This window comes from Methylorubrum sp. POS3 (genome assembly GCF_043352485.1).
GTDB classification, from domain to species: domain Bacteria; phylum Pseudomonadota; class Alphaproteobacteria; order Rhizobiales; family Beijerinckiaceae; genus Methylobacterium; species Methylobacterium suomiense.
The window spans coordinates 1,285,825-1,339,673 of the sequence record NZ_JAPRBT010000001.1 but is presented as its reverse complement, the minus strand read 5'-3'; the positions used below and the strand labels follow the sequence as shown (position 1 = coordinate 1,339,673).

At 69.0% G+C, this 53,849-nt stretch carries 58 protein-coding genes and 1 riboswitch (1 of these 59 running past the window's edge); of the genes, 33 read left to right on the top strand and 25 right to left on the bottom strand.

The genetic code is table 11. From position 1 onward, the window contains the following. The 4 genes from OWC43_RS06285 to OWC43_RS06270 all read left to right on the top strand — a co-directional run. Positions 1 to 245, top strand: the 3' portion of a protein-coding gene (locus OWC43_RS06285) for a hypothetical protein (protein ID WP_137831188.1). It extends 130 nt beyond the left edge of the window; 245 of the gene's 375 nt are visible here — the last part of the coding sequence; the start codon falls outside the window, past its left edge; its stop codon occupies positions 243 to 245. A 278-nt stretch (positions 246 to 523) separates the two neighbouring features. After that, the gene (locus tag OWC43_RS06280) at positions 524 to 1,768 is read left to right on the top strand and encodes a GGDEF domain-containing protein (protein ID WP_393956082.1); all 1,245 of its coding nucleotides are present in this window, start codon (positions 524 to 526) and stop codon (positions 1,766 to 1,768) included. Between the two features lie 128 nt (positions 1,769 to 1,896). Next, positions 1,897 to 2,895 carry a phosphatase PAP2 family protein gene (locus tag OWC43_RS06275; RefSeq protein WP_393956080.1) on the top strand — a complete coding sequence of 333 codons (999 nt, stop codon included), beginning with the start codon at positions 1,897 to 1,899 and terminating at the stop codon, positions 2,893 to 2,895. 175 nt (positions 2,896 to 3,070) lie between these two features. Continuing rightward, positions 3,071 to 4,096, top strand: coding sequence for a hypothetical protein (locus tag OWC43_RS06270; RefSeq protein ID WP_393956078.1), 1,026 nt, complete (start codon positions 3,071 to 3,073; stop codon positions 4,094 to 4,096). Here OWC43_RS06270 and OWC43_RS06265 read toward each other — a convergent pair. Then, positions 4,023 to 4,910: a YihY/virulence factor BrkB family protein gene (locus OWC43_RS06265; protein ID WP_393956077.1), complete on the bottom strand. Its 888-nt coding sequence runs from the start codon at positions 4,908 to 4,910 to the stop codon at positions 4,023 to 4,025. The two genes, OWC43_RS06270 and OWC43_RS06265, sit on opposite strands and share 74 nt — an antisense overlap. Positions 4,911 to 5,282: 372 nt before the next feature. On the opposite strand from OWC43_RS06265, the gene OWC43_RS06260 reads away from it, so the two are divergent. Both OWC43_RS06260 and OWC43_RS06255 read left to right on the top strand, forming a co-directional pair. Next, positions 5,283 to 6,158 carry a DMT family transporter gene (locus OWC43_RS06260; RefSeq protein WP_393956076.1) on the top strand — a complete coding sequence of 292 codons (876 nt, stop codon included), beginning with the start codon at positions 5,283 to 5,285 and terminating at the stop codon, positions 6,156 to 6,158. 123 nt (positions 6,159 to 6,281) lie between these two features. Beyond that, positions 6,282 to 7,973 carry an acyl-CoA dehydrogenase family protein gene (locus tag OWC43_RS06255; protein WP_393956075.1) on the top strand — a complete coding sequence of 564 codons (1,692 nt, stop codon included), beginning with the start codon at positions 6,282 to 6,284 and terminating at the stop codon, positions 7,971 to 7,973. Positions 7,974 to 8,049: 76 nt separating this feature from the next. Here the strand turns inward: OWC43_RS06255 and OWC43_RS06250 are convergent, their stop codons facing one another. Next, positions 8,050 to 8,682: a hypothetical protein gene (locus tag OWC43_RS06250; protein WP_393956074.1), complete on the bottom strand. Its 633-nt coding sequence runs from the start codon at positions 8,680 to 8,682 to the stop codon at positions 8,050 to 8,052. Positions 8,683 to 8,937: 255 nt separating this feature from the next. Continuing rightward, a complete protein-coding gene (locus OWC43_RS06245) occupies positions 8,938 to 10,056 on the bottom strand; it encodes an NADH:flavin oxidoreductase/NADH oxidase (protein WP_393956073.1) in 1,119 nt (372 codons plus the stop codon). A gap of 137 nt (positions 10,057 to 10,193) precedes the next feature. Between OWC43_RS06245 and OWC43_RS06240 the strand changes: the two genes are divergently transcribed. The 5 genes from OWC43_RS06240 to OWC43_RS06220 all read left to right on the top strand — a co-directional run bounded on the left by OWC43_RS06240 (position 10,194) and on the right by OWC43_RS06220 (position 13,794). Next, positions 10,194 to 11,186, top strand: a complete 993-nt coding sequence (locus OWC43_RS06240; protein WP_393956072.1) for a glutathione S-transferase family protein — start codon at positions 10,194 to 10,196, stop codon at positions 11,184 to 11,186. 84 nt (positions 11,187 to 11,270) lie between these two features. Then, the gene (locus tag OWC43_RS06235) at positions 11,271 to 11,780 is read left to right on the top strand and encodes a hypothetical protein (protein WP_393956071.1); all 510 of its coding nucleotides are present in this window, start codon (positions 11,271 to 11,273) and stop codon (positions 11,778 to 11,780) included. Positions 11,781 to 11,891: 111 nt separating this feature from the next. Further along, positions 11,892 to 12,803, top strand: a complete 912-nt coding sequence (locus tag OWC43_RS06230) for a co-chaperone YbbN (protein ID WP_137831562.1) — start codon at positions 11,892 to 11,894, stop codon at positions 12,801 to 12,803. A gap of 37 nt (positions 12,804 to 12,840) precedes the next feature. Then, complete coding sequence (locus OWC43_RS06225; protein WP_393956070.1) at positions 12,841 to 13,512, top strand: LON peptidase substrate-binding domain-containing protein; 672 nt, start codon at positions 12,841 to 12,843, stop codon at positions 13,510 to 13,512. Between the two features lie 75 nt (positions 13,513 to 13,587). Beyond that, on the top strand, positions 13,588 to 13,794 hold the full coding sequence (locus OWC43_RS06220; RefSeq protein ID WP_091943211.1) for a Trm112 family protein: 207 nt from the start codon (positions 13,588 to 13,590) through the stop codon (positions 13,792 to 13,794). 140 nt (positions 13,795 to 13,934) lie between these two features. Here the strand turns inward: OWC43_RS06220 and OWC43_RS06215 are convergent, their stop codons facing one another. The 6 genes from OWC43_RS06215 to OWC43_RS06190 form a co-directional block, all read right to left on the bottom strand. Beyond that, positions 13,935 to 14,924, bottom strand: coding sequence for a TIM44-like domain-containing protein (locus OWC43_RS06215; protein WP_137831560.1), 990 nt, complete (start codon positions 14,922 to 14,924; stop codon positions 13,935 to 13,937). 109 nt (positions 14,925 to 15,033) lie between these two features. Beyond that, entirely contained in the window at positions 15,034 to 16,122 is a 1,089-nt protein-coding gene (locus tag OWC43_RS06210) for a nitrogen regulation protein NR(II) (protein WP_393956069.1), read from the bottom strand. Between the two features lie 112 nt (positions 16,123 to 16,234). Then, entirely contained in the window at positions 16,235 to 16,924 is a 690-nt protein-coding gene (locus tag OWC43_RS06205) for a transglutaminase-like cysteine peptidase (RefSeq protein WP_137831558.1), read from the bottom strand. Between the two features lie 379 nt (positions 16,925 to 17,303). Beyond that, a complete protein-coding gene (locus OWC43_RS06200; protein WP_393956068.1) occupies positions 17,304 to 17,966 on the bottom strand; it encodes a transglutaminase-like cysteine peptidase in 663 nt (220 codons plus the stop codon). Positions 17,967 to 18,414: 448 nt separating this feature from the next. Next, positions 18,415 to 19,026: a PilZ domain-containing protein gene (locus OWC43_RS06195; RefSeq protein ID WP_137831566.1), complete on the bottom strand. Its 612-nt coding sequence runs from the start codon at positions 19,024 to 19,026 to the stop codon at positions 18,415 to 18,417. Positions 19,027 to 19,142: 116 nt separating this feature from the next. Then, entirely contained in the window at positions 19,143 to 19,763 is a 621-nt protein-coding gene (locus tag OWC43_RS06190; RefSeq protein ID WP_137831556.1) for a PAS domain-containing protein, read from the bottom strand. 389 nt (positions 19,764 to 20,152) lie between these two features. On the opposite strand from OWC43_RS06190, the gene OWC43_RS06185 reads away from it, so the two are divergent. The 3 genes from OWC43_RS06185 to OWC43_RS06175 all read left to right on the top strand — a co-directional run bounded on the left by OWC43_RS06185 (position 20,153) and on the right by OWC43_RS06175 (position 22,645). Then, positions 20,153 to 20,968, top strand: a complete 816-nt coding sequence (locus OWC43_RS06185; RefSeq protein WP_393956067.1) for a rhomboid family intramembrane serine protease — start codon at positions 20,153 to 20,155, stop codon at positions 20,966 to 20,968. Between the two features lie 155 nt (positions 20,969 to 21,123). Then, the gene (locus tag OWC43_RS06180) at positions 21,124 to 21,978 is read left to right on the top strand and encodes a transporter (protein ID WP_393956066.1); all 855 of its coding nucleotides are present in this window, start codon (positions 21,124 to 21,126) and stop codon (positions 21,976 to 21,978) included. A 235-nt stretch (positions 21,979 to 22,213) separates the two neighbouring features. After that, entirely contained in the window at positions 22,214 to 22,645 is a 432-nt protein-coding gene (locus OWC43_RS06175; protein WP_137831553.1) for a CBS domain-containing protein, read from the top strand. 105 nt (positions 22,646 to 22,750) lie between these two features. Here OWC43_RS06175 and OWC43_RS06170 read toward each other — a convergent pair whose 3' ends face one another. Genes OWC43_RS06170 through folE form a run of 3 tightly spaced genes read right to left on the bottom strand, consistent with a single transcriptional unit; the run spans position 22,751 to position 25,055 of the window. Continuing rightward, positions 22,751 to 23,788, bottom strand: coding sequence for a patatin-like phospholipase family protein (locus tag OWC43_RS06170; RefSeq protein WP_393956065.1), 1,038 nt, complete (start codon positions 23,786 to 23,788; stop codon positions 22,751 to 22,753). A gap of 20 nt (positions 23,789 to 23,808) precedes the next feature. Then, on the bottom strand, positions 23,809 to 24,231 hold the full coding sequence (gene hisI / locus OWC43_RS06165; RefSeq protein ID WP_393956064.1) for a phosphoribosyl-AMP cyclohydrolase: 423 nt from the start codon (positions 24,229 to 24,231) through the stop codon (positions 23,809 to 23,811). Between the two features lie 14 nt (positions 24,232 to 24,245). Then, entirely contained in the window at positions 24,246 to 25,055 is an 810-nt protein-coding gene (folE, locus tag OWC43_RS06160; protein ID WP_137831550.1) for a GTP cyclohydrolase I FolE, read from the bottom strand. A 224-nt stretch (positions 25,056 to 25,279) separates the two neighbouring features. Between folE and OWC43_RS06155 the strand changes: the two genes are divergently transcribed. Together OWC43_RS06155 and yidD are read left to right on the top strand one after the other, a co-directional pair. After that, complete coding sequence (locus OWC43_RS06155; protein WP_137831549.1) at positions 25,280 to 25,738, top strand: iron-sulfur cluster assembly scaffold protein; 459 nt, start codon at positions 25,280 to 25,282, stop codon at positions 25,736 to 25,738. Then, positions 25,735 to 26,079 (top strand): membrane protein insertion efficiency factor YidD, encoded by a 345-nt coding sequence (yidD, locus tag OWC43_RS06150; RefSeq protein ID WP_393956063.1) that lies wholly within the window; start codon positions 25,735 to 25,737, stop codon positions 26,077 to 26,079. The genes OWC43_RS06155 and yidD overlap by 4 nt, the downstream gene beginning before the upstream one ends. Before the next feature lie 136 nt (positions 26,080 to 26,215). On the opposite strand, the gene thrS is transcribed toward yidD, so the two are convergent. From thrS to mepA, 3 genes are all read right to left on the bottom strand, one after another. Next, a complete protein-coding gene (gene thrS / locus OWC43_RS06145) occupies positions 26,216 to 28,243 on the bottom strand; it encodes a threonine--tRNA ligase (RefSeq protein WP_393956062.1) in 2,028 nt (675 codons plus the stop codon). Positions 28,244 to 28,355: 112 nt separating this feature from the next. Further along, a complete protein-coding gene (locus OWC43_RS06140; protein WP_393956061.1) occupies positions 28,356 to 29,147 on the bottom strand; it encodes a hypothetical protein in 792 nt (263 codons plus the stop codon). A gap of 68 nt (positions 29,148 to 29,215) precedes the next feature. Continuing rightward, positions 29,216 to 30,160, bottom strand: a complete 945-nt coding sequence (gene mepA / locus OWC43_RS06135) for a penicillin-insensitive murein endopeptidase (RefSeq protein ID WP_393956060.1) — start codon at positions 30,158 to 30,160, stop codon at positions 29,216 to 29,218. A 111-nt stretch (positions 30,161 to 30,271) separates the two neighbouring features. On the opposite strand from mepA, the gene OWC43_RS06130 reads away from it, so the two are divergent. Then, positions 30,272 to 30,667: a PRC-barrel domain-containing protein gene (locus tag OWC43_RS06130; protein WP_137831335.1), complete on the top strand. Its 396-nt coding sequence runs from the start codon at positions 30,272 to 30,274 to the stop codon at positions 30,665 to 30,667. A gap of 4 nt (positions 30,668 to 30,671) precedes the next feature. On the opposite strand, the gene OWC43_RS06125 is transcribed toward OWC43_RS06130, so the two are convergent. Further along, complete coding sequence (locus tag OWC43_RS06125; protein WP_238308791.1) at positions 30,672 to 31,019, bottom strand: PetM family of cytochrome b6f complex subunit 7; 348 nt, start codon at positions 31,017 to 31,019, stop codon at positions 30,672 to 30,674. A 221-nt stretch (positions 31,020 to 31,240) separates the two neighbouring features. Here OWC43_RS06125 and OWC43_RS06120 point away from each other — a divergent pair, with 221 nt between their 5' ends. The 9 genes from OWC43_RS06120 to OWC43_RS06080 all read left to right on the top strand — a co-directional run bounded on the left by OWC43_RS06120 (position 31,241) and on the right by OWC43_RS06080 (position 38,470). Then, a complete protein-coding gene (locus OWC43_RS06120; RefSeq protein ID WP_393956059.1) occupies positions 31,241 to 31,918 on the top strand; it encodes an HAD family hydrolase in 678 nt (225 codons plus the stop codon). Between the two features lie 412 nt (positions 31,919 to 32,330). After that, positions 32,331 to 32,567 (top strand): hypothetical protein, encoded by a 237-nt coding sequence (locus OWC43_RS06115; RefSeq protein ID WP_137831332.1) that lies wholly within the window; start codon positions 32,331 to 32,333, stop codon positions 32,565 to 32,567. A 240-nt stretch (positions 32,568 to 32,807) separates the two neighbouring features. Then, positions 32,808 to 32,930: riboswitch (TPP riboswitch) on the top strand. 74 nt (positions 32,931 to 33,004) lie between these two features. Continuing rightward, positions 33,005 to 34,219: a glycine oxidase ThiO gene (gene thiO, locus OWC43_RS06110; protein WP_393956058.1), complete on the top strand. Its 1,215-nt coding sequence runs from the start codon at positions 33,005 to 33,007 to the stop codon at positions 34,217 to 34,219. Next, positions 34,216 to 34,428, top strand: a complete 213-nt coding sequence (gene thiS, locus OWC43_RS06105) for a sulfur carrier protein ThiS (protein WP_137831330.1) — start codon at positions 34,216 to 34,218, stop codon at positions 34,426 to 34,428. Before thiO ends, thiS begins: the two co-directional genes overlap by 4 nt. Before the next feature lie 4 nt (positions 34,429 to 34,432). Continuing rightward, on the top strand, positions 34,433 to 35,245 hold the full coding sequence (locus OWC43_RS06100; RefSeq protein ID WP_137831329.1) for a thiazole synthase: 813 nt from the start codon (positions 34,433 to 34,435) through the stop codon (positions 35,243 to 35,245). A gap of 4 nt (positions 35,246 to 35,249) precedes the next feature. Next, positions 35,250 to 35,882 (top strand): thiamine phosphate synthase, encoded by a 633-nt coding sequence (locus OWC43_RS06095; RefSeq protein ID WP_393956057.1) that lies wholly within the window; start codon positions 35,250 to 35,252, stop codon positions 35,880 to 35,882. Positions 35,883 to 36,019: 137 nt separating this feature from the next. After that, the gene (locus OWC43_RS06090; protein WP_137831328.1) at positions 36,020 to 36,817 is read left to right on the top strand and encodes an inositol monophosphatase family protein; all 798 of its coding nucleotides are present in this window, start codon (positions 36,020 to 36,022) and stop codon (positions 36,815 to 36,817) included. 226 nt (positions 36,818 to 37,043) lie between these two features. Then, entirely contained in the window at positions 37,044 to 37,589 is a 546-nt protein-coding gene (locus OWC43_RS06085; RefSeq protein ID WP_137831327.1) for an adenine phosphoribosyltransferase, read from the top strand. Between the two features lie 296 nt (positions 37,590 to 37,885). Further along, positions 37,886 to 38,470, top strand: a complete 585-nt coding sequence (locus tag OWC43_RS06080) for a PepSY domain-containing protein (RefSeq protein WP_137831326.1) — start codon at positions 37,886 to 37,888, stop codon at positions 38,468 to 38,470. 209 nt (positions 38,471 to 38,679) lie between these two features. Here OWC43_RS06080 and purQ read toward each other — a convergent pair whose 3' ends face one another. The 5 genes from purQ to OWC43_RS06055 form a co-directional block, all read right to left on the bottom strand. Beyond that, positions 38,680 to 39,360 (bottom strand): phosphoribosylformylglycinamidine synthase subunit PurQ, encoded by a 681-nt coding sequence (gene purQ, locus OWC43_RS06075; RefSeq protein WP_137831325.1) that lies wholly within the window; start codon positions 39,358 to 39,360, stop codon positions 38,680 to 38,682. Beyond that, positions 39,360 to 39,599 carry a phosphoribosylformylglycinamidine synthase subunit PurS gene (gene purS, locus OWC43_RS06070; RefSeq protein WP_137831324.1) on the bottom strand — a complete coding sequence of 80 codons (240 nt, stop codon included), beginning with the start codon at positions 39,597 to 39,599 and terminating at the stop codon, positions 39,360 to 39,362. Before purS ends, purQ begins: the two co-directional genes overlap by 1 nt. A 140-nt stretch (positions 39,600 to 39,739) precedes the next feature. Further along, positions 39,740 to 39,958 (bottom strand): hypothetical protein, encoded by a 219-nt coding sequence (locus OWC43_RS06065; protein ID WP_137831323.1) that lies wholly within the window; start codon positions 39,956 to 39,958, stop codon positions 39,740 to 39,742. A 256-nt stretch (positions 39,959 to 40,214) separates the two neighbouring features. Beyond that, positions 40,215 to 40,817, bottom strand: coding sequence for an ActR/PrrA/RegA family redox response regulator transcription factor (locus OWC43_RS06060; RefSeq protein ID WP_137831322.1), 603 nt, complete (start codon positions 40,815 to 40,817; stop codon positions 40,215 to 40,217). A 36-nt stretch (positions 40,818 to 40,853) separates the two neighbouring features. Continuing rightward, complete coding sequence (locus tag OWC43_RS06055; protein WP_393958505.1) at positions 40,854 to 42,272, bottom strand: ActS/PrrB/RegB family redox-sensitive histidine kinase; 1,419 nt, start codon at positions 42,270 to 42,272, stop codon at positions 40,854 to 40,856. Between the two features lie 134 nt (positions 42,273 to 42,406). Here OWC43_RS06055 and OWC43_RS06050 point away from each other — a divergent pair, with 134 nt between their 5' ends. Continuing rightward, on the top strand, positions 42,407 to 43,654 hold the full coding sequence (locus tag OWC43_RS06050) for a polyhydroxyalkanoate depolymerase (protein ID WP_393956056.1): 1,248 nt from the start codon (positions 42,407 to 42,409) through the stop codon (positions 43,652 to 43,654). An 85-nt stretch (positions 43,655 to 43,739) separates the two neighbouring features. Next, positions 43,740 to 44,465, top strand: a complete 726-nt coding sequence (locus OWC43_RS06045) for a M48 family metallopeptidase (RefSeq protein ID WP_393956055.1) — start codon at positions 43,740 to 43,742, stop codon at positions 44,463 to 44,465. Positions 44,466 to 44,481: 16 nt separating this feature from the next. Here OWC43_RS06045 and OWC43_RS06040 read toward each other — a convergent pair whose 3' ends face one another. Then, positions 44,482 to 44,910, bottom strand: coding sequence for a hypothetical protein (locus tag OWC43_RS06040; RefSeq protein ID WP_393956053.1), 429 nt, complete (start codon positions 44,908 to 44,910; stop codon positions 44,482 to 44,484). 222 nt (positions 44,911 to 45,132) lie between these two features. Here OWC43_RS06040 and OWC43_RS06035 point away from each other — a divergent pair, with 222 nt between their 5' ends. From OWC43_RS06035 to OWC43_RS06020, 4 genes are all read left to right on the top strand, one after another. Continuing rightward, positions 45,133 to 45,639: an invasion associated locus B family protein gene (locus OWC43_RS06035; RefSeq protein WP_393958504.1), complete on the top strand. Its 507-nt coding sequence runs from the start codon at positions 45,133 to 45,135 to the stop codon at positions 45,637 to 45,639. Between the two features lie 28 nt (positions 45,640 to 45,667). Further along, positions 45,668 to 46,321, top strand: coding sequence for a hypothetical protein (locus tag OWC43_RS06030; RefSeq protein ID WP_393956051.1), 654 nt, complete (start codon positions 45,668 to 45,670; stop codon positions 46,319 to 46,321). A gap of 109 nt (positions 46,322 to 46,430) precedes the next feature. Next, entirely contained in the window at positions 46,431 to 48,401 is a 1,971-nt protein-coding gene (locus OWC43_RS06025) for a glycosyltransferase (RefSeq protein WP_393956050.1), read from the top strand. Next, positions 48,398 to 50,056: a glycosyltransferase gene (locus tag OWC43_RS06020; protein ID WP_393956049.1), complete on the top strand. Its 1,659-nt coding sequence runs from the start codon at positions 48,398 to 48,400 to the stop codon at positions 50,054 to 50,056. The genes OWC43_RS06025 and OWC43_RS06020 overlap by 4 nt, the downstream gene beginning before the upstream one ends. A gap of 4 nt (positions 50,057 to 50,060) precedes the next feature. Here the strand turns inward: OWC43_RS06020 and purC are convergent, their stop codons facing one another. Both purC and nth read right to left on the bottom strand, forming a co-directional pair. Further along, complete coding sequence (gene purC / locus OWC43_RS06015; RefSeq protein WP_012452496.1) at positions 50,061 to 50,855, bottom strand: phosphoribosylaminoimidazolesuccinocarboxamide synthase; 795 nt, start codon at positions 50,853 to 50,855, stop codon at positions 50,061 to 50,063. Positions 50,856 to 51,085: 230 nt separating this feature from the next. Further along, positions 51,086 to 51,892: an endonuclease III gene (gene nth, locus OWC43_RS06010; RefSeq protein ID WP_393956048.1), complete on the bottom strand. Its 807-nt coding sequence runs from the start codon at positions 51,890 to 51,892 to the stop codon at positions 51,086 to 51,088. Positions 51,893 to 51,912: 20 nt separating this feature from the next. Between nth and OWC43_RS06005 the strand changes: the two genes are divergently transcribed. Beyond that, a complete protein-coding gene (locus tag OWC43_RS06005; protein ID WP_393956047.1) occupies positions 51,913 to 52,434 on the top strand; it encodes a DUF2244 domain-containing protein in 522 nt (173 codons plus the stop codon). 222 nt (positions 52,435 to 52,656) lie between these two features. On the opposite strand, the gene tuf is transcribed toward OWC43_RS06005, so the two are convergent. Continuing rightward, positions 52,657 to 53,847 (bottom strand): elongation factor Tu, encoded by a 1,191-nt coding sequence (gene tuf, locus OWC43_RS06000; protein ID WP_238308967.1) that lies wholly within the window; start codon positions 53,845 to 53,847, stop codon positions 52,657 to 52,659. Positions 53,848 to 53,849 lie beyond the last annotated feature (2 nt).

The following is a 53,849-nucleotide window of genomic DNA, read 5'->3' as shown; positions in this document are numbered from 1 at the left end:
TCCGCGGCCATATCGAGCGCGACCGCCGGATCGAGGACGAGCGCGACCGCGTGCTGATGGCATCGGTCACCCTGGCCGAAGTCCCACCGGAAGCGGAGACGGAAGAGCGGGAGCGCGCGCGGCGGGGCCTCGTTCGGGCGGTGGATTATCTGGAGGAGGCGGTGCTGCGCTTCGGAATCCTCAACCGCGTCGCTGCCCAGCGCGGCTGCGGCGCAGCGGGCGATCCGGTGACCAGCAGTCGCTGACCCCGGCATCGGACGATAGCTTCCGGAGAGGGGGGCTGTTCGTCCGCTGCCCGCATTCGGCATGCACCGCCAGGACGCTCCGATCGGGATAGGGCGCGGTCGAGCGGTGGACGGCGCGCCTTTATCCTGTCGCTTTGTCACCGTCGGCAGGATTCGTTCGTTCACGCCGAAGTTGACTAAAATCCCGGCCCGATAAGTGCCGGGCACCTCTTTACCAGAGATCGAAAATGCTGGACTAGATCGACTGAAGCTGATCGGTCGACTGTCTCGCATTTGTCATGCACGCCTTGATCGAATCCGGTCTGCGCCGCCCCTGGTACCGTCTCTGTCTGCCATCCGCGCTGGAAGAGCAGTACCGGGTGGAGACGGACCGCCGCAGCGGCCGGTACGCCCAGTCCTGGCTGGCCGTCTTCGCCCTCTTCAACGTCCTGTCGCTCGCACTGGACTACGACGTCTTCGGCCCGGACGCGTTCCAAGTGCCGCTTGCCCTGACGATGGGCGTGTTCTGCCCCGTCGTGCTGATCGCCATTGTGTCACTGCGCGGGTCGCCGACCATGCTGCGGATGGCGGGAGCCATGCTGGCGACGGTGCTCGTCGATATCGCCATCGCCCTCAACAGCGCGCGGCTCGCCCCGCCGGAGCACGCCGCGTCCTACATTATCCTCGCGGCGATCGTGCCCCTCCTCGTCGGACTCATCTTGCCGTTGCCGTTCCGACATACCGTCGTCTACTGCGCCATGTCCTTCGCGCTCTATGCCGGGCTGATCCTCGCCTTCGATCTCGCCGGGCCCGGACAGGCCGGCTTGCCGCTCCTCGTCTCGGGACTGATCCTGGTGCCGCTCAAGCTCGGGTATTCGCGGGAATGGGAGGCGAAGACGGTGTTTCTTCTCGGCCTGCGGGAGAGGCTCCAGGCGGAAGCGTTGGCCCGCGCCAATGCGCAGCTGACCATCCTGTCGGAGACGGATTCCCTCACGCGCCTCCCGAACCGGCGCCATTTCTCAGAACGCCTCGATCGGATGTGGCAGGTGGCCGCCGACGAGGGCTTCTGGCTCGGTGTCATCTTCGTGGATATCGATCATTTCAAACCCTTCAACGACGCGGTCGGCCACCATGCCGGTGACGAATGCCTCGTCGCGGTGGCGGGTGTGCTCGGTTCGACGGTCGAGGCGAAGGGCGGGCTCATGGCACGCTACGGCGGCGAGGAGTTCGTCGCCTACCTGCCCGGGGTCGATCTCGGCGGGGCCATCGAGGCCGGAGAGGCGATCCGGGCTGCCGTGATGCAGATCGCGCTGCCCCATCCCGGCCTTCAGCAAGGGGCACAGGTCACCGTGAGCGTCGGCGTCACGTCGGCCCACGGCTCCTCCCGCGCCTCCGGGATGAAGGTCAAGGACCTCCTCCGCGCCGCGGATCTCGCGCTCTACGCGGCGAAGACCGAGGGCCGCAATCGCGTGGCCGCCCTCGGCACCGCGGCCAACAGCAACCGTGCGCCGGCCGACGGCTCCGTGGCGAGCGACGTTCCCTGACGGCACGCCCGCGAACCGTTCCTCCCGCACGTCTCACCCTAAACTCCGTGAACATCGCACCGTCATGCGGGAGCTTGACGGGCGCGGGCGAGTTTGCCCCGGCGGGTTCGATGAGGAGCGAAGGGCGGATGCTGCTGGACGAGAACTGCGCCGCCGGTGTGCAGACCCTGCGCGGAGAGGGACCCGCGAGCCCTCGTGGGATGGTGAGGCCGCACCGGACAGACCGCGCGGTCGGCTTCCATCCTCGCCTCACGGCCGGCATCGCCGCCCCGGGTCGCGCCTACTGGGGCTTCGCCGCCGCGATCGGTGCCCTCGACGGGATCGGGCTGGCCTGGGCGGGGATTGTCGTCGAGCCCACCGGTTTCCTCGCGGCCTTCGGGGCGATCCTGCTGCTGCTCGGGGCTGCCTTGCTGTGCAGCCTCATCCGTGAGCCGAAGCTGCGGGCGATGGCCCTCGCGAGCGCCTACCTCCTCGCCGTCACCACGGCACTGGCGGTCCTCCACATCCTTGCCGCCCTTCCGGCCCTGCCGCTCGCCGACGATGCCCTGGCAAGTATCGAACGGGCCCTCGGCTTCGACGGCCCGGCCTACCTCGCCTTCCTGGCGGAGCATCCGGATCTGACCCGGCTCCTGGCGCTCGCCTATCATTCGAGCGGGCCGCAAATCGGGCTCGTCGTGATTGTTCTGAGCGCCTGCGGGCGCACGACGCGGCTCTGGACCTTCGCCCGCCTGTTCACCCTGACGCTCTCCGCCTGCATCCTCGTCTCGGCCTTCGTTCCGGCGGCCGGCACCTATGCGGCGGCGGCGGTCGAGGCCCGGCCTACGGGCGAGATGGAAACGGTCGGCGCGCTCTGGCATCTCGAGGCCCTGCGGGCCCTGCGCGAAGGCCATTTCCACAGTCTCGCTTTGTCGAAGATCCGCGGTCTCGTCACCTTCCCGTCGTTCCACGCGAGCCTCGCCGTCCTCACCGGATGGGCACTCATGCCGCTGCCGGTGATCGGACCGCTCGCCCTGCTCCTCAACGCCGCGATCATCGTCGCTGCCATCGGCGCGGGAGGGCATTATCTGCCCGACGTGATGGCGGGCGCGGGCCTCGCCTTCGCCTTCGTGGCCTCGCGCTCCCGCTAGGATGCTGCCGACGGACCGGCCACTTTTCCCGCGGTCGGTGTCGAACCCGTACGGTGGCGCGCGCTGCGTCGGGACCGGAGAGGACCGGTGGGGGGGACGCGGATTGTCCGCCGGCCCCGGCACCCGTTAAAGCGGGGTCCATGACAAGCGGGCTGCCTGCTCCCGGACGATGCCGATGACGCCCGTCCCCGACCCGTCCGCCGATCGTTCCCCCGACGTGCACGAGGGCAGCGACGGTTGGCTGTTCCTGACCGGCGGCACGAACCGCGTGATCGATCAATATCGGCGGCCGGGCCTCTCCCGCCGCCTGCTCTGGCGCTGGCGTCGACTTCTAGCGCACCGGGTGAGGGCCTGCGCCCGGCTCGGTGCCACCTATATTCACGTCGTCGCCCCCGAGAAGCTGACGGTCTACGGCGATCATGCGACGGGCTTGGCCTTCGATCCCGCCTCTGCACCGGTGCGGCGGCTAGCCCGCTGGCTGACGGCATCCCCGGGCGCCCGCGCCTTCGTCGACCTTGACGAGGCCTTCCGCGCGGCGCGGAACGGGCCGCCCCTCTATCTGCGCACCGACTCGCACTGGACGGTCCGGGGCAGCGAGATCGCCTATCGGGCGATCCTGTCCCGCATGGGCGTGACCCCGCGCGACGATCTCGAAGCCCGACGCACGGGTGGGACCGTTCCGTTCTCCGGCGATCTCGGACGCAAATGCGCGCCGATCCGGTTCGAGCAGGCCCCCGTCACCACCTTCGCGACGGGCGCTCGACGCATCCTGGCCAACGACCTGCTCACGGAGCTGGAGGCGCAGGGGCGCGGCATCGAGGCCCATCTCGGGGCGCATGCGGTGTTCCGCAACGACGATCCGAAGGCGGACCCGCGCCGCTTGGTCATCTTCGGCGATTCATTCTGCCAGCATACCAGCTACAGTCCCGTGGCGACGCTGACCGCGTTGATGGCCGACCGCTTCCGCGAGGTCCATTTCCTGTGGTCGACCAGCATCGACTGGCACTATCTCGACGCGGTGCGCCCGGATTTCGTTCTCGGCGAGATCGCCGAACGCTTCACGATCGATCTGCCACCCCGGGGCTTCCCGATCGAACGCCTGGCGGAACTCGCCCGCGCGCGGAAATTCACGGACGCGACGCCGCTTCCGCCTGACGCGCCCGCATCCGCGCCTGAAGCCGTTGGCGCCGCGCCGCGATGACCGTGCCGTTCACCTCGCCGCCGAACAGGAACATCGCGGCGAGCCAGTAGAGGAACACGAGGAACACCATCGCGGTGGCCAACCCCCCGTAGGTCGAGGCGTAGGCGTTCGAGAAGCGATCGAGGTAGAAGCCGAAGCCGAGGCCGGCGAGGAACCACAGCACCAGCGTCACGCCGATGCCGGGCAGCACCGCCAGCAGAGGGCGGCGCCCGGCGGCGACGAATTTGTGGGCGATCACCAGAACCAGCGCGATCAGGAACGCCGTCACCCCGATCCGCCCGATCGCCACCGTGAGCCCGAGCGGTTCCAGGCCCGGCGCCACGAACACGACCTGCCGCCAGAGCAGCGGCCCCAGCACCACCAGCAGGGCGAAGGCCAGCATCGCGAAGGCGCCGCACACGACGTAGCCGATCGATTCGAGGCGCGTCAGCCACCAGGGCCGCATCTCGCGCAACCCGTAGGCGCGATTGAGCCCGACCCGAAGGGATTCGACCCCGGAGGATGAGAAGTAGAGCGCCAGCACCGCACCCAGCGTCAGCACGCCGCCGCGCTGCTCGGTGAGGATGCGATGCACCTCGCCGACGATGGGCTTGGCGACCTCGCGCGGCACGGCGTCGAAGATCAGTGTCCCGGCCTCGTCGGCGAGCGACTTGGTGCCGAACAGGCCGGCGAGGGCCGCGAGCAGGATCAGGAACGGAAACAGCGACGTCAGCATCGACAGCGCGATGTGGCTCGCGATCGCCCAGCCGTCATGGGCGACGAAGCGCTGCGCGGCGAGGCTCGCCACGTCGAGGAACTTTCTGGGACGGCTCAAGGGAGGGGCGGATTCTGCGGTGGACGACGAGGCCTCTCATACGGGCATTCGGGCGGGCCGCGTCAATCGCAGCGGGCGCCGGGGTGGCGGGATGGGAACCGAAACAGCCGGGGCTCGTCCTCACGATGCGTTGTGCACGCCTCGCGACGGCCATTCCGGGGGCCTTGCACGGCCTCCTGAAGACCGTCGAACGGGCGCGACGCCTTCCCGGTGCCGCAGCGAGGAATGGCAACCGGGCTCCGCTGCCCGGCCCGGAAAAGAACGGCTCGTGGGATCGTGAGAGGTGTGCCGAACCGGGCGTCGCGCCGGTATGGCAGCCCGGACGGCCGGATGGTTGCCTTCCCCGGCCGCCTATGATGCGTGGCCTTCGCCATGCCCCCGTTTCTCACCGGGTTGATCCCGGCCGCCTTCGTCCTGATCTGGGCCTCGGGCTTCGTCGCCGCGCGCTACGTCGCGCCGCTCTCGGAGCCGCTGGTGTTCGTGGCGGCGCGCCTTTCCCTCGTCGCCCTCGTGCTGACCGGCATCGCGCTGGCGCTGCGGGCCCGATGGCCGAGGGACGGGCGCGGATGGCGCGACGGGCTGGTGGCGGGGGTACTGATGCAGGGCATCTACGTCGCCGGGGTGTTCTGGTCGGTCAAGCACGGGTTGCCCTCAGGCATCGCGGCGCTCGTCGGCAGCCTGCAGCCGCTCCTGACCGCCGCCGCCTCCGAGCCGTTGCTCGGCGAGCGGGTCGGCCCAAGGCGCTGGGCGGGGATCGGGCTGGGCTTCCTCGGAGCCGGTCTGGTGCTGGCGCCGAAGCTCGGCGCCCTCGACCCCGCCGGCATCCCGCCGGTGGCGCTCGCTGTCTGCCTCGCCGCGATGCTCGCCATGACGGCGGGCACCCTGTGGCAGAAGCGCAAGGCGGCCAAGGCCGACCTCGTCACCAATGCGGCGATCCAGTTCATCGGCGGGGCCGCGTTTGCCGTGCCGCTGGCGCTCGCCGCCGGAGAGGCCTGGCCCGAGCTGAGCCTGCCCCTCGGCCTCGGCATGGCTTGGTCCGTGCTCGTCAACTCGGTCGCCGGCATCCTGCTGCTGATGGCGCTGATCCGGCGCGGCGCGGTGGCGGGCGTCGCGTCGCTGTTCTTCCTCGTGCCGCCGGTCTCGGCGGCCATCGCCTATCTGATGTTCGGTGAGACCCTGACCCTGGTCCAGATCGCCGGCATGGCGGTCGCTGCCGCAGGTGTCGCCGTAGCGAGCCGAAGCCGATGAACTGGATGATGAATTCAGTCCGGTTTCATCCAAAGGTATAGGCTGCGGCAAAGAAAATCGACTACTGCGCGGGCAATCCTGCCTATAATGAACCTAACCCGATCATTGCACAGGGAATGAGACATGGCCGCTTCTCCCGCCATTCAGCCCGCCAACGACCCGCAGGATTTCGTATCCCTCGCTCAGCAGGCCGCCGAAGGCGCCAAGGCCCTCGTCGCCGAGGCGACGCAGCGCGTGAAGGCGCGCGTGGCCGGGCCTGAGGGCAAGCTCGACGCGGGCAAGCTGGAGCGCGAGCAGCACGCCGCGCACGGCCTCGCCTGGTTGACGACCTACGGTGAAGCGGTGCGCGAGCTCGCCGACTACGCCGCCCGCCTCCAGGGCGAGGGCCAGTTCGGCGAGACCGAGGCCCTGCTCGTGAAGATCGGCATGGGCGAGTATCTCGACCAGATGTTCTTCGGTATCCCGATGAGCCAGGGCGAGATGGTGCGCCCGACGAGCTCGCTCGGATTCACCGCCTCGGAACTCGCCGGCTTCCGCAACGCCGCCATCGAGACGATCACGGCCGAGGGCAACACCGCGGAGAACCGCGCGGCCCTCGTCGCCAAGATCCGCGAGGCGACCCGTTCGGGCGCCGCGACGATCGGTGCCTCCGGCCTCGACGAGGACATGGAGGCGATCCGCTCCGAGATGCGCCGCTTCGGCAAGGCCGAGGTCGTGGATCAGGCCCACGAATGGCACCTGAAGAACGACTACATCCCGATGGAGATCGTGGCGAAGATGGCCGAACTCGGCGTCTTCGGCCTCACCATCCCGGAGGAATACGGCGGCATGGGCATGCCGAAGGCCGCCATGTGCGTGGTCTCGGAGGAGCTGTCGCGCGCCTATATCGGCGTCGGCTCGCTCGGCACCCGTTCGGAGATCGCCGCCGAGCTGATCCTGTGCGGCGGCACCGAGGAGCAGAAGCAGCGCTTCCTGCCGGGCATCGCCTCCGGCGACATCCTGCCCACCGCCGTCTTCACCGAGCCGAATACCGGCTCCGACCTCGCCTCCCTCCGCACCAAGGCGGTGAAGGACGGCGACGTGTGGAAGATCTCGGGCAACAAGACCTGGATCACGCACCCCGTGCGCGCCGACATCATGACGGTGCTGGTCCGCACCAAGCCGGAGGAGAAGGGCCATCGCGGCCTCTCCATGCTCATCGCCGAGAAGCCGCGCGGCACCGACGAGGAGCCCTTCCCGGTCCAGGGTCTCACCGGCGGCGAGATCGAGGTGCTCGGCTACCGCGGCATGAAGGAGTACGAACTCTCCTTCGAGAATTTCGAGGTGCCCGGCGGCAATCTACTCGGTGAAGTCGAGGGCAAGGGTTTTGCCCAGCTGATGCAGACCTTCGAGTCGGCCCGCATCCAGACCGCCGCCCGCGCCATCGGCGTCGCCCAGTCGGCCCTCGATATCGGCCTGCGCTACGCCGAGGAACGCGTCCAGTTCGGCAAGGCGCTGGTCGAGTTCCCGCGGGTCGCCGACAAGATCGCCATGATGGCGGTGGAGATCAACATCGCCCGCCAGCTCACTTACTTCTCGGCCCGCGAGAAGGACGAGGGCAAGCGCTGCGATCTCGAGGCCGGCATGGCGAAGCTCCTGGGCGCCCGCGTCGCCTGGGCGGCGGCGGACAACGCCCTGCAGATCCACGGCGGCAACGGCTTCGCGCTGGAGTACCAGATCAGCCGCGTGCTGTGCGACGCCCGCATCCTCTCGATCTTCGAGGGCGCGGCCGAGATCCAGGCCCAGGTCATCGCCCGTCGCCTGCTCGAGCAGTAAGCCTCTGTTTCTCTAAAGTGAAAGGCCCCGCCCGGACTGTCCGGGCGGGGCCTTTCTCATGTCGTGTGCGAGGCCGTCACAGCCCTGGGAAGCGGCCGAGATCCAGGCGCCCCGCCTCCGCGCTGCCGAGCCGAGCGAACTGACGCTCGATCGAGTCGGCATAGCCCGCAAGGGTGCGGTGCCAGCCTTGGGCCTGCGCCTCCAGGCCTGAGAAATTGCCGTTGCTGCCGAGGCTCTCACCGCGCGCGGTGGCGCGGGGTGTGGCCCGTACCGTCCGGTCGAGACCGGCGACCCGAGCCGAGGCTCGGCGTTCGGCAAGGCGTTCGGCCCTCGCCGGCCGCTCGCGCGGGGTCGCGGCCGCGCCCGCTTGGCGGGGGAGGCGCGTTTCGGCCGCGGCGACGCGACGCCCGCGATCGGTCCGAGCCGGTGGCGCGGCCTCGGAGGATTTGGCGGTTTCGCGGGGCGCCGGCGCCGCGGCGGTCCGGGCGGTGCGATCTCCCTCGTCGAGCATCGCCCGGCACGCCCCGCTCAGGCGCTCGCGCTCCCGCCGCAGACAGGCGGCGATGCGGCCGGGATCGGGGATTGAGGACGCGCAGAGCCGGAACGCGTCCGGTCCGCAAGCCGCTCGCTGCGCCTCCGTCCCCTGTGCCAGGGCCGGCGGGGCGGCCAGCAGCGGCAGGAGCAGGGCGAGCTTCGGGATGGTGTTCAAGCGCGTGCCTCCGTTGCTTCGCGAACGGGGCACATCGCGTGTCACGGACGACCCCGGACGCTCGGGTCACCGCTCATCCCTCGGGCGGCGGTGTATGCGGGGAGAAGACCACAGCACCGCGTCACGAGGCAAATCACGAGCAAGGTGGAGAGGCGAGACCGATTGTCCTGAATCGGCACCGACCATCCATTTGTCGATGATCGACCCGCCCCGAAAGCATCCCGCCCCGTCACCGCCGCGGATCGGCGACCACCGTCACCGTTGGCCGTGCGCCGTGTCCTTGAACAGATCCTTGTACTCCCGTGGCTGCGAGCGCCAATACTGCTTGGGTGCGCGCACCTGCGCCCCGAGTTCGGCCGCCGCGTGCCAGGGCCAGCGGGGATCGTAGAGCATGGCGCGGGCGAGCGAGACCGCATCGGCCTTCCCCTCCGTCAGGATCGCTTCGGCCTGAGCCGCCTCCGTGATGAGGCCGACGGCGATGGTGGTCAGGCCCGTCTCCGCCTTGATCCGCTCGGCGAAGGGCACCTGATAGCCCGGCCCGAGCGGGATCTTCTGGGCCGTGGAGAGGCCGCCGGTCGAGACGTGGATCGCCGCCGCGCCCCGCGCCTTCAGGGCACGGGCGAGCTCCACCGTCTGGTCGAGATCCCAGCCCTCCTCGACCCAGTCGGTGGCCGAAACCCGCATCCAGACCGGCTTGCCGGCAGGCACCGCCGCGCGCACCGCCTCGAACACCTCGAGAGGGAAGCGCATCCGGTTCTCCAGGCTGCCGCCATAGGCGTCCTCGCGCCGGTTCGAGAGCGGCGAGAGGAACTGGTGCAGCAGGTAGCCGTGGGCGCCGTGGATCTCGAACCCCTCGATGCCGAGGCGCAGCGCCCGCTTCGCCGTGGCGACGAATCCGTCGCGCACCCGCTTCAATCCCTCCGCATCGAGGGCGTGGGGAGGAACCTCGTCCGCCGCATGGGCGAGGGCCGAGGGGGCCTCGGTGCGCCAGCCGTCGGGGGCGTCGGGGGCGATCTGCGCGCCGCCTTCCCAGGGCACGCGGCTCGACGCCTTCCGGCCGGCATGGTTGATCTGGATGGCGATGGGAATCGGCGCGTATTCGCGGATCGCGTCGAGGACCCGGGCGAGGGCCCGCTCCGTCGCCGCGTCGTAGAGGCCGAGATCGGCCGGCGAGATGCGGGCCTCCGGCGAGATGGCCGTGGCTTCCAGCGTCAGGAGGCCGGCGCCCGATTGGGCGAGTTGGCCGAGATGCGTCATGTGCCAATCGGTCGCCGCCCCGCCGCGAGCCGAGTACTGGCACATCGGCGCGATGATGATGCGGTTTTCCAGTTCGAGGTCGTCGAGGCGCAGGGGTTCGAACAGGCGGGCGGACATTGCGGGACTCCGGATCGTCTTGCCTCGGGCATTTGGGGTCTCGCACCGCTGCGGCCACCCCGCGGCCTTCCATCCGCACACGCCCCTCCCATGTTCCCGCACGGATGACGGCGTGAACGGCGGAAGGAAGTGACGCGATGGGACTGCTGGTCGACGGCGTGTGGCGGGATCAGTGGTACGACACGGCCAAGACCGGCGGACGCTTCGAGCGTTCGGCGTCCGCCTTCCGCAACTGGGTCACGGCGGATGGCCGTCCCGGCCCGTCGGGGGAGGGCGGTTTCAAGGGCGAGGCCGGGCGCTATCACCTGACCGTCTCCCTCGCCTGTCCCTGGGCCCATCGCACGCTGATCGTGCGGGCCCTCAAGGGTTTGGAGGCGGCGATCAGCGTCTCGGTCGTCTCCCCGTACATGCGCGAGGAGGGCTGGGTGTTTCAGCCCGAAGCCGCGGGCGGCGTGCCGGGAGCGACCGCGGACGACCTGTTCGGCGTCGAGCGCCTCTATGAACTCTACCAGCGGGCCAAGCCCGACTATAGCGGCCGCGTGACCGTGCCGGTTCTGTGGGACCGCGAGCGAAACACGATCGTCTCCAACGAATCCGCCGAGATCATCCGGATGCTCAACGATGCCTTCGGCGGCAGCGGGCCGGACCTCTACCCGGACGACCTCTGCAGCGCGATCGATGCGGTCAATGCCCGCGTCTACGACCGGGTCAACAACGGCGTCTACAAAGCGGGCTTCGCCACGAAGCAGGAGGCCTACGAAGAGGCGTTTCTCGCCTTGTTCGAGGAACTCGACGCCCTGGAGGAGCGGCTGGACCGGCAGCGCTACCTCTGCGGCGCGCGGCTCACCGAGGCCGATCTTCGCCTGTTCACGACGCTGGTGCGGTTCGATGCCGTCTATGTCGGTCACTTCAAGTGCAACCGGCAGCGTATCGCCGATTACCCGAACCTCTCGAATTACCTGCGCGACCTCTACGCCTTGCCCGGCATCGCCGCGACGGTGAACCTCGATCACATCAAGCGCCACTATTACGGCAGCCACCCGACCATCAATCCGACCGGGATCGTGCCGCTCGGCCCCGAACTCGACTTCACTGCGGGAAACGATCGCGCCCGGCGCTTCGGCGCTTGAAGCGGTGCGCTCCGAGAACACATAGCGCCGACAGATTCGACAAGAAGCCGTGCCATGCACGGCCGGACCGGAGGAACCGACACCATGACGATCCGTGCCGTCCCCACCCTCGTGCTGCTCGGCGCGTTCGCGACCGGGCCGGCGATCGCGCAGCAGGGGGCCGAGATCAAGATGACCGGCCAGTGCGAGCGCTTGGTGATCGCCGACAAGGACATCACGCAGAACTGCAAGGAGCAGGTCGTCAACACCGTCACGCGCGGCCGCACCACCTTCGACTTCGCGGCCTGGGACGGTCAGACGCTGAGCTTCAGCGGATCCGGCGCTCAGCATGAGGCCACCGAGGAGACCGAGCAGTTGCAGCCGGTCAGCCTCGTGGTGTCCGGATTGAAGAACAGCGACGGCATCGTGCGCAGCCCCGCTCCGGCCGTCGGCGCCTGCCGCTTCTCGAGCCCGCAGCCCGGCAAGACGCAGATCGCCTGTGAGGCGACGTCCCAGGGCAAGACCTATGCGGGCGTGTTCGTGACCGATGCCAAGACGGATTCGAAGGCCGGCGGCGACGGGACCAAGGGCGCGACCGAAGGGACCAAGCCCTGATCTGACGGCCATCCCCGCCTGCCGGAAAACCGCTGGTCAGGCCGGGGCGCCGGCCCCATGTAACGCGAGCGATCCAACGCACGCGAAACATGTTCCGACTTTGAGGGCTCCATGCTCGAAGCCAACCCCGCCGCCGGTGCACCTCCCGCCGCCGGCCTGATCAAGGACACCACCACCGCGGGGTTCCGGCAGGATGTCATTGCCGAATCGATGAACCAGCCGGTCATCGTCGATTTCTGGGCGCCCTGGTGCGGCCCGTGCAAGCAACTGACGCCGGTCCTCGAGAAGGTGGTGAATGCGGCGGGGGGGCGGGTGAAGCTCGCCAAGCTGAACATCGACGAGCATCCGGGCGTGTGGCAGCAGATCGGCCAGCAATTGGGCCTGCAATCGATTCCCGCCGTGATCGCGATCGATCGCGGGCGGCCGGTCGATGCCTTCATGGGAGCGGTGCCGGAATCCGAGGTGCGCGCCTTCGTCGATCGGCTCGCTGGACCTTCCGAGATCGATCAAGTCCTCGAAGAGGCCGCGGCGGTGGCCTCGGCCGGTGACTTGGCCTCCGCCGCCGAACTCTACGCCGCAGTTCTGCGCGAGGAGCCCGCCAACCTCACGGCGCTTGCCGGCCTCGCCAAGACTCAGCTCGAACTCGGCGAGACCGAGAATGCCCGTCAGGTCCTCGCGATGGTGCCGGCGGACAAGGCCGAGGACCCGGCCCTGGCCGGCGTGCGCGCCGCTCTCGAACTGGCCGACCAAGCGGAAAGTCTCGGCGACCTTGCCGGCCTGCAGAAGCGGATCGAGGCCGATCCGAACGATCATCAGGCTCGCTTCGACCTCGCGTTGGGGCTCAACGCTGCGGGCAAGCGCGACGAGGCGGTGGACCAACTCGTCGCCATCGCCCGGGCCGATCGCTCTTGGAACGAGGATGCGGCGCGCAAGCAGATGCTCCAGTTCTTCGAGGCCTGGGGTCTGATGGATCCGGCCGCGATCCGCGGTCGGCGCCAACTCTCGACGATCCTGTTCTCGTGATCGCGGGACGCCCCATCGGCTCGCGGGGGAGACGCGCATGACCACGCAGACGAGCATCAAGTCGCCCGCGGATTGCCCCGCCGTCATTCCGGTTTTTCCGCTTCCGGGCGCGCTGCTGCTGCCGCGGGGACAGATGCCGCTCAACATCTTCGAGCCGCGCTACCTCGCGATGATCGATGATGCGCTCCGCACGGACCGGATCATCGGCATGATCCAGCCCGACGCGGAGGGGGGCGGACCGCCGATGGCGCCGAAGCTCTACCGTGTCGGCTGTGCCGGCCGGATCAGTCAGTTCGCCGAGACCGGCGACGGGCGCTACCTGATCTCCCTGACCGGCGTCAGCCGCTTCCGGATCGAGAGCGAGCTCGCCGTCACCACCGCCTATCGCCGCTGCCACGTCTCCTACGACGCCTTCGCCGCCGATTTCGAGCCGCGAGCCGGCGAGGAAGCGGTCGACCGCGACGGAGTCCTGCGGGCCCTGCGCCGGTTCGTCGAAGCCAACGATCTTCAGGTCGATTGGTCGGGAATCGAGGAGGCGCCCAACGAAGCCCTCGTCAACGCTCTCTGCATGATGAGCCCGTTCGGCGTCCGCGAGAAGCAGGCGATGCTGGAAGCCGCCGATCTCAAGACCCGCGCCGAGGTGCTCGTCGCCGTCACCGAGATGGAGCTGGTGCGGGCGAGCGGCGGACCCGAACCGACGCTGCAATAGCGATTTCGCGTGGGCGCCCCGGCCGGTTCCGGCTATGGGGCGACGCGGAGTGTTCCCGATAACCCGGAAGAGACCATGGCCGATAGCGCTGTCCCCCCCGTCGAGGCGACCCGGGTCGATCCCCGCCTGCTCGAACTCTTGGTCTGCCCGCTGACGAAGGAGCCGCTCGAATACGACGCGGCGCGTGAGGAACTGATCAGCCGTTCGGCCAAGCTCGCCTACCCGATCCGCGACGGCATCCCGATCATGCTGCCGGAAGAAGCCCGCTCGCTCACGGACTGAACGCGGCTCTCTCGCGACACGGCTCCTCGTCCTGAAATGCCCGCCTGACGCGCTTCAGGATGAGGGATCGGGCGGGAACCAAGGCATGAAAAAGGGGCGTCCGGTTCCCACCGGACGCCCCTCTTGTTTCATCGGACAGCTCAGCGGCCCTGCTGGATCGCCGAAAGGATCCAGGGAGCGTTCGGCTCACGCAGGAACGTCCAGAACTCCTTGGCTTCCTGGGCGCCGTTCTCGACGTGGCGGTTCGTGGCACGCTCGAACACCTCGTCGCGCAGCGAGAACCGCATGGCGACGGTCGCGTACTCGACACGACCCTCGCGCCACGCCTCGGACAGGTCGCCCTGAAGCAGCTTCACGTCGGAGATGCGGTTGACTACGCCGCGGGCGGCGTTGGCACGCAACTCCTCCTCGAAGTACCCGACCATCTCCGGCGTCGCGAGGCGGCGCAGGGTGGCGACATCCTCACGCCCGTAGGCGTCCTGGATCTCGTACAGGTTGCGCTCGAACGCCTGGAAGTCGTTCGGCTGCACCTGGATCGGCTGCGGACGGGCACCGCCGGCATAGGAGCCGCCCATCGGGTTCATGCCGCCCTGCATTCCACCCGGCATGCCGCCGCCCTGCGCCGGGTTGTTCGGCTCGAGGCTGGAGCGGGCATGGGCGTTGGAATTGCCGGCCATGGCCGTCTGCGGGCCCTGCTGGCGGCGGCGGAAGAACCGCACGACGAACATGACGACGAGCGCGAGCAGACCGATCTGCAGGATCAGGCCGAGGAACGAGGCGATACCGCCCAAGCCCCCGGAGAAACCTGCGCCGAGAAGCGCGCCAAACAGGCCCGCGCCGAGCAGGCCCGCCATGAAGCCGCCGCCGAAGCGCGGCCGGTTGGGAGCGGCCATGCCGGGATTGGTCATGCCCGGGCTCGGGCTCGTCTGCGAACGCTGCATCGGCGCGCCCATCGTGCCCGGCGAGGTCGCCGTGCCCGCCGGGGGAGCATAGGTCTTGGAGCCGCGGGAGCCGAAGCTCGATCCGCCGCCGCCCGGCCGCGCCTCGACAACGGGCGCCGCCACGGCGAGCGAGGCCGCGAGCGCGAGGAGGGTCACGACGCGCTTGGTACGCGCGGGGGAGGAAGCCATCGGGTAAACCTCGGGTCACCATCATGAGAGCGGGCGGGAACTCGCCCTCTCGAAGATGGTGACGCGTGAGGCGGGTTTTTAGTCCGCTTCCAGGGTCATCCTGTCCATTTCATCCCGCTGCCGGGAAGACGAGGCGCACGGTAGCGCCCTCACCGGCGCGGCTGTCGATGGAGATGGTGCCGTTCTGCCGCTTCATCAGGCCATGGACGATGGCGAGCCCGGCCCCGCGCCCGGCCTCCCGGGTGGTGGCGAAGGGGGCGAGGGCCCGTGCCTGCATCTCCGGCGACAGACCGTGGCCGGTATCCGAGACCGTCAGCACCACCGCGCCCGCATCGGGCCGCTGCAATGTCCGGTCGCCGGGTTCGATCGCCGAGAGGCGCACGGAAACCTTGCCCTCGCCCGCCATCGCCTCACAGGCATTGGCGAGGATATGGCCGAGCGCCAATTCGACCTGACTCGGATTGCAGAGGGCCGGCGGGAGCCCGTCTGGGATCGACAGATCGAGGCTGATGCGCGGCGGGAGGCCGGGGCGCAGCCGGTCGAGGGCCGCCCGCACGGTCTCGCCGAGGTTGACCGGGCGCAGGTCCGGCGCGATGCGGCGGGAATGGGCGAGCAATTGCCGCGTCAGCACGGCGGCGCGCTCGGAGGCTTCGGTCGAGCGGGTGACCGCGCGCTGGATGAAGGGCTCCTGACGGTCGCCCAGACGGCGCTTGAGCCCGTCGATATAGCCGATCAGGATCTGAAGGAAGTTGTTGAACTCGTGGGCGACGCTGTTGGTGAGCAGCCCCAACGCTTCCCGCTGCCGCGACAGGGCGAGTGCCCCTTCCGCCTCCCGGCAACGGCTGATGTCGACGATCTGGCCGAGGAGCCGTCGTTCGCCCGCCCGTGCAACGAGATGCAGTTCGCCCCAGAACGACGCGCCGTCCCGCCGGGCAAACAGCAATTCCGCCTTGAGCGGTTCACCGGGCGCCGGATTCCCGTTCAGAGCGTCGCGCAGGATCGTCCAGCCGGAATGATCCGCGTGCCGGCATTCGAGGCATGCGAGCGGTTGGCCCACCAGATCGGTGTCCGAGAAGCCCGTCAATGCGAGCAGGGCCGGATTGACGGCGAGGATCCTCGGCTCGGCATCCCCGGTCCCGACCACCAGGGAGGGCAGCGGCAGAGCCGCCAGAAGAGCGTCCTCGGGAAGCGCGGTCATGCGGGCGTGGCTGCCGAAAGCCGGGCCGCGGGAGCCCTGGAAGCTTGATCGATAGCCGCTTTGGCCGCCCGCCGATACTCCCGACGCGGCGGGCTCGACGCCGCGCCCGTCGTCAGCGGTTGGCCGTGGTGACCGGCGAGGCGCCGTTGTTGAGGGTCACCCACGCCTTGCCGTCCTGGCCCTCGCGCTTGACGAAGCTGTAGCCGGTGCGCTGCCAGGGCAGCACCGCATTGGTCTTGTTGTCGAGGATCAGATCGCCCCGGTCGGTGCGCACCATCAGCACCGCGTGGCCCTCGCCGATCTCATCGATCACCACCGTCATGCGCAGGGCTCGCCGCGGCAGCCGCCGCTCGATCAGCAGGCGCCGCTTGAGGAGCTGGATATCCTCGCAATCGCCGAAACCGTCGTCGGGGAAGTCCCAGCGATCGACGACGCCCCAATGGGCCGCGTCGGTGATCGGCTTGATGCGGGCATTGACCCGCCGGTTCACGCTGGCCAACGTCTGCCACAGGGCGGGCGTCAGGGCGATGACGGCTGGTTCCGAGGTGTCGACCGCGCATTCGGCCGGATAGCGGGCGCAGAAATCGTTCCAGGCGGCGACGGGACGGGCGGGTGCGCCCTGCTCGGCGGCGGTGCCGGTCTCGGGCAGGGACGCCACCGTCTGGGCTTGGGTGGTCGCTCCACCGAGGAGCAGGATCGCCCCGACGAACGACAGCTGGGCCGCCCGGCGCAGGCGCTGGCCCACCACCCCGCGGGAGAACGCCGATCCGTCGCCGACGCCCCGAAGCACCGCGTACCGCATGGCCGAACGTCCTGCCGCCCTCGTTTCACGGTAAAGCTTGCACGAGCCCGCGCCCGGCTCAATACGAAAGTGAAGAAAGGGTGACACAGGCCGCCCGCTTTCCCGTGCCGGAACAGGACATCTTCGCTCGGGCTGGCAATCGCGCCACACCGGAGCCGCCTGGATCCCGCGCGATACGATCCTCTTGCTTGCCTCTCGCCCTCGGGCATCGGCGGCCTGTCGCTGCGGACGGCGATCTTCGCTCGGAACGACGCCGGGTTCTGTCCGATATCGGTGTTCGCCGGGTCGACAGTGCGCCTCGAGCCTGCCGGCTCACCGGCACGGAGATGACGGTGGATGAGGGTCGCCCCGCCTGACCGGCACGTCGCCGGGCGGAACCTCACCGGTTGGCGGTGGTGACCGGCGAACTCGCGCCGCCCAGGGAGACCCAAGCGAGGCTGTCCTGGCCCTCGCGCTTGATGAAGACGTAGCCGGTCTCGTGCCAGGCGGTGATCGCGCTGGTCTTGTTGTCGAGCACGTAGTCGCCGCGGTCGGTGATGAGGGTGAGCACGGCGTGGCCCTCGCCCTTCTCGTCGATCACGACCGTCATCCGCATGGCGCGCCGCGGCAGGCCCGCCTCGGCGAGGAGGCGACGCTTCAGCAGCTGGAAATCCTCGCAATCGCCCGAACCGTCTTCGGCGAGATCCCAGCGGTCGGGGCGACCCCAATGCTCCTGATCGGTGACCGGACGGATCTGGCGGTTCACGCGCCGGTTCACGGAGACGATGGTGGCCCAGACCGCCGGGGTGAGGGTGATGCGGGCGGGCTCGGCGCGATTGAAGGCGCATTCGGCCGCATAATTCTGGCAGAACTCGGCCCAGGCCACGATCGGCCGGGCTTCCGCGCCGGGGGTGAGACCGATGCTGGCATTGGGAAGGGACGTCGGGAGCGCCGCCAGCGTCTGCGCCTGGGCGGTACCGAGAAGACCGGCGCCGATGGCGAGGGCGGCGAACAAAGCCGCTTTCAGTCCGGCCTTGAAGTATCCCATGTCGGCGTTGCGCATCGCGGCTGTCCTTCGAACACAGCCAGGATGTCGCCGCACCCCCTCCGCCGCGCTGAAGCCGATGCGCGCAATTTTATCGATTCGCCGCCTCCGAAACGGCTCCGCTTGGAAGGGCGAAAAGGTACTCAGGGCGCTCCCGCAAATCCGCAGGATCGGATTCAGCCGCTGCTAACTCTGCCCATGGCTGCGGTGACGGCGAGATCGGCCCTCGGGCGCCCGCAACATCCCGGAAAGGCTCCCCTCACGCGAAGCGCCGTTTCGCGCGCCGGTCGGAGACGGGTCGCAGAGAGAGATTTTACGCCGGGCATCGGTGCTGCCGTGTGACGCGACGGCGGCGTGAAGCCAGGATGCGCCGATCCGGCGGGCATGCCGCGCGATCCGCCATCTTGCGGAATCCACGGCTCGGCCGATGGGCAGCCTGCTCCCCTCGACGGCCGTGGCCGGAAGCTCAGAGGGTGATGCCCTCGTGGAAGCGGTCGGGGGAGATCGGCAGCATGAACTGGGCGCCGATACCGCCTTCGAAGTAGCGCACCACCCGGCCGGGCGTGGAGCCGACCATCACGGCGGTGCCGATCGGCGGCGTCGTCGTGGTTGCGAGCGCGACACCCGACATTGAGATGTCGATGACGCGGGCCGGGACCGTCCGCCCGGAATCCAGCCGCAACTGCACGCCGGGATTGGTCGGCACGAGGCGCTCGTGGGTGCGACCCTCCGGCAGTCCGAGATTCTCCCGATTGGCCAGCCACATGAGCTGCGAGGCGATCTTGTCGCGCTTGCGCGGGGTGGCGTTGAGCTGCATCGCGAAGCCGTTGGGCGGATGGCGCACGATCACGCCTTCCAGCCGCCCGATCTGCTCCAGATAGAGCACCACGCGCTCCCCCACGGCGCCGAGGACGGCGCAGGTCACGCGGACGCCCCCCGGCGACATGTCCACGGTCTGGCAGGGATATTCGCGCCGGTCGGAGAGCATGTAACGGCCGAGCAGCTCGGTACGCACCCGCTGATGGCGCCGCTGCTCGGCGACGCGAAGGGCGGTCCCGTTATGGGAGGGCTCGATCATGGTGGTCCGACGGTCGATGAGATGAGTCATCTCACATGGATCAATACCGTCGGGCGGGTTACGAAACACTTGCCTCTGGGAGGACATTTCTCGCTGGTTGTGGTGGCTTGCCTCTTTCAAGCACCGCTGCGTCCACCTTCGTGGACGAGAAGATGTCCGAATCGGACCGGGCGGACATCATTGGCAGGCTCCGGCAAGCCTTCGACGAAAGGGCGGGAAGCCGCCTCGGTCTTGGCCGGCGCCAGCACCCGTTGCGAGATCGTCTCGACATGCAGGATCGGGCGGATCCCGAGCCAGGGTGGGATGGTGTGGGGGCTCAGGGCTCCCAGCATGCGGGCTTCGGTCTTGCCGCGATGGCGCAGGGGGAGGAGCACCAGTTCGAGGTCGAGGCTCTCGCCGCGGGCGGTGCGCCCGGTGAGACCGGCGACCATCCCGACCGTGTCGACGTTGACCGTCTCGACGAGGTGCCACGGGTCGGCTTCGGTGCCCCGCACCCTTTCGTCCCAGAGCGCGGAGATGTGGCCGCCGCGCAATTCGCGACCGAACAGGGCACAGAGGCGGGTGCCGGCCAACCGCACCGTACAGGAGCGGCGAGCCGGATCGATTTCGAGAATAAAGCTGTCGGCCAAAAGGTTTCGGATCTCGCCCGGCTCGATCTCCCCTCGTTCCGGGGCGGAGCGAGGGCCCCGCAGGCGGTTCCAGTAGGCGTGGAGCTGGCGGCTGGTCGGATGCTTCATGATGTTCCGCATCGGTACGGTCCGCTCCGTTACGGAGCTATAACGGTTCGATGCGGGTCGGATTTCATGGTCCGACCCGCCACTCCCGTCCTTCTCCGCACACTTTATGCTCGGTACCCCGCCGCCGCGCGGGCAACCCTTTTTTAACCTTAACAGGAAGTTGACGGCGGCCCACACTTGCCGTCCGCCGGCCTCCTTGAGACGATCGACGCGTCGAGAGCGATGTCGACGCCAACACTTCGGGCGGGGTCCTGACGGATCGCCGGCCGCACGGGAGGGCTCCGACGAGGACCCTCCCGTGCCTTTCCTCGGCGGATGCGGCGCGGCACCGCGCGGAATCGGCCGCCCCGGGGCTTGCAGGTCGGCGCGGTCCGCCGACATGGTGCGGCATGGATGCCTCTCCCGACCTGCCGCGCCAGGGCCGCGTACCCGTCTTCAACCTGCCGGGGATCGTCACCGCCTCGATCGCGGTGATTGCGGGCATTCACGTCGTGCGCAGCGTGCTGCCGGACAGCTTCGACCTGTCGGTTCTCCTCGACCTCGCCTTCATCCCGGCCCGCTGGACCGCTTCCCTCGACCCGTCGCGGGCGGCCGACATCGTCAGGGCTGCCGGTGAGGCGGCGGGCGATCCCGCCATCTCGACCGCGAGGCAGGAATTTGCCCGCTACCTCGTATCCGACCCGTCGGCGATGCCCTGGACCTTCGTCAGCTACGCGCTGCTGCACGGCTCGTGGATGCACCTGATCTTCAACTCGGTCTGGCTCGCCGCCTTCGGGGCGCCGGTCGCCCGGCGCTACGGAGCCCTGCGATACGGGCTGCTGGCCCTCGCCGGGATCGTGGCCGGTGCCGGTCTCCACCTCGTCCTCGATCCGGAGAGTGCGATGCCCCTGGTGGGGGCTTCGGCGGGCATCTCGGCGCTGATGGCGGCCGCAGCCCGCTTCGTGTTCCAGCCGCCGCCCCCCTTCGCGGCCGCCGCCCCCTGGCATTTGCCGCCGCGACCGCCCCTGCAGACCATCCCCGAATTGTTGCAGAATCGCACGGCGATGCTGTTCCTCGGCGTCCTGCTCGGGACGAATCTGCTGTTCGGCCTGCTGGCCCTGCCGCTGGGCGGCAGCGAGGGACCGATCGCCTGGGACGCCCATCTCGGGGGCTTCGTCGCCGGCTTCTTCCTGCTGCCCCTGATGGAGCCGCGGGGGCGCCGCTGAAGCCGGGCAGCGTGGGTGAAACCGTGCCCTTTGGGCGACACCTTCCGCCGGAGGCGCCCCTCGGATCGCTTCGCTGGCAATAAACCGGCCCGCTATCCGTCAGGATTCGTAGGCGCGGCGACGGTCGCTGCGCGTCCGACGGAGCTTTATCCCCGGTGACACGTCGCATCCTCGCCGTCCTCCTATCCTCCGTCGCAGCCGGTCCCGCCCTTGCCGGATCCGCCGCTCAACCGGGCCAGACGATCGGCCTGCCGGTCGGTGCGCAGCTGCCCGTCGGCCTCTACTTCGTGAATACCTCGAGCTTCGGCGTACGGGATACGCTTCCGCGCGACTCGGAGAGCAACGTCAATCTGCCGACCTTCGCCTGGGCGACGCCGTGGAACATCCTCGACGCCCGCCTCCAGTTCTTCGTCACCCAGCCGGTCGCCGCCTCCAGCGCGCGCGGGGCGCCCTACAACAGCGGCATCGGCCAGACGCTCCTCGCCGCCCAGCTCGCCTGGAACCTCGGCAACGATATCGGTGTGAGCTACCTGTTCGGCGGTTACCTGCCGATCGAGACGCAGTTCCTGACGCAGTCCGCCTCGCTGAGCCATCGCTTCGCGATCAGCTACACGGGCAACGACTTAAACATCACCGCAAACATGCTCTACGGCGTCTTCCTCGACACCCGCTCGCCCTCGGGGACGCTTTATCCCGACTACATCAACCTCGACCTGACCATGACGAAGAAGTTCGGCAAGTGGCAGGTCGGCCCCGTCGCCTTCGCCTCGACCGATCTGCCGACCGGCGTGGCAAGCTATCGGCCGCAGGGGCAGATCGCGGTGGGCGGCCTCGTCGGCTACAATTTCGGGCCGGTGAACCTCCAGGCCTACATCACCCGCGACGTCGTCGAGCGGAACTACGGTGGCCACGAAACCCGAGGATGGCTGCGCGCCATCGTTCCGCTCTACCAAGACAAGAGCGAAGCCGCGCCGAACCGCACCACGGTGACACGCCGCCAGTCGCAGTAGAGCGTCTGCCTGCCCTGACGCGCGGGGGAACCGAGTGCACCCCCGCGCGGTCTCCCCTCGGGGTGTGTGGAAATTTCGTTCCGTATGACAGGCTGAACTGACAGGTTATCCTGCAAGAAGCGCTTGCCAGTGCGGCCGAGGTGCCACACAATCGCCTTATCCGAGGCGGGGCCAACCCGTCCTGATCGCTCTCGCGCCGTGGGGCTGTCGGCGCGATCCAACAGGAGGGGAGTTCATGAGCGTTGGGCGTATTCTCGCGGAGAAGGGCGCATCCGTCATCACGGTGCCGCCTCACCGCACCATCGACGAAGCCATTCACCTGCTCGCCGAGAAGCGCATCGGCGCCCTCGTCGTCGGCGATTCCGGCGGCCGCCTGATCGGAATCCTGTCGGAGCGCGATGTCATGCGCGCGCTTGCCTGTGACGGCGCCAGCGCCTTCGACCAGCCGATCTCCCGCTACATGACCGCGAAGGTCGTCACCTGCACCCGTCGCACCTCGATCGAGGAGGTGATGGAGACGATGACGGAGGGGCGCTTCCGCCACCTGCCGGTGGTGGAGGATGGGCAGTTGCTCGGCGTCGTTTCGATCGGCGACGTCGTCAAGCGCCGCATCGCCGCCGTCGAGGCGGAACATCAGGCGATGCGCGATTACATCACGATGGCCTGATCCTGTATCGGCCGGCGGCCTCGATCCGGGTCTGTGACCGCGCCGCATCCGTCCTGACGCGCGGAGACTCATCGGCGCGTCGGGATCTAGCCGACCGGCAGGCCGTCAGCAGCGGGCCGCCGCGCCCTCGATCATCCGGCGGATCTCCGGCACGGCTGCCCGACCGGCCTGACGGCCGAGTTCGATGCCGAACTCGGCCCGGTGGAATTCGAATTGGCCGAACTCGCCGAGGCGCGGCCGGATCGACACGTCCGGCGGCTCGCTCGCCAACCGGGCACGCGAGATCCGATCCTGCGTGATGTTGAAGGCGTCCAGCATGACGCGGGCGACGCCGGGTGCCGCGCGTCCCGGGTCCTCCGGTGGCTTGGGCCGGGCGCGGCGGCCCATCAAGCGCCGGCTCGCCCCGCTCAGGAGGGCCCAGCGACCCCTGCGCCGGACGGTGGCCTCCAGCGTCCGCTCGATCTCTTCCTCGTCGGGCTCGGCCCGCTCGTCCACGGGCTCCTCGGGATCGAGGCCGGGTCGGATCACGCGGGCGCGCGGGCGGGTCTCGCAGGAGAGGTTCACGCAGATCACCAGATCGGCGCCGAGCTCCCGCGCGAGCCGGACCGGCACGGGATTGACCAGGGTCCCATCCATCAGGAGACGCCCCTCGAGGGCGACCGGCGGAAAGATGCCGGGGATCGCGTAGGAGGCGCGCACGGCCTCGACGAGTGGCCCCCGCGTCAGCCAGACCTCGTGCCCGGTGCCGAGTTCGGTGGCCACGCTCGCGAAGGCCAAAGGCAGCCGCTCGATATGAAAGCCGGTCAGTTCCCGAGCGAGCCTGCGCCGCAGGCGTTCGCCGGCGATCAGCCCCGAGCCGGTCAGTCGCGGGTCGATCATCCCCATCACCCGGCGGCGGGTGAGCGAGAGCGCGAAATCCTTGAGGGCACCGATCCGCCCGGCGGCGTAGGCCCCGCCGACCACGGCGCCGATCGAGCAGCCGGACACCACCTCGGGAAAGATGCCGGCCTCTTCCAGTGCCTCGATCACGCCGATATGCGACCAGCCCCGGGCCGAGCCTCCGCCGAGGGCGAGACCGATCCGCGGGGCGCGGGTGCGCGGGACCACCGGCTCCACGGCCCCTGCCGGAATCATCCGCGGCATGGGACCGGGCGCCTCCAGCCTCATCGAGGCGGGTCGATATGCGCGAGGAAAGCGGTGCCGGTCTCGGGATCGCGCGCGACGGCGCGATAGAAGCAGGAACGGCGCCCGGTATGGCAGCATCCGCCATCCCCACCGACCTCGACCCGAATCAACAGCGCATCCTGATCGCAATCGATCCGCATCTCCACGATGCGCTGGATTTGGCCGGAGGTCGCGCCCTTGTGCCAGAGCTCGCGGCGGGAGCGCGACCAGTACCACGCCTCGCCGGTCTCGAGGCTGCGGGCGAGCGATTCGGCATTCATGTGGGCGAGCATCAGGATTTGCCCGTCATGGGCATCGACGGTGATGCAGGTGATCAGCCCATCCGCGCCGAAGCGCGGGGTGAGCCGGGTGCCCTCCTCGACCTCGGCATGGGTGCCGGGCTTCTCGAACAGGTCCGTCATCGTCGGCGGACCGCTCAGGCCTTGTGGCCGCGGACAAGGGTCAGGAAGCGAACCTGCTCGCTCGGATCCTGCTTGTAGACGCCGCGGAACTGCGTGGTGATCGTCGAGACGCCGGCCTTCTGGACGCCGCGCATCGCCATGCAGAGATGCTCGGCCTCGATCATCACGGCGCAGCCGCGCGGCTGGAGGATGCTCTCGATCGTGTCGGCGATCTGGGCCGTCATGGTCTCCTGCGTCTGCAGGCGACGGGCGAAGGCATCGACCACGCGGGCGAGCTTCGAGAGGCCGACGACGCCCTTGGTCGGATAATAGGCGATGTGGGCGAGCCCCATGAACGGCACCATGTGGTGCTCGCAATGGGAGTAGAACGGGATGTCGCGCACCAGCACGACGTCCGAATACCCCTCGACTTCCTCGAACACCCGCTCCAGCAGCGCGTCGGCGTCCGTCCGGTAGCCGCCGAAGAGCTGCTCGTAGGCCTTCACCACGCGCTTGGGCGTGTCGATCAGACCCTCGCGGGTCGGATCGTCGCCGGCCCAGCGCAGCAGCGTGCGCACGGCAGCCTCCGCCTCCTGACGGCTCGGACGACCGAGCGCGATCTCGTTCGGCACCCGCTGGGCCGAATCGGGGAGGGGGGCGATGTTGGCCGATCCCTCGGGCCGACCGGGGTCGTTGGCACCCTGCATCCCATCGAGGCCGACGGCGCTCGTGCGTCGCTCGTCGTCGCTCATGCCGTAGGAGAGGGATTTGAGGGCGGCATCCATGGCATCTCCGGCCTTCGCGACACGGGCCTTCATGGTCGTGCTGTCGGGCTTGGCGTACATCGTCGATCCGTCCCGGCGCTTCTCACTTCAAGTGCCGACGCCCTCGAACGATCCTATTCCGGGGTCAGGGCGTGACCGGGGTCGACGGTGCCATTCTCGCGAAACGGCTTCGTCGCGCCTATATCGTCGCATTCGCGCCGTCACGCAATGCACGGCACGCGCATCCGGCTCAACGTTTCCTCGACTCCTCCCCCGCATCGGCGCCGTGGACAAGAAGGTCCGCCATGATCGACGACATCTACAACCGCCGCATCCTCGAACTCGCCGCCGACATCCCCCGGCTCGGGCGGCTGCCGAAGCCCGATGCCACGGCGACCGCGCATTCCAAGCTCTGCGGCTCGACCGTGACGGTGGATCTCGCCACCGATGCGGCGGGCACCGTCACCGACTTCGCCCACGACGTGAAGGCCTGCGCCCTCGGCCAAGCCTCCTCCTCGCTGATGGCCCGCCACGTGGTCGGTTCGACCACGGAGGAATTGCGGGCCGTGCGGGCCCGGATGCGGGCGATGCTCAAGGAGAACGGCCCGGCGCCCGACGGCAAATGGGCCGATCTCGCCGTGCTGGAGCCGGTGCGCGACTTCCGTGCCCGCCACGCGTCCACGCTGCTCACCTTCGACGCGGTGGTCGACGCCCTCGACCGGATCGCCGCGGAGCGGGGACCCGGCGCCCCCGAGGCGGCGTGATCCGACAGGCCGCTCACTGGGCGATTCGCGGCTACCAGCTCAGCCTGTCCGGGCTGGTGGGCCGCCAGTGCCGGCACTGGCCGTCCTGCTCGGAATACACCGACACGGCGATCCAGCGGCACGGACTCTGGGCCGGCGGCTGGATGGGGGTTTCGCGGATCTGCCGCTGCGGTCCATTCGGCACACACGGCATCGACCTCGTGCCCGAGCGCATCCCGGAAGGCGCGGCCTGGCACCGCCCCTGGGCCTACGGCCGCTGGCGCAGTGTCGAGGCGCCACCACCGCTGGTCTGCGAGACGGTCGAAACCACCGGCTCCTCCCACCCGACCCCCTCATCCTGAGGTGCCCGCCATAGGCGGGCCTCGAAGGAGGGCTTCAGATGTCTCGGCGATCTCTGGAGCCCTCCTTCGAGGGCGATGCTGCGCGTCGCCACTCCAGGATGAGGGGGATGGGTGGAGATAGGGGTAGAGCCGAAGCCTACGGTGCCGGCTGCTCCACATGATGCCCGTCGAGCACCGTATCCGTGCTCGGGCGGCTCTCGACCACGGCCTCGGCCCGGCGGCGATCCGGGGAGGTCGCCTCGTCCACGAAGACCGCGAGCGCCGCGTCGAGCGTCAGCGTGGTGGTCTTCTGGCTGCCGAGGCGGCGCACCGAGACGGTGCGCTCCTCCGCCTCGCGCTTGCCCAGCGCCAGCAGCACCGGCACCTTGGCCAGCGAGTGCTCGCGGACCTTGTAGTTGATCTTCTCGTTGCGCAGGTCGGCGTCCACACGCAGCCCTGCGCGTTCGAGAACTCGCACGACCTCGCGGGCATAGCCGTCGGCTTCGCTGGTGATCGTCGCCACCACGATCTGCACGGGCGCGATCCAGAGCGGAAAATGCCCGGCGAAATGCTCGATCAGGATGCCGGTGAAGCGCTCCATCGAGCCGCAGATCGCGCGGTGGACCATCACCGGCGGCTTCTTCTGGCTGTCGGCATCGATATAGGTCGCGCCGAAGCGCTCCGGCAGGTTGAAGTCCACCTGGGTGGTGCCGCATTGCCAGTCGCGGCCGATGGCGTCGCGCAGCACGTACTCGAATTTCGGCCCGTAGAAGGCCCCTTCGCCCGGATTGACTGCGGTCTTGATGCGGCCCCCCGACTGCTCCTCGATCTGGGCCAGCACCCGCGTCATCACCGCCTCGGCATGATCCCACAGGGCATCCGAGCCGACGCGCTTCTCCGGACGCGTCGAGAGCTTCACCAGGATCTCGTCGAAGCCGAAATCCGCGTAGGTCGAGAGGATCAGGTCGTTGATCTTCAGGCACTCGTCGGCGAGCTGATCCTCGGTGCAGAAGATATGCGCGTCGTCCTGCGTGAAGCCGCGCACGCGCATCAGCCCGTGCATGGCGCCCGACGGCTCGTAGCGGTGAACCACGCCGAACTCGGCCATGCGCAGCGGCAGGTCGCGGTAGGATTTCAGCCCATGCTTGAAGATCTGCACGTGGCCGGGGCAGTTCATGGGCTTGAGCGCGAACCAGCGCTTGTCCTCGGCCTCGTCGCCGGCGGATTGGGCCGCGAACATGTTCTCGCGGTACCAACCCCAGTGACCCGAAGTCTCCCACAACGACTTATCGAGGATCTGCGGCGCGTTCACCTCGGCGTAATCGCCCTTCAGGCGGCGGCGCATATAGGCGATCAGCTCCTGGAACACCGTCCAGCCCTTGGCGTGCCAGAACACGACGCCGGGGCCTTCCTCCTGGAAGTGGAACAGATCCATCTCCTTGCCAAGACGCCGGTGGTCGCGGCGCTCGGCCTCCTCCAGGCGGTGCAGATAGGCGTCCAGGTCGCCTTGCGAGGCCCAGGCGGTGCCGTAGATGCGCGTCAGCATCGGGTTGTTGGCGTCGCCCCGCCAATAGGCGCCCGCGACCTTCATCAGTTTGAAGGCGGTGCCGATCTTGCCCGTCGAGGTCATGTGCGGGCCGCGGCACAGGTCGAACCACTCACCCTGCCGGTAGATCTTCAGATCCTCGCCCGGCGGGATCGCGTCGACCAGCTCGACCTTGTAGGCCTCGCCCCTGTCGGCGAAGAGCGCCTTGACGTCGTCCCGCTTCCAGATCTCCTTGGTGAAGGGCGCGTCGCGCGCGATGATCTCGCGCATCTTGGCTTCGATCTTCGGAAAGTCCTCCGGCGTGAACGGCTCATCCTTGGCGAAGTCGTAGTAGAAGCCGTTCTCGATCACCGGGCCGATCGTCACCTGCGTCCCGGGCCAGAGCGCCTGGACGGCCTCCGCCAGCACGTGCGCACAATCATGGCGGATCAGTTCCAGGGCGCGGGGATCGTCGCGGGCGATGAACTCGATCGCGGCATCCTGCGCGATCGAGTCGTCGAGATCCCGCACGACGCCGTCGAGCGCCATGGCGACGGTGCGCTTGGCCAGCGACTTGGCGATGCCCTCGACCACGGTCCGGCCGGTCACCGCGGCGTCGAACGCGCGGGTGTTGCCGTCGGGGAAGGTCAAGATGGGCATGATGGAACCGTGTTTTCGAAGGTCTCTGCGTCCCGGAAGAGGCGCGGGCCGGGTTTGCGGGACGCGGGGGAGGGAAGTCAACGCCGATTGAAGGGGCCGGTGGGAGCGCCGCTCACGGCGGCCAGTCGGTGAAGCCCGCGACCCGGTGGAGGAGGCGTCGGCTTCGGGCGATCTCGCCGAAGGGGGCGAGTTCCCAGGTCCAGGCGTGGTCGGGCGCGCCGAGCGCGACGCCGTAGAGCAGGTCGTGCCGCTCGACGACGTGGCCGGCCCGATCTTCCTCGGTCTCGTCGAGGTCGGTCACGAGGCAGACCTGGGCGGACAAGCGGGCCAGGTCTGCGAGATGTGCCTCGACGATCCTCCGACCGAAGGCGTCTCCGTCCTGCGGCGTCCAGGGTCCGTAGGCCCGGCGGCCGCCCTCCAGTCGGGCGACCGGGCGGATCGGCAATTGCGACAGCAGGTTGGCCGAAATCACCAAGTCGGTTCCCGACTCGGCGCAAACCGGTGGCAGGCACGGTTTCAGATCCGAGGCATGGCCCGTCAGCAGGGCCATGGCGCCGCTGAGATCGGCCGTCAGCAGTTCGACCTGCGCGAGGGCGCGCACGGCGCGCCGGGTCGCCAGCGGATGCACCGCATCGACCAGCACCACCCGTCGGAACGCGTCCGTCAATGCGGCGAGCGGGATGTCGGCGAGCAGGCCGGAGCCCAGCACCACCACCGTGTCCCGCCGCCCGCAGGTCGCGATCGCCGCCCGCATCACGTCCCGGCTCGCCGCGAGATGCGGCGCCCAGGCCGCCCGGCAGCGGCGCGCCCGCGATTGCAGCCAGATGCTGTCCCTCAGGTAGCCGAGCCGGCGCTGGGCCGGCGGCGCGGGCGTGGCGATGTATCGGAACAGGTCGCGGATCACGGCGATTTCGGGCTCCGACGCCGGGCCTGCCCCATCACGGAGCGGCGCGGCGTCGATCGACTCATCGCCTACCGGGCGTGCAGCACCGCGCGGCAGGCATCAGGCAGCCCGGCGAGCGTCATCGGCGGGCGGGGCTTCGGCGGGGTCTTGGGTTTGGGCGGGTTGAGGATGGCCGGGCTGAACCAATAATCGAGTTCGGCGCCGCAGCCGTCTCCGGGCGGCGGCGGGGCCTGGTCGTCGCAGGATCCCTCGCCGCCGGGGCAGGCCAGGCGGATGTGGTAGTGGTAATTGTGCCCGTACATCGGGCGCACCTTGTTGAGCCAGCCGCGATCGCCACCGGCCTCCCGGCAGAGCGCCTTCTTGATCGCCGGATTGACGAAGATGCGCGCCACTTCGGGCTGGCGCGCGGTCATGCGGATCAGCGCCGTGTGCTGCGACGTCCACACATCCGGGTCGATCTCGAGCCGGTCGGCGCGCACGACGTTCGTCGCGGAGGTTTCCTCGCGCTCGGCCCGGCTCATGCGATGGTCCGGCATGGGGGTCAGCCAGACATCGACGTCGAGGCCGAGCTGGTGCGAGGCGTGGCCGGTCAGCATCGGCCCGCCGCGGGGCTGCGACATGTCGCCGACGAGCAATCCCGGCCAGCCGGCCCGCGGGGCCTGGGCGGCGAGCCGCTCGATGAAGTTCACGAGATGCGGCACGCCCCACATCCGGTTGCGGGAGGGGCGCATCACCTGCCAATTCGACCCGTCCATCGGCAGCGACTCGCCGCCGGAGAAGCAGCCCTTGGCATAGGAGCCGAAGGACTGAGCCGGCCCGCCGGTCGGCCCGGTGACGCGGCCGAACAGGGCCTTGGCCGGGGTCGAGGGATCGTTCGGGTTGGCAAGCGGCGGCAGCGGTTTCGGATTCACGCTGCCGCGATCCTGCGCGGCGGCCGGCCCGGCAAGGGCGCAGGCCGCGAGCGTCGCGACCACGACCGGGAGGGGGGAGAGGGGCAGGCGGGGCAGCGGCATGCGCGTCGGTTCGTCCGGATGAAGAGGGAGGGGTCGGCGAGCGCCCGGAACGTGCCCGGCGAGATGGGCGTTTTTCAAGGCAAGCTGTAACAACGTTGCAGGACGCTCGCCATGAACGACGTCATGATCGATACCGCGTCTGCCGACGCGGCCCACCCGCGCAGCCTGATCGCCAGCGACCGCGTCATCGGCACCGATGTGCGCCGGCCAGATGGGAGCAAGGTCGGCCGCATCGAGCGGCTGATGCTCGACAAGGCCACGGGTCGCGTCGCCTACGCCGTGATGAGTTTCGGTGGTTTCCTTGGGCTGGGCGAGGCGTTCTACACGCTCCCCTGGGCCGTGCTGCGCTTCGATCCCGGCCTGGATGCCTACGTCGTCGACATCACCGAGGCGCAACTGCGCGCAGCCCCGGAGCGCTCGCCGGAGGGGGGCGATCCGGGCGACGAGCGCGAATGGGAGGAGCACGTACACCGCTACTACAACGCGGCGCCCTATTGGGGGATCTGACGCTTCAGGGGCCGGTCAGGAAGCCGATCGGCTCCCGCGGCGGTTGGCCGAGCCAGATCAGCACGGCGCCGAGACCGAGGCCGAACAGGGACGCGGGCACGAGGCCGAGGGGCGCGAGGAGCACGGCATCGGCCCAGGGCGCGATCTTCTCGACGGTTTGACCGAGAGCGGCGGTGCGATCCTGCGGCAGGGCATGGATCCAGTCGGCGAGCGTGGTGATGCGCAGCCCGTTATTCGCGATGGAGCGCGCCCCGTCGTAGCAGAGTTGCACGAAGCCGCCCGCCATGATCACGAGCCCGATCGCGCGGCTGAAGAACGGCAGTCCGAGGAAGCGGGCGACGTTACGCAGCATGTCCGACCTCGCGCGGGCCTTCGGATCGGCCTATCCGGGGCGACGCTTCAGCTCTTTAGATCCGCATCGGCTGGTTTTGATGAGCCGCCGGCCACCGCTTGGGCCGATACTCTTGCCGCCGCGCTTGCCGCCTGACTAGGCCGAGCCCGGCGGCCCTGGCAAGCCTGCGGCTTTCCGAGCCACTTGGTCCGCCGTCGCCGTCATGCGACAGGCGGGGCCCGATGACGGATACGCTTTCCCTCCCTTCCCTGGTGATCTTCGACTGCGACGGCGTGCTGGTGGACAGCGAGCCGATCAGCCTCGGCGTGCTCACGCGCGGGCTGAACAGCATCGGCCTCGCCCTGGACGTCGAGACGGTTCGGGCCCGCTACGCCGGGACCTCCATGGTCTCGATCATGGAGCGCGTCGCGACCGAGGACGGTATCCAGCCGCCCGACGGTTTCGCCGAGCGGGTCAAGGCGGAGACGCTGCGGGCGTTCGAGGCGGAACTCTCGGCCATGGCCGGCATCGCCCAGGCCCTGGCCGAGCTGGCACTGCCGTTCTGCGTGGCCTCCAGCAGCGATCCCGTGCGCCTGCGCCGCTCCCTCGGTCTCACCGGCCTGTTGCCCCTGTTCGACGGGCGCATCTTTTCCTCGGCCGAGGTCGCCCGCGGGAAGCCCTTCCCGGACCTGTTCCTCCATGCCGCGGCACGGATGGGGCAGGACCCCTCCGCCTGCCTCGTGATCGAGGACAGCGTTCCGGGGGTGCAGGCGGCCCGCGCCGCCGGCATGCGGGTCGCCGGTTTTACCGGCGGCGGCCATTGGGGCCACGATCGCGCCGGGCAGGATTTGCTGGCCGCCGGCGCCGCGCGCGTCTTCACCGCCCATGCCGATCTCGGCCGGATCATCTCCGGATCCTAAGCCCGGGATCTCGGGGCAGCCCCACAGGTGAGACGCGTCGCGTGAAGGGGGAAACCCGGCGCGTTCTTTCCCTGTCAAGCTAATCTTCGAAAGAACATTCCGTTGACGGTGAAGGTCCGAACGCTCATCTTTGGGGCGTGCGGTCGTCTCCGCATCGCGGTAATTTGTCATGGCACGCTTGCGCCGCGTTATCAAACGCTAATGCATCACGGAGCACTTCGCTCCGTGGTCCTCATCGAACAGGAGGACTTGCCTTGAACGGTCTTTCGCATTTGAAAGCTTCTAAAACTGACGGCGGCGGGTTCGTCCGGGTTCGGGAGTGTTGTCGGGCAGTCATGTTGGTGGGCTAGGAGCCCGCGCGAACGCCTCATCGACAACCGGCCCTGAAATGGCCGCAGGAGTTCACTCCGTCATGACCCGTGTCCAACCCTACGCCCCCGTCCTGTTCTCTGAACAGGAAGCACCGACCCGTGTGATCGAGATCGGTGACCTGACCGCCGGCATCGCCGTGCCCGAGCGGGGTGGTGTGCGCTTCTTCTCTTCCGAGCGCCGCTTCGACGGCCTCGACGGCACCCTGTTCCGCAATGTCGAGCAGGCGGCCCGCGCCGCCCGCGACAAGAGCCGTGCGACGCGCCTTCGCGCGGTGTGAGGCGCTTTCCGACGACGGGCTCCAGGTTCGTCACGAGAGCGTATCCTACGACGAGGATCGAGCGATCGATCCTGCGAGCCGGCGGCCTTGATGGGCCGCCGGCTTTTTCGTGCTCGGTCGAAGCCGGTTGGACGGCGCCCCCGGCCCGATCGCGGCACCGGATCGACCCGCGGTGACAGGCTGCGGTGCCGGGCTTCAGGCCGGGGGGATTGACCTGTGGCCTCGGCGGGGCCACATCGAAGCTGTTCCAGGGAGATCCCCGCCAAGGGGCTGAGACACCGCTATCGCCGTCATCGGCAGCGCGGAAATCCTTCGAACCTGATCCGGTTCATACCGGCGTAGGGATTGGACCTGAAGGGTGGCCGAAAGGCGAACCCGCTTCATCGGAAGCTCATGGTGTCCAATCCCTGCGAAGAGAGTTTCGCGGGAGGTGGCCCATGTCCGAGATGCTGACAGCCCCGTTCGAGCGGCGCCGCGGTCCCGATGTGCGTCCCCGCCCCGCCGCGCTGCCGCAGCGGGCCGACGTGGTCGTAGTCGGCGGGGGCCTGATCGGTCTGTCGGTGGCGTGGCGCTTGGCCGAAGCCGGTCGCTCCGTGGTCGTGATCGAGCGCGGCCAAGTCGGCGCCGGCGCGAGCCTCGCCGCCACCGGCATGCTGGCACCGGCCGCCGAGCACGAGCCCGGTTCCGATCACCTCCTGCCCCTCGCGCTCGAATCCCTGAATCGCTGGCCGGGCTTTCGCGATTCGCTCCAGGCTGCCTCCGGCCTCGATATCGATTACCGCGAGGACGGCACCGTGGTGCTGGCTGTCGGCCGCGACGAGGTCGAGCGGCTGCGCTTCCGCTACGAGCTTCAGAAGCGTTCGGGCGTCGCCGCCGAGTGGCTGTCGGGTCCCCAGGTCCGTGCCCGGGAGCCGCTGCTACGGCCGAACGTGACCGCCGGGATTCTCTGTCCCCTCGATGCGCAAGTCGATCCCCGCCTCGTCATGGCGGCCCTGCTGCGCGCCTGCGAGGCGACGGGCGTGACCATCGTCGAGGAGAGGGCGGTGGAAGGGCTCGACCGCCGCGGGGGACGGGTCATCGGCGTCCGGGCTGGCGGACAGACGGTCGCTTCGGACAGCGTGATCCTCGCGGCCGGTGCCTGGAGCGGGCAGGCAGGTCTTCTGCCGGACGGGCTCGCCCTCCCGGTACGACCGCTCAAGGGGCAGTCCCTGGCGCTCCGCACGACCCGCCGCACCGGCACGCTGTCCGGCATGGTCTGGACCGCCGAGGTGCATATGGCGCCCAAGGGCGATGGCGGGCTCATCATCGGCGCGACGGTGGAGGATTGCGGCTTCACGCCGGGGGTGACCGCGGGCGGGGTGTTCGCCCTGCTCGAGGGGGCGCGCCGCATCCTGCCGGGCGTCGAGGAGATGGCGATCGAAGCGGTCTGGAGCGGCTTCCGCCCGACTTCGGACGACGACGCGCCGATCATCGAGGAGACCCTGCCCGGCCTCGTCGTGGCCACGGGTCATCACCGCAACGGGTACCTGCTGGCGCCCGCCACCGCCGACGCGGTCGCCGCCCTGGTCACGGAGGGCGCGCTGCCGGACTTCGCCCGCGGCTTCACCAGAGCCCGGTTCGAGACGACCGGCGAGGGGAGGGCCGTGGCGTGAGGCTAACCGTCAACGGAGAGGCCTGCGAGCGGGAGGTGGCGGATCTCGCCGCCTTGTTCGCCGCGGAGGCCGAGGAGCGGGGTATCGAGAGCCCCGAGGGCATCGCCATCGCGGTCAACGGGCGCGTGGTGCGCCGGGCGGCCTGGGGCGCGACGCCCGTGAACGAGGGCGACCGCATCGAGATCGTCCGCGCCATGCAGGGAGGCTGACGCCATGAACCATCACGACACCGCCCTTCACCCCGCGCCCGCCGGGGCCGTGGACGACGCCCTGGAGATCGCGGGCGTGCGCCTCGCCTCGCGCCTGTTCATCGGCACGGCGGGCTATCCGAGCCAGGAGATCATGGCGCAGTCGGTGCGCGCCTCGGGCGCCGAGGTCGTCACGGCGTCGATCCGCCGTGTCTCGCTGCAGGGCCACGGCTCCGACACGTTCCAGAAGCTGAAGGGGGCCCGGTTCCTCCCGAACACCGCGGGCTGCGAGACGGCGCGCGACGCGATCATGACCGCCGAGCTCGCCCGCGAGGCGCTGGGCACCGACTGGATCAAGGTCGAGGTGATTGGCGACCGCGAGACGCTCTATCCCGACGTGACCGAGCTGATGGAAGCCTGCCGCCATCTCGTCGAGGACGGCTTCACCGTGCTGCCCTATTGCAACGACGATCCGGTGATCTGCGAGCGGTTGGCCGATCTCGGCTGCGCCGCGGTGATGCCGATGGGCTCCCTGATCGGCTCCGGCATGGGCATCGCCAACCCGGCCAATATCGAGCTGATCTGTCGCCGGGCCAAGGTGCCGGTGATCGTCGATGCCGGCATCGGCACCGCCTCGGATGCCGTGATCGCCATGGAACTGGGGGCTGCGGCCTGCCTCATCAATACGGCGGTCGCCAAGGCCGACGATCCGGTGCGGATGGCCGGCGCCATGCGCCACGCGGTTGCGGGGGGCCGTCTCGCGCATCTGGCCGGACGCATTCCCCGGCGCGGCCGGGCCGAACCGTCGAGCCCGCAGCTCGGTCTCGTCGGCAGCTGACGCTTTGACGGAGAGGCGCCCGCTGCCGCCGTTGCTCGTCGTCACCGACCGGCACGGCACGGCACGGCCCCTCGCCGGGACGGTGCGCGCGGCGGTCGCCGGCGGCGCCCGCTTCGTCTGGCTGCGTGACCGCGACCTTGACCCGGCCTCGCGCCGGGCGCTGGCCCTCGACTGTCTCGCGATCCTGTCCCCCCTGGGCGGTCGCCTCGTCATCGGCGCCGATCGGGATCTCGCGGCGGCGACGGGGGCGCAGGGCGTCCATCTCGGTGGGGGAACGAGCCCCCGGGACATCGCCGATGCGCGGGCGACCCTTGGCCCGGATGCCCTGATCGGCGTCTCGGCGCACGCGCCGGCGGAGGTCGCGGTAGCGGCCGAAGCGGGTGCCGATTACGCGACGCTGAGCCCGATCTTCCTCACCGCCAGCAAGCCCGGCTACGGACCGGCTCTCGGCCTGGCCGCGCTGGAAGCTTGCCGGAGATTGCCCATCCCGGTCTTTGCCCTCGGCGGAATCGACGAGGCGCAGGCTTCCGATTGCCTCGGTGCGGGTGCCGCCGGAATCGCGGTGATGGGTGGGCTGATGCGCGCTCCGGATCCCGAGCAACGGACCCGCCGCCTGCTGCACGCGCTCGGCGCCTGACAGTTTCCGGAGTGGCAAACATGCCCGATCTGCGGAAGAGCCATGGCGCGCGGCGCCAACCGGTATAGAACCGGGCCGAGAATCGATCCCCCAATATCCATCAGCGCGCCCAGCCGGGCGCCCCCGAGCCGAAACGCATGATCAACTCACCCCTCATGACCGTCATGGTCGACGCCGTGCGCAAGGCGGCCCGCGGCCTCAAGCGCGACTTCGGCGAGATCGAGAACTTGCAGGTCTCGCGCAAAGGTCCGGGCAACTTCGTTTCGGCGGCCGACAAGAAGGCCGAGGACGTGCTGAGGGAAGCGCTGATGAAGGCGCGGCCCGGCTACGGCCTCGTCCTTGAGGAGAGCGGCAACATCGAGGGCACCGACAAGAGCCACACCTGGCACGTCGATCCCCTCGACGGGACCACGAACTTCCTCCACGGCATCCCGCATTTCGCGATCTCGGTCGGGCTGGAGCGCGACGGGCAGGTCGTGGCCGGCGTGATCTACGATCCGATCAAGGACGAGCTGTTCATCGCCGAGCGCGGCAAGGGCGCCTATCTCAACAACCGCCGCCTGCGGGTCTCCGGCCGGCAGGATCTGTCCGATGCCGTGGTGGCCTACGGCACGCCCTATCTGGGTCGCGGCAGCCACGGCCGGCTGCTCAAGGAAGTCGCGGCCGTGATGGCGGTCTCCGGCGGAACCCGGCGCTTCGGCTCGGCGGCGCTCGATCTCGCCTATGTCGCCTGCGGACGCACCGACCTCTACTGGGAGCGCGACCTCCAGACCTGGGACATCGCGGCGGGCATCATTCTCGTGCGCGAGGCCGGCGGCTTCGTGTCGAGCGCCGATGGCGGCGCCGAGCCGCTGGCCGCCCGCTCCGTCGCCTGCGGCAATGAAGTGCTTCAGCGCGAGCTGATCGGCCTGCTGCGCAAGGCGAACGCGTCCTGAGCCCTCGTTGAGAGGGTGACCGGCGGTGCTCCATTATCCCCGGGCGCCGCTGCGACAGCCTCGAACGGATGACGGATTCGACATGGTTTGCCACCGCATCGTGCGGGCGATGTCGAAGCTAAGCGGAGCGCAATTGGAACGACCGTCCCGGTGAATACGCTCACCGCTGGCCTCGCACGCCGCCATCTGCTCTAAACCGCGGCTGCCTTTCGAGAACGAGTCCCCCATGGAAGCCCGCCGCCACTCCGCCCTCAAGGATGCGATCCGCTCGATTCCGGATTATCCGAAGCCGGGCATCATCTTCCGCGACATCACGACCCTGCTGAGCGATCCGCGGGCGTTCCGGCGGGCCGTCGATTCGCTGGTGCATCCCTTCGCCGGGGGACGGATCGATCAGGTGGCCGGTATCGAGGCGCGGGGCTTCATCCTCGGGGGCGCCGTCGCGCACCAGCTCTCCTCCGGCTTCGTACCGATCCGCAAGAAGGGCAAGCTACCCCACAAGACGGTTTCGACGGCCTACGCCCTCGAATACGGCACCGACGAGATCGAGATCCATGTCGATGCCATCCGCCCCGGCGACCGGGTCATCCTCGTGGACGATCTCATCGCCACCGGCGGCACCGCGACGGCCGCGGTGAACCTGCTGCGTCAACTCGGGGCCGAAGTGGTGGCAGCCTGTTTCGTCATCGACCTGCCGGAAATCGGCGGCGCGCAACGGCTCCGCGACCTCGGCGTCACCGTGCGAACCCTGATGGAGTTCGAGGGGCACTGAGCCGCGCTCAGAACCGACCGGCATCGCGAGAGGCCTGCGGGCGGGCTCGCCGAGGGTCGGCGGTGGATCGGGTGCCGTCCCGAGCCAAGCCGTGCCCGACCCCGTGACCGCAGGGTCCGGCGGGTGGAGAGGCGGACCGGTTCGGGGCATGGTTCGCCCGAACGTGCCAAGCCCCGGATCCTGCTGGCAAAAGGTTCCGCGCCGCGCCGGAAAACCTATCGTCGCGACGCCGCAACCAACCGGCCGCCTTGGCGTTTTCTGCGACCCGAACAGGGCCTCGTAGAAGGATACCCGCCATGTACACGCGTTTGACTGCCGCTGCCGCCCTCCTGGCGCTGTCCACCGGTTTCGCCGCCGCTCAGAACACCACCACGACGACCACCGACAAGCCCGCGGCGTCCGGAACCGCCACGCAGGCGGGCAAGGATCTGAAGGAGTGGCAGGCTGCGCCGCTCGCCAAGACCAGCCTCGCCCAGGCCATCACCACGGCCGAGGGCAAGGAAGCGGGCGGTCGCGCCATCGACGCCGATTTCGAGCTCGCCGACGGCAAGAACCCGGCCCATTACAGCATCAAGGTCGTCTATCCGGACGGCAAGCTGGTCGAGCATGGCATCAACGCCGACACCGGCGAGCTCTACAAGAGCGAGAACCAGCCGATCGAGCGTTACTTCACCCGCCTGAAGCCCGCCGACTTCACCAATGCCAAGACTTCGCTGAAGGACGCTCTGGCGATTGCCGAGCAGAAGGCCGGTGGCGGCAAGGCCTACGAGGCCGAGGTCGAGCGCGAGGGCAACGCCGTGGAATACGAGATCTCCGTGGCGCTCCCGAACGGCTCGAAGGAGATCAAGGTCGGCCCGGACGGCACCGCCAAGGCCGACTGAGCCCGCTGGCCTGGATCCGGCATGGCAGAGCGGCGCTCCGCATCGCGTCGATGCGGCCTGCCGGATCCGTCGTGCAGGATGGGCCGATGCGAGGCTGAAATGGCCGACCGGTGGTCGGCCGTTTCAAGGGCCCGATCATGAAAAGGCCCCTCCCACGAAGCGGGGAGGGGCCTTTTCTTTTCATCTACGGAGGGGTGGAGCCGATCCGGCTACGCCGCGAGGCTGTCGAAGAGACCGCGCCCATCGGTGCCGCCGACCAGATCGTCCACGAAGTTCTCGGGATGGGGCATCATGCCGAGCACATTGCCGCTCTCGGAATAGATGCCGGCGATCGAGTTGAGCGAACCGTTGCGGTTGGCATCCTCGGTCAGGGTGCCGGAGGCATCGCAGTAGCGAAAGGCGACGCGATTCTCGCCCTCGAGACGGGCCAGAGTGTCGGCATCGGCGAAGTAGTTGCCCTCACCATGCGCGACGCAGACATCGATCACCTGACCCTCGCGATAGGCCGAGGCGAAGCGCGTGTCGGTGCGCTCCACCCGCAGGAACTGGCGGTGGCAGATGAAGCGACGCTGGACGTTGCGCATCAGCACGCCGGGCAGCAGCCCCGACTCGCACAGGATCTGGAAGCCGTTGCAGATGCCGAGGACCAGTCCGCCCCGCGCCGCGTGGGCGCGTACGGCGTCCATGGCGGCGGCGCGGCCCGCGATGGCGCCGCAGCGCAGGTAATCGCCGTAGGAGAAGCCGCCGGGCACGACGGCCAGGTCGGTGCCGGCGGGAAGTTCGGTCTCGGCATGCCAGACCTTGACGACGTCGGCCCCCGAGCGGGTCAACGCTCGGGCGACATCGCCGTCGCGGTTGGAGCCAGGAAAGACGACGACGGCCGCGCGCATCAGGCGATCTCGATCGTGTAGTTCTCGACGACGGTGTTCGCGAGAAGCTTTTCGCAAGCCGCCTTCAGCGTCGCCTCGGCCTGCGCCCGGTCGTCGGAGGCGATATCCAGATCGAACACCTTGCCCTGGCGGACGCCGGACACGTCGTCGATGCCGAGGGACTTGAGCGCCGCCTCGATCGCCTTGCCCTGAGGGTCGAGGACGCCGGTCTTCAAGGTGACGACGATGCGGGCTTTCATGGCAGTCACTCGTTCGGGTACGCGGTGGGCGCCGGGACATCGACGCCGCGGGAGGCTTGCAGGCTGGTCGGCGGATCGTTCGGTTCGGTCAACGACGACGCATCAGGAGCACAGTGTACGCCCGAAGGCATCGGGGCGCATCACCGGGCCGGCCGAAATGGCTCGGCCTTCACGGCGCGCTGCCAGAGCTGAAACATGATCCAGGCCGCGAGCAGGCTGAACAGGGCCATCAGGATATGGCCAACCGTGTCGCCGAGGTCGAACAGGCCGGCGAGGGCCCAGCCAGCGGCAATGGCGGCGGCGAACACTTCCGTGCCGACGAGCACCATCAGGCTCAGGATCGTGATCATGTTGCGCATGCGCGGGCGGTCCATTGCGTCCGTTCTGCGGGAACTAGCCCGGCGACCCCGCCTGAGGCAACCGTGGCAGACACCGGGAATGACGTGATCTGCACGCAGATCGAGCGAATGCAACCGTTCAATGGGCGGGAAAACGGCCTCAAACCGATGAGCCTGGTTCTGAATGTTTGCCGCTTACCACTCTCGATGGAAACGGCATAAAAAAGAGACCGGCGCTGGCGCCGGTCTCGTTCTCGATCGATGGGTCGGGATCGGCTCAGCGCGGGGCGCGCTTGGCCAGAATCCGCTGAAGCGTCCGACGGTGCATGTTGAGGCGCCGCGCCGTCTCCGAAACGTTGCGCCCGCACAGCTCGTAGACCCGCTGGATATGCTCCCAGCGCACCCGGTCGGCCGACATCGGGTTCTCCGGCGGGTCGGCCCGCTCGCCCGGCTGGGCCATCAGCGTCCCGTGGATCTCGTCGGCATCCGCCGGCTTGGCGAGATAGTCGAAAGCACCGAGCTTCACCGCCGTGACGGCGGTCGCGATGTTGCCGTAACCGGTCAGGATCACGCCGCGGGCTTCCGGGCGGCGTTCCTTGAGGCGGGCGATCACGTCGAGCCCGTTGCCGTCGCCGAGGCGCATGTCGATGACGGCGAAGGCCGGAGCCTTGGCTTCGACGGCGGCGACGCCTTCGCTGACGCTTTCGGCGACCTGCACGGCATAGCCGCGGCCTTCCATTGCCCGCGCAAGGCGGGTCGAGAAAGGCTTGTCGTCGTCCACGATCAAAAGGCTACGATCGGAAAAGGCGGAAAGAGGGTCGGTCTCGGAAAGAAAGGCGGTGTCCTGGCTGGGCACCGACGTCCCGCTCTGCGTCAGCATGCGGTGCTCCTCGTCGCTGGCATTCATCTGAATGCTTTATATGGGTGCGGCATCGCGTTCTGGCAGGGGTCGCAGAGAATTGTGCGCAACGGGCTGGCGCGCGATCACGTCCCTCTCGAAAATGTGACGTGCCCAGGACACCCGTACCAAGGCGCCGTGTTCGCCCGCACCGGTGATGTTCGACAGCACGAGCTGGGCCCCAGAGCGCTCGATCAAGGTCTTGGCGATGAACAGCCCGAGCCCCAACCCGGCTCCGACCGCATCGCCGGCCTGATCCGCCCCCCGCGAGCCGCCCCTGGAGCGCTCCGGGCCACGGGTCGTCACGTAGGGCTCGCCTGCCCGCAGCAGCACTTCGCTCGGGAAGCCCGGGCCGTCATCCCGGATCGTGAGCCAGACCCGCTCCAGGCTCCACCGCGCCTCGATCTCGACGCGCGAATCGGCGAAGTCGACGGCGTTGTCGACGATGTTGGCAAGGCCGAACATCACGCCCGGATTGCGCCGGCAGACCGGTTCCGGCCCCTCGCCCTGTTTCGTGACCGCGACGGCGATGCCGAGGGCGCGCTGGGGCGCCACCAATTCCTCGACCACATGGCCGAAGGTGACGGTCTGGAGAAAGCCTTCGCCCTCCTCGTTGTCCTCGCCGAGCGACGTCAGCTTTGAGAGGATGCCGCGGCAGCGATCGACCTGATCGCGCAGGAGCTTCAGATCTTCCGCCACGGCCGGCGTGGCGGTCGGGCCGAGCAGGCGATCGAGTTCCTTGGCCACGACCATGATCGTGCCGAGGGGCGTGCCCAATTCATGCGCCGCGGCGGCGGCAAGCCCGTCGAGCTGCGACAGGTGCTGCTCGCGGGCGAGCACCAGCTCCGTCGCGGCGAGCGCTTGGGCCAGCTGGCGCGTCTCCTCGGCGACCCGCCAAGCATAGACGCCGGTGAAGGCGGTGCCGAGCAGGATCGCGGTCCAGACACCGGAGACATAGAGGAAAGGCAGTTCGATGCGCCCGTCGGCGAACCAGGGCAGCGGGCGATGGACCAGGGCGAGTAGGGTCGCGAGACCGACGGCGAGGAGCCCGAGGGCAAGGGTGCGGTCGGGGGGGAGGGCCGTCGCCGAGATCAGCACCGGGGCGAGGAACAGGAGGGAGAAGGGGTTCTGCAGCCCGCCCGTCAGGAACAGGAGTGCGGCAAGCTGAACGATATCAAAGGCAAGGAGCAGGGCCGCCGAATCGTCGCTCAGCCGGTAGCTCGCCGGAAACCGGATCCGCAGCGCCAGGTTCAGCCAGCAGGATGCGGCGATGACGAGGAAGCACCAGCCGAACGGCAGGTTCAGCCCGAGCCCGAACTGCGCACCGACGACCGCGGCGCTCTGACCGGTCAGGGCCAGCCAGCGCAGCCGGACGAAGGTGTCGAGTCTGAGGTGCCGGCCTGCCGGTCGGCCGATTTCTGGGGCTGCATCGATCATGGTGATGCAGACGATAGGGCTCGTCGCCACGGCGGACACGGGGGCCGTGACGCCGCAGCCGAAATTCCTTGATCGCCTCTAAACAGACATGGGTTAAGAGGGGCGCGGACACGGTCGCAACCGGGAGCGACGAGATGGACTTGGCTTATGCGTGGTACGAGGCCGCGCGGGCGATGATGGGGCCCGCCCGCCTCGCCGCGGACATGACGCGGCACAGCCTGGAATATCCGGGCAACCCGTTCGCCTACAGCCCCTATGCCCGCTCGACCGCGGCGGCCCTCCAGATGTTCGAGCGCGCGACCCGGCGCTACGGCAAGCCGCATTTCGGCATCGTGACGACCTCGGTGGATGGGCAGCCGGTGCCGGTGTTCGAGCGCGTCGTTTGGGAACGGCCGTTCTGCCGTGTCATCGCCTTCGAACGGGGATTGAGTCGCGGACCGTCCGAGCCGCAGCCCAAGCTTCTCGTCGTGGCGCCGATGTCCGGCCATTACGCGACCCTCCTACGCGGCACGGTCGAGGCGATGCTGCCGAACCATCAGGTCTTCATCACCGACTGGTCCGACGCCCGGATGGTGCCGCTGCTGGAGGGCCGCTTCGATCTCGACACGTATATCGAGTACCTGACCGCGATGTTCCGCGACCTCGGTCCGGATCTGCATGTCATGGCGGTCTGCCAGCCGGCCGTCCCGGTCCTCGCCGCGGTGGCCGTGATGGAGGCCGACCGCGATCCGGCTGTGCCGGTCTCGATGACGTTGATGGGCGGCCCGATCGACACCCGCCGCTCGCCCACCGCCGTGAACTGCCTCGCGCAGGAGCGCGGCATGAATTGGTTCGAGAAGAACTGCATCACGGTGGTGCCGCCGCCCTATCCGGGGGCGCTGCGCCGGGTCTATCCGGGCTTCCTGCAATTGTCGGGGTTCATGGCGATGAATCTCGACCGCCACGTCACCGCCCATTCCGACATGTTCCACCACCTCGTCACCGGCGACGGCGACTCGGCGGAGAAGCATCGCGAATTCTACGACGAGTATCTCGCCGTGATGGACCTGACGGCGGAGTTCTACCTTCAGACGGTGCAGACGGTCTTCGTCGATCATGCTCTGCCGCGAGGCACGATGCGCCATGCGGGCAAGCCCGTCGATCTCTCGGCAATCCGCCGCTGCGCGATCCTCGCGGTCGAGGGCGAGAACGACGACATCTCCGGTGTCGGCCAGACCAAGGCTGCCCTCGACCTGACACCGAACCTGCCCGATACCCGCAAGGCCTATCACCTGCAGGACAAGGTCGGGCATTACGGCGTCTTCAACGGTTCGCGCTATCGCGCGGTGATCGCCCCGCGCATCGCCGCCTTCATCCGCGAAATGGCGGCGAGCCCGGCCTGACCGGGGCGGTCTCGGTGGCGAAATTCACGTGAACGACGGACGGGCGGGATGGCTGCGGCGGCTCGGGCCGGTTAACCTCCCGCCCATGTTGCGCGCGCTCCTGCGACGGCCCGATCCGGATCATATCGAGATCGATCACGACGGCCGGACTTTCCGCGTCTCGATCCTTCGGCGCCCGACCGCCCGTCGCTTGACGCTGCGGGTGTCGAACGCGACCGGTGCCGTGATCCTCACCTTGCCGGCCCGTTCGTCGCTCATCACGGCGCAGAAATTCGCGCAGAGCCACGGCGGGTGGATCGCCGCCCGCCTCGCCCGCATCCCGGAGCGCGTTCCGTTCGTGCCCGGTGCGAGCATTCCGCTGCGGGGCGTGCCCCACACCCTTCTCCACCGCGAGGGCCGGGGGACGGTGGCGGTCGATCCGGACGCCGCGACCGTCACGGTCCCGGGGGAGGCGCCGCACGTGGCGCGCCGGGTTCGCGACTTCCTGCAGCGGGAGGCACGGCGGGACCTATCGGACGCGATTGCGACCTACTCGGATCGCCTCGGCCGACGGCCGGCGGGGCTGACCCTGCGCGACACGCGCAGCCGTTGGGGTTCCTGCACGGCCAAGGGCGAGTTGAATTTCTCCTGGCGGCTGATCCTCGCGCCGCCGATGGTGCTCGACTATCTCGTCGCGCACGAGATGGCGCATCTGCGCGAGATGAACCACTCGGCCCGCTTCTGGAAGCTGACGCACGAGCTGTGCCCGAACGTCGATGCGGCGGAGGCATGGTTGAAGCGGCACGGCGCGGAGCTGCACCGCTTCGGCTGAGGGCGGCCCGCCCCGCTCAGTACTTCGTCACGATCGCCCGACGATGCGCCCGAACCCGCTCCGCGGGCCAAGCCGGGCGCGGATCGACATGGCCGGGCCAGAGCTGGCGCGGCGCGACGTTGTCGCAGACCTCGCGCTGGCGCAGGTAGGCCGGGCGCCCGAATTCGTCGCGGCGCATGAGGGTGCCGCCGTCCCGGCAGAAGCCGGCAATGGCCGCCGAATCGCCGCGGCGTCCCCGCGGATTCCGCTCCACCGGCGGATGTTCGATCGTCAGCGCGGCCTGACCGTTGAGCGAGCGCTCGACATAGGTCGTGGTCGCCTGGGGCGGCAGGTACGTCGATTCCTCGAAGGGCAGCGACAGGGCGAGGGCACCGCCGCTTCCGGCGGTGAGCAAGAGGGCCGGCAAGACAGCCGACAAGAGCGTCCGAAGGGCGGGGCGGCGCATGGTGTGGGTCCCGGAACAGGAGCGAATGCGGCAAGAGCTTGACCATGATGTAGAGCAGCCGGCGCTCCGGCGGTAGCCACGGACACACGCTTGCCGCGATTGCTTGACACCGGGTGACCCCCATGGTCCCACCTCCCGGACCTTCGCGGGGTGGATGCGAGAGCGACGAGGGGCTGGCGCGTGAGTCTGTTTTCGGGCGTAGGTCGGGTGATGCGGTCGGGCATGGAGCGCCGCCGTGTCGTGCTGGCCTGCCTGCTATCCACTGCGGCATGCCTCCTTGCCGCCGGTCCGGCCGCGGCGCAGGGCACGGTGCGCAACACCTATGACGACTGGCAGCTCCGCTGCGAGACGCCGGCCGGCGCCAAGGCCGAGCAATGCGCCCTCGTGCAGTACGTGGCGGCGGAAGACCGGCCCAACCTGACCCTCGTCGTCATCGTCCTCAAGACCGCCGACAATCGTGGCTACCTGCTGCGCGTGGTGGCGCCGCTCGGCGTGCTGCTGCCCTCCGGTCTCGGGCTGAAGATCGACCAGACCGATGTGGGGCGGGCGAGCTTCGTGCGCTGCCTGACGACCGGATGCGTCGCCGAAGTCGTCATGGACGAAGGCCTGATTCGCTCGCTCCGCGGCGGGGCGCAGGCGACCTTCATCGTGTTCCAGACGCCCGAGGAGGGGGTCGGTATCCCCGTCTCGATGAAGGGCTTCGGCGCCGGCTTCGACACGCTGAAGTGACGGGCGCGGAGAGGGCGGAATGCGCGGGATGACCACGAGAGCGCTCTTTTCCGCGGCCTGCATCGGGCTGGCGCTGGCCGGAGTCGGCGCCGCGCGGGCCGAATCGGGCGGCTTCTTCAAGAACCTGTTCGGCGGCGGGAGCGGCGAAGGCAGTGGCGGAGGCGGCAGTCTCATGGCTCCCAAGGCGTTCGATCCCAACGACGTCTATTGCCCGGCCGTCTTCGTGCCGGACGGTGGGGCGGCGATCCAAGCCTTCGCCGGAGCGGCGGGCGACAACACCCGCCTGCGCCATCAAATCGTGGTTTCCCGTCTGAGCCGTGAGTGCCAGGCGCGGGGCGACGGAACGGTGTCCGTGCGGGTCGGCGTAGAGGTACGGGCCATGCTCGGTCCCGCAGGGGCCAGCGGGCGCTTCGATGCGCCGGTGACTGTGTCGATCAAATATAATGAGCAGCCGGTGATGAGCCGGACGCACCGGGTTGCGATTCCGATCCCGGCGGGGACCGCTCAAGGCGAGGCCTCGGTGATCGAGAACGATCTGATCGTGCCCGCCGACAAGGCCTGGGGCTACGATATCGAGGTCACCCTCGCGGGGCAGAAGGCCAAGCCCGTCGCGCGGCGCCGCAAGTCCGCGCCCGAAGCCGCGAAAGCCGCCCAGAGCGAAGCCCCGGTGGCGGGCCAGTGATGTTCGGCCGTCCGACGCTTTGGCCGCGTGGAGGGCGCGTCTGAGCCCGACAACGCACGGCACCGCCGGATCGGATGGAGCGTGGCAGGGCCGCGAGACGCCCTTCTCTGTGACGGCAACCGACGACCCGCTCTTCGACCGCCGCCTCGTCCTACCGCCCGAGGTCGCCGGCGGCTGGATCGTGCTGCGCTACGCCCTCCCGGTTCGCGCAAGACCGCAGCGCCCGCTCCTGCGACTACGCCGCTCGGGGGGGCGCATCGACCGCTTCGTGCTGCCGGGCCCGGTCCTCGGCACCGCACATTGGCTGGGCTACCTGCCCGCCGATTGCGCGGCGATCGAGATCGCCGGTGGGCAGGGCTTCGCGTTGGAGCGGGTCGGCGCGCGGACCTCGGCGAATGTCTTCGCCGAATGCCTCAGGAAATATCCCCTCCGCGCCCTCGGGGGCCTTCGTGCCCTGGTGCGAGGCGATGAGCGGCGCTGGCGCGACAGTCTGCGCGGTGCCTGCGCAGCCACTCCCCTCGCGGATTTTGATCGGTGGCACCGGACGCGTGGCGCCGTGCCTTTGCCGGAAACACCCGCGCCGGCCATCCGGATCCGTCTCGTCCTGGCGGCGGAAGGGGCGGAAGTCGCTGCGATCACGGACACGCTCGCGGCCTTGAAAGCCCAGAGCCATACGAACTGGTCCCTTCACCTTGCGGGTGGTCAGGGGTGGGTCGATCCCGCTGCTGCGGACCCCCGCATCCATCGTGCGGCGTGGAGTCCGGATGCCACGGCCCTGTCCCTCTGCGGCGAAGCAGACCTCTTCGGTCTGCTGCGACCGGGGGATCGTCTCGCCCCCGAGGCCTTGGCCCATCTCGCGGCCGCGTTCCAAGAGACCAAGCCCGACTTGATCTACGCGGACGAAGAAGTCGGTCTCGTCGCGCCGACGCCGCGACTCAAGCCGGACTGGAGCCCCGACCTCGCGCGGGTGACGGGTTACCTCGGCGTTCCGACCCTTCTGGCCCGAGCCTTCCTTACCCAGCTGCCGGTCGAGCCGGTGGGGGCGCCGGAGACCTTCGCGATCACCCTGGATCTGGCCGCCTGCCGTGCCGCTGCCGTGGTCCACCTCCCGCGCATTCTATGCCGCCGCATCGCCATCCCCGAAGATGCCGCCGCGCGAGCGGCCCATCTCGAAGCGCAGCTGCGGGCAGCGGGCGAGCCCGCCCGCGCGATCCTGCGCGACGGAACGCTCGACCTTCACCGGAATCGGCCGGAACCCGCGCCCCTCGTCAGCATCGTCATCCCATCCCGCGACCGGCCCGACCTGATCGCGCGCGTCACCGCCGACGTGCTGGACCGGACCGATTACCCGGCGATCGACCTCGTCATCGTCGACAATGGTTCGACCGATCCGGCGGTGCTCGCGCTGTACGACCGCCTGCGGGCCGATCCGCGGGTGCGCATCGAGGCGTTTCCGCAGCCGTTCAATTTCGCCGCCATGGTCAATCAAGGGGTCGAGGCCGCGAGGGGCGAGATCCTGGTCCTGCTCAACAACGACGTGGCGGTGCTGCGTCCCGACTGGCTCGACGCTATGGTCGCCCAGGCCGTGCGGCCGGAGGTCGGCGCGGTCGGTGCCAAACTTCTCTACGAGGACGGGCGCCTCCAGCATGCCGGCGTCGTCGTCGGCCTCGGCGGCGAGGCGGGTCATATCCTCCGCCGCCGCCCGGCCGAAACGGCGGGCCATCTCGGCCGGATGCGGGTCACCCACGAGGTTTCCGCGGTCACCGCCGCCTGCCTCGCGGTCTCCCGCGACAAATACCGGGCGGTGGGCGGTTTCGATGCCGTGGCCTTCGCGGTCGATTTCAACGACGTCGATTTCTGCCTGCGGCTTCGGGCTGCCGGCTGGAAGACGGTATGGACGCCCCAAGCAGTCCTGTCCCATCTCGAATCGGTGAGCCGCGGCCGTCCCACCGGGGCTGCCCGTGCACGATTCGAGCGCGAGGCCGCCGTCTTCGCCGAGCGCTGGCGGGAGGTCATCCGCCATGATCCGTACTACCATCCCGCCCTGTCGCTCACGACGTTCGGCGAGGATCTCGAATGACGGGAGCGCCGCTTTCCGACGCCCTGCTCTTCGCGACCGCGCCCGCCCCGGGGATCATCGCCCGCCTCGTCCGGGCGGCGCGCCACCCGTCCCGGCTTCTCTCGATCCTGATGACCCGGCTGGCCGGTCGCCGCGTGCGGGCGGCGCAGGCTTTCGTCGCCCTGGCCGGCGCGGGTCATCACCTCTGGCAGCCCGGCCCTGGGCCGGCTTCCGAACCGGATGCGACCCTCGCCCGGCACGGCATCGAGCGGATCGAGCCGAGCGAGGACGGCACCCTACGGATCGCCGCCGAGGGGCCGCCCCTCGTCCTTCTCGCGGCCCCCGGTCACGCGCTGGTCGAGGGCGCGTCCGCCGCCATCGCCACGGCCTTCACCGATCCGGCGATCCACGCCCTCTACGGCGATGCGCTCGTACGAACCGCGCCGGGCAAGGCTTGGCTTCCGCTGCTGCGGCCGGCCTTCGATCCGGTTCTCCTGCGCGCCGTCGATCATCTTGGCCCGGTTCTGGCGCTGCGGCGCGCCAGCGTTTGCGGCATCGCGCCCGTCCCCGGCGCCGTCGCCATGGACCTCGTCCTCGAATGCGCCGCCCGCTTCGGACGCGCGAGCGTGCGCCACCTGCCGCGCTTGCTCTCGGCCTCGACGTTCCAGGCCGAGAGGGGAGGGGAGGCAGGCCGCGTTGCGTCGCGCCTCGGCCGCCTCGACGCGGTGCGGCGCGATCTCGACCGGACGGGGGAGGGCGCCACCCTGGCCTTCGTTGAGGCGGACGGCGTGATCCGCCTCGAGCGACCCCTGCCGATGCCGCGTCCTCTGGTCAGCCTGATCGTGCCGACGCGCGATCGGCTCGACCTGCTCCGTCCCTGCATCGAGAGTCTGAGGGCCCGCACCGATTGGCCCGCAAAGGAGATCCTGATCTGCGACAACGGCAGCTGCGAGCCGGCGACGCATGCCTATTTCGCGGAACTCCAGGCAGCCAGCGCCGCGCGCATCCTGGCCTGCGATGGCCCGTTCGATTTCGCCGCAATCAACAACCGGGCCGCGGCGCAGGCGCAGGGCGATGTGCTCGCGTTCATCAACAACGATGTCGAGGCCGATCATTCCGACTGGCTCGAGCGCATGGTGCGCGAGGCCCTGCGCCCCGATATCGGCGCCGTCGGCGCCCGGCTGATCGACGGCGAGGGGCGGATCCAGCATAGCGGCATCGTGCTCGGCAGCGGCGGTCTCGCCACCCATGGTCACCGTCATTTTTCGCAGGATGCGCCCGGCTACCTGTCGGCGCTTCGCGTGACGCGCTCGGTCGCGGCGGTGACCGCCGCCTGCCTAGTGATCGAGGCGCACAAGTTCAGGGATATCGGCGGGTTCGACTCGACCTTCGCCGTCGATTTCAACGATCTCGATCTCTGCCTGCGCCTCAACGCGGCCGGGCTGCGGACGCTCTATGTTGGCGGCGCCGTTCTGCAGCATCGCGAGTCGGCGAGCCGACGGCCTTCGCCCGAGGCCGCCGCCCGCCATGCCACCGAAGTAGAGGCGTTGAAAAAACGATGGGGGCCACTGCTGATGCAGGACCCCCATTATCATCCGGGCTTCGACCCGAATCTCTCGACGCATATGCTCCTGCGCCGCGGCTGGACCGGCCTGGAGCCGGCCACGCCGCGGTGAGGCATCACTGAACGAGGCGGGGCCCGCCGGCCTGCACCTTCTCGTTCTCGGACATGATGCCGAGGCGCTTGGCGACTTCGGTATAGGCCTCGATCAGACCGCCCAGATCCTTGCGGAAGCGATCCTTGTCGAGCTTGTCCGAGGACTTGATGTCCCAGAGGCGGCAGGAATCGGGGGAGATCTCGTCGGCTACGACGATGCGCATCAGGTCGCCCTCCCACAGGCGCCCGGTCTCCATCTTGAAGTCGACGAGGCGGATGCCGACGCCGAGGAAGAGGCCGGACAGGAAGTCATTGACGCGGATCGCCAGCGCCATGATGTCGTCGATCTCCTGCGGCGTCGCCCAGCCGAAGGCCGTGATATGCTCCTCGGACACCATCGGGTCGTTGAGCTGGTCGTTCTTGTAGTAGAACTCGATGATCGAGCGCGGCAGCTGGGTGCCTTCCTCCAGCCCGAGCCGCTGGGCCAGCGAGCCCGCCGCCACGTTGCGCACCACCACTTCGAGCGGAATGATCTCCACTTCGCGGATCAGCTGCTCACGCATGTTGAGGCGGCGGATGAAGTGGGTCGGCACGCCGATATCGTTGAGGTGCTGAAAAACGAACTCGGAGATCCGGTTGTTCAGCACGCCCTTGCCGTCGATGACCTCATGCTTCTTCGCGTTGAAGGCGGTCGCATCGTCCTTGAAGTGTTGGATGAGCGTCCCCGGCTCGGGTCCCTCGTAGAGGACCTTCGCCTTGCCCTCGTAAATGCGACGGCGGCGGTTCATAGGCGTGTACCGTGGTTTGAGGAAGTCCATGGGGCCGTGGCTCCTTCGGAACTGGCACGTGAAGCGATCCGCGGCGCGGCGACCCGTCTGGCGGGTAGGCGACCGGAGCGTCTTCCCGGGACAACAACCCGCGGGAAATAGTCCCGGCCGCCGTAGCATCTCTGTACCGGAACGGGCTTTGCAGCACAACGCGTTGGCCTTGCACGCCAATGCCCGCAGGGCTGCGGTGGAGGCCGGCTCCGTGAGCCTCGATCGCCGGATCAGGCCGATATGGGGGTGAGTTCCATCGTCTTGGAGGGGTAGCGGCACAGATCGGCGATGCGGCAACGCGGGCAGTCCGGGCGCCGGGCCTTGCAGGTGTAGCGTCCGTGCAGGATCAGCCAGTGATGCGCGTTGAGACGGTACGGTTCCGGCACCCGCGCTTCGAGGCCGGCTTGGACCTTGTCCGTGGTCGGTGCGCTGAACAGGGGGACGCGGTTCGACACCCGGAAGATGTGGGTGTCCACGGCGATGCGGGGCACGCCGAAGGCCACGTTCAGCACCACGCTCGCGGTCTTGGTGCCGACGCCGGGAAGCACTTCGAGATCGGCCGCCTCCCGCGGCACCTCGCCCCCGTGCCGCTCCAAGAGGATGCGCGACAGCGCAATCACGTTCTTGGCCTTCGTGTTGAACAGCCCGATGGTGCGGATGAAGTGGCGCACGCGCTCCTCGCCGAGATCCAGCATCTTCTGCGGCGTATCGGCGATGGCGAAGAGGGGTTCGGTCGCGAGGTTGACGCTCTTGTCGGTCGCCTGGGCAGAGAGCACCACGGCGACGAGCAAGGTGTAGGGGTTGAGATACTGAAGCTCCGAGCGCGGCTCCGGATCAGCCTCGTGCAGCCGTTCGAAGATGGCGATCAGGGTGTCGTCGTCCACGGGAGCGGGGACGGTGTCGACATGGCCCGTGAGGACGGGGCCGAGCGTTGCGCCGGGTTGAGCCGGTTTCTTACCGGACACTGTGCCGACGACAGGTTTCGAACGACGCCGTTCTGTTTCGGAAACGCGCGGCGCAGGCTTTTTCGGGGGCATCGGCGCGTTATATTGCGCGCATGGTCAGCGGCAACCTTTCTTCGCATCCCGACGGCCTCGACCCGGCGATCATGGATCGCCCGCTCTATACGGCCGTCATTCGCCCGAACCAGTCGCTCGGTCGCGACGGCTTCCGCATCGTGATGGGGCTGTGCTGCCTCGTCTCCCTCGTGACCTCGATCGCCTGCTGGCGCGCCGGCTTCTGGCCGGTGGCCGGCTTCTTCGGCCTCGATATGCTGGCTCTCTACGTCGCCCTGAGGGTGAGCCTCAGGCGGGGCCGCTCCTTCGAGGAAGTCGCGATCTCGCCGCTCGAAGTCTCGCTGGCGCGGATCGATCCACGGGGTGGGCGCCGCGAGTGGCGCTTCAATCCGCTTTGGACGAAGCTCAGCCGCTTGGATGACGAGGAATTCGGCCTGCGCCGTCTCACCCTCGTCTCCCGCCGCGAGCATGTCGTCGTCGCCCGCGATGCCGATCCCGTCGAGCGCGAACGGGTTGCCGATGGCTTGGCCCTGGCACTGGCCCAGGTGAAGAAGGGGTTCTGAGCACACCCCTCTCGCCAACGGGCGTTCGGCAAGGCCAGGATGTCCCGTGGCGGGCGTTTTCACATTTCTCCGCGTTTTCCCGGTTGACGCGGGCTGGGGCGTCCCGTAGAAGCATTTTCACCGACGGGGCGCGGCGGTCCACCTCTCTGGTGGTTCGGGGCTCCTGAGGGTTTCGGGACTGTTTGAGCGGCACGGCTGATCCGGGCGACTGGATCGGGCGATTTAGTCGTTGATGGCGGCGACGACGCCGGCACCGACGGTGCGGCCACCCTCGCGGATGGCGAAGCGCAGCTTCTCTTCCATCGCCACCGGCACGATCAGCGCCACGTCCATCGTCACGTTGTCGCCCGGCATCACCATCTCGGTGCCTTCCGGCAGCGTGCAGATGCCGGTCACGTCCGTGGTGCGGAAGTAGAACTGCGGGCGGTAGTTGGTGAAGAACGGCGTGTGGCGGCCGCCCTCCTCCTTCGTCAGGATGTAGGCCTCGGCCTTGAACTTCGAGTGCGGCTTCACCGAACCCGGCTTGCACACCACCTGGCCGCGCTCCACGTCCTCGCGCTTCGTGCCGCGCAGCAGCACGCCGACGTTGTCGCCCGCCTGGCCCTGGTCGAGCAGCTTGCGGAACATCTCGACGCCCGTCACCGTCGTCGTCGTCGTCGCCCGGATGCCGACGATCTCCACCGTCTCGCCGACCTTCACGATGCCGCGCTCGACGCGACCCGTCACCACCGTGCCGCGGCCCGAGATCGAGAACACGTCCTCGATCGGCATCAGGAACGGCATGTCGATCGGACGCTCCGGCTGCGGGATGTAGGCGTCCACCGTCTCCATCAGCTTCAGAACGGCTTCCTTACCGATCTTCGGCTCCTTGTCCTCGAGCGCCATCAGCGCCGAGCCCTTGGTGATCGGGATGTCGTCGCCGGGGAAGTCGTACTTCGAGAGAAGCTCGCGCACCTCGAGCTCGACCAGCTCCAGCAGCTCCTCGTCGTCGACCATGTCGACCTTGTTGAGGAACACCACCAGCGCCGGAACGCCGACCTGACGCGCCAGCAGGATGTGCTCGCGGGTCTGCGGCATCGGGCCGTCGGCCGCCGACACCACCAGGATCGCGCCGTCCATCTGCGCCGCGCCCGTGATCATGTTCTTCACGTAGTCGGCGTGGCCGGGGCAATCGACGTGGGCGTAGTGGCGGTTCGTCGTCTCGTACTCGACGTGGGCGGTCGAGATCGTGATCCCGCGCGCCTTCTCCTCCGGCGCCTTGTCGATCTGGTCGTAGGCCGTGAACGTCGCGCCGCCCGACTCCGCCAGAACCTTCGTGATCGCCGCCGTCAGTGACGTCTTGCCGTGATCGACGTGACCGATCGTGCCGATGTTGCAGTGCGGCTTCGTGCGGCTGAACTTTTCCTTGCCCATCG

Excerpts from the sequence above, each read along its gene's own strand:
- OWC43_RS06230 (WP_137831562.1), top strand. The coding sequence starts at position 11,892 with ATGCTCGAAGCCAACCCCGCCGCCGGTGCACCTCCCGCCGCCGGCCTG.
- OWC43_RS06275 (WP_393956080.1), top strand. The coding sequence starts at position 1,897 with ATGCTGCTGGACGAGAACTGCGCCGCCGGTGTGCAGACCCTGCGCGGA.
- OWC43_RS06205 (WP_137831558.1), bottom strand. The coding sequence starts at position 16,924 with ATGCGGTACGCGGTGCTTCGGGGCGTCGGCGACGGATCGGCGTTCTCC.
- OWC43_RS06245 (WP_393956073.1), bottom strand. The coding sequence starts at position 10,056 with ATGTCCGCCCGCCTGTTCGAACCCCTGCGCCTCGACGACCTCGAACTG.
- OWC43_RS06125 (WP_238308791.1), bottom strand. The coding sequence starts at position 31,019 with ATGCTGCGTAACGTCGCCCGCTTCCTCGGACTGCCGTTCTTCAGCCGC.
- OWC43_RS06200 (WP_393956068.1), bottom strand. The coding sequence starts at position 17,966 with ATGCGCAACGCCGACATGGGATACTTCAAGGCCGGACTGAAAGCGGCT.
- OWC43_RS06155 (WP_137831549.1), top strand. The coding sequence starts at position 25,280 with ATGATCGACGACATCTACAACCGCCGCATCCTCGAACTCGCCGCCGAC.
- OWC43_RS06220 (WP_091943211.1), top strand. The coding sequence starts at position 13,588 with ATGGCCGATAGCGCTGTCCCCCCCGTCGAGGCGACCCGGGTCGATCCC.
- OWC43_RS06045 (WP_393956055.1), top strand. The coding sequence starts at position 43,740 with ATGTTGCGCGCGCTCCTGCGACGGCCCGATCCGGATCATATCGAGATC.
- thiO (WP_393956058.1), top strand. The coding sequence starts at position 33,005 with ATGTCCGAGATGCTGACAGCCCCGTTCGAGCGGCGCCGCGGTCCCGAT.
- OWC43_RS06085 (WP_137831327.1), top strand. The coding sequence starts at position 37,044 with ATGGAAGCCCGCCGCCACTCCGCCCTCAAGGATGCGATCCGCTCGATT.
- OWC43_RS06170 (WP_393956065.1), bottom strand. The coding sequence starts at position 23,788 with ATGCCGCGGATGATTCCGGCAGGGGCCGTGGAGCCGGTGGTCCCGCGC.
- OWC43_RS06065 (WP_137831323.1), bottom strand. The coding sequence starts at position 39,958 with ATGCGCAACATGATCACGATCCTGAGCCTGATGGTGCTCGTCGGCACG.
- hisI (WP_393956064.1), bottom strand. The coding sequence starts at position 24,231 with ATGACGGACCTGTTCGAGAAGCCCGGCACCCATGCCGAGGTCGAGGAG.
- OWC43_RS06190 (WP_137831556.1), bottom strand. The coding sequence starts at position 19,763 with ATGAAGCATCCGACCAGCCGCCAGCTCCACGCCTACTGGAACCGCCTG.
- OWC43_RS06255 (WP_393956075.1), top strand. The coding sequence starts at position 6,282 with ATGGCCGCTTCTCCCGCCATTCAGCCCGCCAACGACCCGCAGGATTTC.
- OWC43_RS06030 (WP_393956051.1), top strand. The coding sequence starts at position 45,668 with ATGACCACGAGAGCGCTCTTTTCCGCGGCCTGCATCGGGCTGGCGCTG.
- purS (WP_137831324.1), bottom strand. The coding sequence starts at position 39,599 with ATGAAAGCCCGCATCGTCGTCACCTTGAAGACCGGCGTCCTCGACCCT.
- OWC43_RS06055 (WP_393958505.1), bottom strand. The coding sequence starts at position 42,272 with ATGATCGATGCAGCCCCAGAAATCGGCCGACCGGCAGGCCGGCACCTC.
- OWC43_RS06210 (WP_393956069.1), bottom strand. The coding sequence starts at position 16,122 with ATGACCGCGCTTCCCGAGGACGCTCTTCTGGCGGCTCTGCCGCTGCCC.
- OWC43_RS06020 (WP_393956049.1), top strand. The coding sequence starts at position 48,398 with ATGACGGGAGCGCCGCTTTCCGACGCCCTGCTCTTCGCGACCGCGCCC.
- OWC43_RS06260 (WP_393956076.1), top strand. The coding sequence starts at position 5,283 with ATGCCCCCGTTTCTCACCGGGTTGATCCCGGCCGCCTTCGTCCTGATC.
- OWC43_RS06185 (WP_393956067.1), top strand. The coding sequence starts at position 20,153 with ATGGATGCCTCTCCCGACCTGCCGCGCCAGGGCCGCGTACCCGTCTTC.
- OWC43_RS06100 (WP_137831329.1), top strand. The coding sequence starts at position 34,433 with ATGAACCATCACGACACCGCCCTTCACCCCGCGCCCGCCGGGGCCGTG.
- purC (WP_012452496.1), bottom strand. The coding sequence starts at position 50,855 with ATGGACTTCCTCAAACCACGGTACACGCCTATGAACCGCCGCCGTCGC.
- purQ (WP_137831325.1), bottom strand. The coding sequence starts at position 39,360 with ATGCGCGCGGCCGTCGTCGTCTTTCCTGGCTCCAACCGCGACGGCGAT.
- OWC43_RS06235 (WP_393956071.1), top strand. The coding sequence starts at position 11,271 with ATGACGATCCGTGCCGTCCCCACCCTCGTGCTGCTCGGCGCGTTCGCG.
- OWC43_RS06120 (WP_393956059.1), top strand. The coding sequence starts at position 31,241 with ATGACGGATACGCTTTCCCTCCCTTCCCTGGTGATCTTCGACTGCGAC.
- OWC43_RS06270 (WP_393956078.1), top strand. The coding sequence starts at position 3,071 with ATGACGCCCGTCCCCGACCCGTCCGCCGATCGTTCCCCCGACGTGCAC.
- OWC43_RS06175 (WP_137831553.1), top strand. The coding sequence starts at position 22,214 with ATGAGCGTTGGGCGTATTCTCGCGGAGAAGGGCGCATCCGTCATCACG.
- thrS (WP_393956062.1), bottom strand. The coding sequence starts at position 28,243 with ATGCCCATCTTGACCTTCCCCGACGGCAACACCCGCGCGTTCGACGCC.
- OWC43_RS06280 (WP_393956082.1), top strand. The coding sequence starts at position 524 with ATGCACGCCTTGATCGAATCCGGTCTGCGCCGCCCCTGGTACCGTCTC.
- OWC43_RS06215 (WP_137831560.1), bottom strand. The coding sequence starts at position 14,924 with ATGGCTTCCTCCCCCGCGCGTACCAAGCGCGTCGTGACCCTCCTCGCG.
- OWC43_RS06090 (WP_137831328.1), top strand. The coding sequence starts at position 36,020 with ATGATCAACTCACCCCTCATGACCGTCATGGTCGACGCCGTGCGCAAG.
- folE (WP_137831550.1), bottom strand. The coding sequence starts at position 25,055 with ATGTACGCCAAGCCCGACAGCACGACCATGAAGGCCCGTGTCGCGAAG.
- OWC43_RS06050 (WP_393956056.1), top strand. The coding sequence starts at position 42,407 with ATGGACTTGGCTTATGCGTGGTACGAGGCCGCGCGGGCGATGATGGGG.
- OWC43_RS06040 (WP_393956053.1), bottom strand. The coding sequence starts at position 44,910 with ATGCGCCGCCCCGCCCTTCGGACGCTCTTGTCGGCTGTCTTGCCGGCC.
- OWC43_RS06115 (WP_137831332.1), top strand. The coding sequence starts at position 32,331 with ATGACCCGTGTCCAACCCTACGCCCCCGTCCTGTTCTCTGAACAGGAA.
- mepA (WP_393956060.1), bottom strand. The coding sequence starts at position 30,160 with ATGCCGCTGCCCCGCCTGCCCCTCTCCCCCCTCCCGGTCGTGGTCGCG.
- OWC43_RS06035 (WP_393958504.1), top strand. The coding sequence starts at position 45,133 with ATGGAGCGCCGCCGTGTCGTGCTGGCCTGCCTGCTATCCACTGCGGCA.
- OWC43_RS06080 (WP_137831326.1), top strand. The coding sequence starts at position 37,886 with ATGTACACGCGTTTGACTGCCGCTGCCGCCCTCCTGGCGCTGTCCACC.
- OWC43_RS06240 (WP_393956072.1), top strand. The coding sequence starts at position 10,194 with ATGGGACTGCTGGTCGACGGCGTGTGGCGGGATCAGTGGTACGACACG.
- nth (WP_393956048.1), bottom strand. The coding sequence starts at position 51,892 with ATGCCCCCGAAAAAGCCTGCGCCGCGCGTTTCCGAAACAGAACGGCGT.
- OWC43_RS06060 (WP_137831322.1), bottom strand. The coding sequence starts at position 40,817 with ATGCTGACGCAGAGCGGGACGTCGGTGCCCAGCCAGGACACCGCCTTT.
- OWC43_RS06195 (WP_137831566.1), bottom strand. The coding sequence starts at position 19,026 with ATGATCGAGCCCTCCCATAACGGGACCGCCCTTCGCGTCGCCGAGCAG.
- tuf (WP_238308967.1), bottom strand. The coding sequence starts at position 53,847 with ATGGGCAAGGAAAAGTTCAGCCGCACGAAGCCGCACTGCAACATCGGC.
- OWC43_RS06225 (WP_393956070.1), top strand. The coding sequence starts at position 12,841 with ATGACCACGCAGACGAGCATCAAGTCGCCCGCGGATTGCCCCGCCGTC.
- OWC43_RS06005 (WP_393956047.1), top strand. The coding sequence starts at position 51,913 with ATGGTCAGCGGCAACCTTTCTTCGCATCCCGACGGCCTCGACCCGGCG.
- OWC43_RS06130 (WP_137831335.1), top strand. The coding sequence starts at position 30,272 with ATGAACGACGTCATGATCGATACCGCGTCTGCCGACGCGGCCCACCCG.